A 56,388-nucleotide genomic window follows, 5' to 3' on the forward strand; every position below is an offset into this window, starting at 1 on the left:
CCAGGACGCCCGTGATGCCATTCCCAACGCGCAGGACCAAGTGTGATCCGGAATGCCCACGTCGGCAATCTCACCACGGCCCAGCGCGTCTCCACCGTGGCCCGCCACGCCAGCCGGGACCGTGCGACCCGACCGGCTGGACCTCGGCGTGCAGCTGGCCGCCTACCGCATCGTGCAGGAGGCCCTGACCAACGCCCTCAAGCAGCCTGAGCGCCGTTTTAACAGTCGTCTCAGTTCCGCTCGGTATGAAGTTAGGCATTGCCGGGCGACGCGGGTCTCGGCCTCGCCAACATGGCCGAACGCGCCGCGCTCCACGGCGGCACGGTCAGCGCCGGCCCCGCACCGGACGGCGGTTGGACCGTCCACGCGACCCTGAAAGGCAGCCATTCATGATCTCTGTGCTCGTGGTGGACGCCCAGCCGCTGCAGCGCTTCGGGTTTCGCATGCTGCTGGAGAGCACCCCCGACACCGAGATCGTCGGCGAGGCCGAGAACGGCGCCGAGGCCGTTCGGTGGACCACCGAGCTGCATCCCGACGTGGTGCTGATGGACATCCGCATGCCGGGCGTCGACGGGATCGAGGCCATCCGGCGCATCGTCGCCGCCGGTGGGCGTTCGCGGGTCCTGGTGCTGACGACGTTCGACGTGGACCGGTACGCGCTCGCCGTGCTGCGGGCCGGGGCGAGCGGTTTCCTGCTCAAGGACACCCGCCCGGAGGAGCTGCTCACCGGTATTCGGGCCGTCGCCGCCGGGGACGCGGTGATCGCGCCGTCGCTGACTCGGCGGCTGCTCGACGCGTTCGCCGACCGGCTCGACGATGACCTCTGCGAGCCCGTGCGGGAGGATCCCCGGCTGGCCTCCCTGACCGGCCGCGAGCGCGAGATCCTCGTCGCCATCGGCCACGGCCTCACCAACGGCGAGATCGCGCAACGGTTCACGCTGTCGGAGTCGACGGTGAAGACCCACGTCGGGCGGGTCCTCGCCAAGATCGGCGCACGGGACCGGATCCAGGCCGTCATCCTCGCCTACGACCTGAGACTCACCCGGCCGATTTAGCGCTTCATCTCGCGCGTCCGTCGGGGCTCGACCGTAGTTCCCAGCAGCACCGCTCCGCGTGATCGACCGCTCCGCTGCCGAGTCCGCGTGCAGCCGCCCACGTCACCGCCCGTCCGACCGCCACGACGCCGCACGGGTGTGAGTTCAGTGCGGACGTGTGTGAGCTCAGAGCTGTTTTCGGCTTGTTGACCTCAGTGAGCTCACACACGTTCGACGCTTCGTCAGGACTTGCGGGGGGAGACCGTCATGATGCCCGTGCACATCTCGTCGCTGGTGCCGTCGCCCCACACCACGTAGCGGGGCGGCAGCTTGCTCAGCTGCGGCAGCAGTTTGCGCAGCCACGCGTCGTGCGTACACGTCACCCGCAGCGTGTCCCCCGGGCCGATCTCCACCGGCGACGGCAGCTTCACCAGCCGCTGGTTGTCGAAGTCAAACTGCGGCACGTCCAGCACGACCTTGGCGTTCGGCCTGCCCGGGTTGAGTTCGACCTTGATGGCCCGCCCGAGCAGGTGCATGTGGCCGAAACCGGCGAACAACGTCATCGGCGCCGGCACCTTGTGGTCGCAGGTCTGGGTGTCACCGGGCTTCGGCGCGCTCTGGCCGCACTCCTCCAACTGCTCGTCCGCGGTGCCGCCGACCTCCGGCCCGAACCGCTTCGTCACGTCCGCGATCGAGGCCGCCCGGTCACAGAGCGGACCCGACTCGTCGGCGGCGCAGGGTAGGTCGGTCGGCGCGTCGAGCGGCCACGTGACGAATTCCCGGGTCTGCGGCGTGCCGTCCGTCAGCCGCAGCCGCACCGCCGAGCGGTCCGACCCGGCCGGCTTGCCGTCGGTCGCGAGCAGGTTGTAGTGGATCTGGAGGACGACCAGGCTGCCCGGCTCCAGCTTGAAGCCGGCGTCCTGGGTGAACAGCGTCTCCGTGGCGCCCGGCGCCCAGGTGTCCACCCACGCCGCTTCCCCCTCTTCCACTTCGGCGCCGTCCACGCCGGTCCCGCCGAAACACTGCCAGCCGAGGCCGGGGGTCTTCGCGTCCTGCTCGCGCACCGCGGCAGCGCCGCCCGGCGGCACCGCGTACACGATGGCGTGGTGCGCGATGGCGACGTTCTCCGGCATGACCTGAGTCCCGGTCAGGAACGCCGCCTTGGTCAGGCCCGGATCGATCACCTGGCACCGGTACTCGTCCGTGCCGCCGCCCTCCGGCGGCGCGGGCGTGTAGGCCTCGGCCATCTTCAGGTCGACGAACCTCTCGCCGGCGCGCAGCGGCTGCGGTGGAGCCGACGACCTGCCCGCGTGCGCGCTGTGCGAGCCGACCGCGGCGGGCGTCGCACTGTTGTCGGCGTCCGACCCGCAGGCGGCGACGACAGCGAACGCTGTCGCCAGCGCCATGATGGTTGCCCCGAACCTCCACAGTGGACTATCAGGTTTCGTCATAGCCTAACGCTAGGCCCGATTCCGTCCTGTTTCGTCGTACTGCGGTCGTCATCCTCGGGAGAGAGGCGGTACGACGGTACTACTCTCCGGAGCGCCGTTCGACAGCCCACTACACGCCGCACGGCGTGCTCGAGCTCGAGCGAGTCAACTGTGCACAGTGGTCACTGCGGTGACCCGGTCGGCGGACCTGCTGCGTGAGGGTCGTGAGCTCCTGCTCGGCCAACCGGCCTGAGCACCGCATTAACCATCGTCTCAGATTCGCTCGATACGAAATAGCCGTCAGACAAGCGATGTAACACGCATGTAGGAGGCTAGCGAATGGCAGTCAACGCAGCGCCGTCCGAGGAAGCGCCGCCCGGCCGGTTGGCAGGCCGGTGGGTGCCGTGGTTGGTGATTGGCTTGTGGGTGGCGCTGGCGGTGATCATGGGGCCGCTGAGCGGAAATCTGGGTTCGGTCACCACCGACAAGGCCGCGGACACCCTGCCGGCCGGCGCCGAGTCCACCAAGGTCGCGGCGCTGGAGGACAGTCGCCCTGGCGGGGGCGACAACACGTTCGTCTTCGTGTACCACCGCGCCGGCGGCGTGACCGACGCCGACCGCGCGACGGTCGAGCGCCACTACAACACCCTTGCCAAGCAGTACCCGCCGAAGGTGGTGGCCCCGGCCGGAGAGGACGACGAGGGCCCGGAGACGAGACTCTCGACCGACGGCAAGGCGATGATGTTCACCCTCGATGTGAGCGCGACCTACGGCGCACCGGAGGCCATCGTCGGCCCGTTGCGTGACGCCGCGAAGGACCGCCCCGCCGGCCTGGAACTCGACGTGACCGGCCCGGCCGCAGTCGACGGCGACTTGGACGCCATCTACGACGGCATCGACCTGACGGTCTTCCTCACCACCGTCCTCGTCGTCACGCTCCTGCTCATCTTCACCTACCGCAGCCCGGTGTTGTGGCTCATCCCGCTCGTGGCCGTGGGCGCGGCCGCAGTGACCGCGATGGCGACCGTCTACCTGCTCGTCAAGGGCTTCGGCATCGTGGTCAACAGCCAGAACTCGGCGCTGCTGACGATCCTGGTATTCGGCGTCGGCACGGATTACGCGCTGTTGCTCATCGCCCGATATCGGGAAGCACTGCACCACCACGAGAATGTCCGGGTCGCGATGGTCCGCGCGCTACGCGGCGCGGCGCCGGCCATCGTCGCGTCCGCGGCCACCGTGATCGCCGGCCTGCTCTGCCTGCTCGTCGCGGACCTGAACAGCACCAGCGGGCTGGGGCCGATCGGCGCGGCCGGTATCCTTTGCGCGCTGGTGGCCATGCTGACGCTGTTCCCGGCGATACTGGTGGTGCTCGGCAGGCGGATCTTCTGGCCGGCCATCCCGCGGTTCAGCACGGCCGTGACGGCCGCGGAGGAGAAGCCGAAGCTGTGGGGACGGCTCGGCGCCGCCATCAGCCGCCGCCGGTGGGTGGCGACGCTCAGCTCGCTCGGAGTCCTGGGCGTTCTCACCATCGGCCTGGCGGGCAACACCGGCGCCCTGCGGATGCAGGACCAGTTCCTGTCCGCGCCGGAGTCGGTCACCGGCTTCACCGTTCTCCGCCAGCACTTCCCGGAGCTCGGCGGCCAGCCGATGACGATCTTGACGCGGCCGGCGTACCAGGAGCGGGTGCTCGACATCGTCAAGGGCACTCCCGGTGTGGCAGAGGCAGTCCCGGGTCAGACCAGCGGTGGCTGGGCCGACATCTCCGTGTTCCCGAAGGACGCACCGGACACCGTCGCGGAGTACGACACGATCAAGCGGGTGCGCACCGCCGTGCACGCGGTGAGCGGGGCAGAGGCGATCGTCGGCGGGCCGAGCGCGGAGAACCTCGACACCGAGGTGACCACCAGCCGCGACGAGAAACTGGTGATCCCGCTGGTGCTCATCGTCGTCCTGCTCGTCCTCGGGCTACTGCTCCGAGCGATCGTGGCCCCGCTGATCCTGATGGCCACCGTGATCGTCTCGTTCGCGGCGGCCTTCGGCGGCAGCGTGTTCGTCTTCGACACGATCCTCGGGTTCAAGGGCGTCGACTACTCGGTGCCGCTGCTGGCATTCCTGTTCCTGGTGGCGCTCGGCGTCGACTACAACATCTTCCTGACCAGCCGGGCCCGGGAGGAGACCGTGCGTCTGGGCACCAGAGAGGGCATGCTCAAAGCCCTCTCCGCCACCGGTGGCGTCATCACCTCGGCAGGCCTGGTCCTGGCGGCGACGTTCGCGGTCCTCGCCACGCTTCCGATGGTGATGCTGGTCGAGGTCGGGTTCCTGGTCGCCTTCGGCGTGCTGCTCGACGCCCTGCTGGTGCGGTCGGTCCTGGTGCCCGCCCTCACCCTGCTGATCGGCCGGCGGATGTGGTGGCCGAGCCGGCTGTCCCGACCGGTGGAGCTGCCGGACGGTCAACGGCCGCTCGTGGACGATGACGATGAGGAGCCCGCGCTGCAGCGGTGAGCGCGGCGGCACGGACGAGATCCGGGACGGGGCCCCACGCCCGTCCCGGATCTTTTCATGGGCCCGACGGCCGCCGCCCTTTGGTCCTGCGCCACGCGCCAGGGCTGGAGTCGGCGCATCGCGGTGTCCTGCCCCGACGGTGAGCCGCGCGGGGCCATGCCCGAGGGCCGCCGTCCCTTGTCCTGCGCCGCGCCGCCGGGGCGGGTCAGCCCACCGCGGTGTCCTCCCCGGCAGTGAGCCGCGCGATCGGGGCGGGCGGGGCCGCGGCCGGAAGATCGACCCGGAGCAGCGCGCCACCGCGTGCGGACCGGGCGACGGTGGCCCGGCCGCCGTGGGCGTCGACGACCCGCTGCACGATCGACAGCCCCAGGCCGGATCCCGGCAACGCCCGGGCGCTGTCGGCACGGTAGAACCGGTCGAACACTCGCGGTACGTCGGCGGCGTCGATGCCCGGCCCGGCGTCGTCGACCTCGAGCACCGCCGACGCGCCCTCGGCATGGAGCCGGACCTGGACCGCCTGGTCCGCGGGGGACCACTTGCCGGCGTTGTCGATGAGGTTGAGCACCGCCCGTTGGAGCGCAGCGGGACGCCCGCTCATCCACACGGAGGTCACGTCGAGCGCGATCTCGATGTCGGGCACCCGGGAACGCGCCCGGGTCGCGGCGGCCACCACCACGTCGGCGAGGTCGAGCAGCTCGGTGCTCTCGTCGCTGACGTCACCGCGCGCCAGGTCGGTCAGCTCGGCGGCAAGGGTGCTCAACTCGGCCACCTGGGCGCCGAGATCGTTGAGCAGCCGGGTCCGGCTCTCCGCCGGCAGTGCGCTGTCCAGGGTGCCGCGCCGATCGAGCCGGATCAGCAGCTCGACGTTGAGGCGCAGGCTGGTGAGCGGGGTCTTGAGCTCGTGGGCGGCGTCCTCGGCGAGCAGCCGCTGGGCCCGCCGGGAGTCCCGGAGCGCGGCGAGCATGTCGTTGATCGACTGGATCAGCCGCCGGATCTCCCCACCGCCCTCATCCGGGATGTCGGCGTCGAGATCCCGGGTGTGCGCGACACGTACCGCGGCGGCGGTCAGCCGGTCGATCGGTGCCAGCCCGGTCCGCGCCACGGTCCGCCCGACAAGGGCGCCGCAGGCCACGCAGAGCAGCCCGATCAGCAGCATGCCCAACCCGAACCGGTTGATCGGGCTGTCGTCGGCGGCGCGGGCCACCTGGACCGCGCCGTCGCCCGCCCGCAACGTGTAGATGATGTAGCCGTCTTCGTCGCTGTCGGTCGACTCCATCAGGTCGGCCGACGCGCCCTGCGCCACGCGCCCGGCGGGCTCGCTGACCGGGGGCAGCGCGGGTTGGCCGGCCGGCGTCCGGATCGAGCCGTCGGGCAGGATGACCCGCACCAGCCGACCGGATCCGGGATACGGCGGTAGCTGGACCTGCGCCAGACCGGCGCGCTCCGCGTCCGTCGCCAGGACGCGTGAGTCGGCGCGTAGCTGATCCTCCGCGGTGTCCTGCAGCTCCCAGCCCAGTAGCTCGCTGGCCACCTGGAAGGCCCCGAACACGCTGACCGCGACGGCCGTCGCCGCGATCACCGTCAGCCTGGTCCGCAGGGACCGCCGGCGCCACCATCGGGTCAGCCGGCGCGGTTCCCGGCCGGCGGGCCTGCTCACGGAGGAGTTTCCCGCAACGTGTATCCCAGCCCACGCCGCGTGTAGATCAATCGCGGCTCACCCTCGGCCTCCATCTTGCGGCGCAGGTAGCTCACGTATACCTGGAGGTTGTTGGCGGTGGCGCTCATGTCGAAGCCCCAGATCGCCTCGAACAGCGCGTCGCGGGTCAAGACCCGGGTCGCGTTGCGCACGAGGACCTGCAGCAGGGAGAACTCGGTCCGGGTCAGGCGCAGCGGCCGCCCGCCCCGCCACGCCTCGAACCTGTCGGGATCGAGCCGGACGTCGGCGAACGACAGGATCTGCGACTCGTCGTCGCCCGGCGCGCGGCGGCGCAGCAGGGCCCGCACCCGGGCCAGCAACTCCTCGGTGGCGAACGGCTTGGGCAGGTAGTCGTCGGCGCCCGCGTCCAGCCCCGCGACCCGGTCGGAGACCTGGTCACGGGCGGTCAGCATCAGCACCGGCAGATCCTGACCCGCGGCCCGCAACCGCCGGCAAGTCTCCACCCCGCCGAGGCGGGGCATCATCACGTCGAGGATCAGCAGATCCGGCGTGTCACCGCCGGCCCCACCGACCCCGTCGAGCACGGCGAGACCGTTGGCGACGGTGCTGGTGTCGTAACCCTCGACCTGGAGCACCCGCTCCAGCGACTCACGGATGGCCGCTTCATCATCCGCGATCATGATCCGCACGCCGACCCGCCCTCTTCCAGTCGATGCTTTGCCGCTCACTGTCCCCGATCAACCTGAGGCCAGGATTAGAGCCGTCGCCGCTGCGGTGCCCGCGGGCCGTGCTCTTACGGATGCCTAAGTGGTCCGCGCCGTCAATTCGTCGGGGGTAGGGACCAGCCGGTGGGGTCATTGAGGTAGAGGCCGCAGACGCAATCGAGGGCTTCATCGGTAGATCGCGAAGCCCCAGATGCTCGCCGAGCCGTTGTAGCACAGCCGGTACAGCGGCAGGATCGTCCCGTGACGTACTACGCGAGCACGGTTCGCAGTTGACGCTCGCCGGTGATCAGGAGCCGGTCTATGATCTCGCGCCGCATCGAGTCCGATGAAACGCTCGGCGTAACAGTTCGCTCGTGGGCAGCGAACACAGCACGCCGCATGATCCCGTCCGACATCGGAGGCAAGGCTCGTTTCGGAACACGCCAGGCGTGTCCTCATTTCGCCGGGGTGAAGCCGCCCCGGACCGCGAAGGCACCGCCTGTGGCCGTGGCTTGCGCGCGATAGCTGTCGGCGTGGGCGTTGCGGGTGCCGGCGGCGTGGTTGTACTGGGCGGCGAAGGTGTGCTGTGCGACAGGCACGGTGCGGCCCGGCTTGAGGTCCCAGCGGTAGACCAGTGCGCCGCCGATCTCCTGCACGGTGAGAGTGAAGTCGTCGCCCGGCCCGGTCTGCCACTGGCCAGTGGCCTGGACGCCGCCGGTCTGCGTGATGCGCAGTTGCACGGTGAGCGTGGTCAGCGGCTGGGTGGTGTTGAGGGCGAGTCTGCTCTGAGCCCAGTAGATGTTGGTGTCCGGATCGATGAAGCCTTCCGACGACAGTGGCCCGTCCGAGAGCTGGCTGTCGGTGGGTGGAGCCGAGGTCGGGTTGCCTGACGTCGTCCGGCCGGTGGCCGTCCGGCCTGGCTGACTCGCTGCGGACGGCGGAGCCGAGCTGTCGGTGGCGCGGGCGGAGTGTGTGGTGCTGGGAGTTCCGCTCGGGCTCGGGTCGGCGGGAGTCGTCGCGATGTCCGGGGGCGTCGGCGCGGTCTGGAGGATGGCGGCGACGGCGAGTCCGGCAGTTGCCAGAATGCTGGCTGCGGCGAAGCCGGCGAGCGTCACCTTGGACCAGGACGTCGCGATGCCTGACGTCCGGGGGCGGCGGCCGGTGGCACCGGCCATGCCGCGTTCCAGGCGTGCCTGCATCTGGGCGCGATTGGGCTGGTGTGCCTCGGCGGCCTCGCGCAGTTGCCTGCTGATTTCCTCGTTCACCGGCTCCTCCTCCCCGCCACCATGTCCCCGGCCGCTCGTACGACAAGGATGCGTTCCAGTTCGGCCAGCCCTTTCGAGGTCTGGCTCTTCACCGCGCCGACCGATATTCCCAATGCGAGCGCGGTGTCCTTCTCCGACAAGTCGAAGGCGTGCCGCAGGACGACGCAGGCCCGCTTGCGGAACGGCAACTGGCCCAACGCAGCCCGCACGTCCACCACGGTGGCCACATCCGGGCCGTGCACCTGCTGTGGACCACGTGACCAGAACAGTGCGATCCGGCGGCGCTCGCGCGTCGCGCTGCGGATTCGTTCCCTTGCCAGGTTTGCGACCACGCCGCGGGCGTATGCCAGCGGGTGCTGGGCTTGGCGCAGTCGGTCCCAGCGTTGCCACAGGGCGATCAGTGCGTCCGCGGCCACGTCGTCGGCGGCGTCCGTCTCGCCGGTAAGGAGATAGGCGAGACGGGCCAGTTCGGCGTAGTGCTGTTCGAAGAAGTCGTGGAACTCCGCCGACGCGTCATTGAGGAGCATGTCGCTCGGCTGCCCTCTCCCTACCCATACGCCCTCCAAGGCGGCAACGTAGCAATGGCCGGTTACGGACCCGGATACCGGGCGCCCCCGACGGCCCGGCCGTGACCGCCGCCGGTCGGGCCGGCGCTTGCGCCGGCCCGACGAACGCCCATCGCGGATGACCGACGCGGGCCTGCTGGTCAGGACTGGTCGCCGTACAGCACGCCGCGGCCGTTGGTGCCCACGTAGACCCGGCCGTAGACCTCGGGGTCCCCGGTGATGACACCGCCAGCGATCCCGCCGTACTGGTTGCGGTCGTCGTTGATCCGCGTCCAGGCGGTGCCGCCGTCGGTGGAACGGAAGATGCCGGCAATGCCGTTCACCGTGCCGATGAGGTAGAGGGCGTGGTAGCGGGCACCGGGGGCAGCCTTGCCGAAGCCGACGGCGGCAGCACTCTGCACGCCGCTCAGTTTCGTGAAGCTCGCCCCGCCGTCGGTGGAGTGCGAGAGCCCGCCGCCACCCGCGATCCACAGATCCCCGGCGACACCCGGGGTCGCCTTGAGACGTTCGCCGGCCACACCCGTGGCACGGGCGGTGAAGCTCCTGCCGCCGTCGGTGCTGGCGAACAAGGTGCCTCCGCTGAGCGCGTAGAAGGAGCCCGCCGTGGAGCGGTCGGCCACCACGGCCGTGCCCTTGGGCAGGCCGGAAGACGCCGTCCAGGTCTTGCCCCGGTCGGTGGAGACGTGAGGCACCTGCCCGGATGCAGTCCACACCACAGTGCCGCCGTCGGCCGAGATCGCTACGGTGCCGCCGCCCGCGGCGCTCACCGGAGCACCGGCGAACGGCGTCCAGGTGACGCCGCCGTCGGTGGAGTAGGCGCCGCGCTGTTCGTCGCTGTAGCCGACGCGTACCACGATGTTCGGCTTGGCCTGCGCGAAGTCGATGCCGGTGGTGTTGCTGAAGCGTGGTCCGGACGAGGCCCCGGCCGGCACCTTGTTCAGGTCGTCGTGGCGGAATCCGCCGATGTCGCCGAGTGCGCTGATCAGTTTGCCGCCGGGCGGCGCGACCAGGCCGAGTACCGCGGTCTCTTCCAGCCCTTTGACCGGAATCGTCCAGTGCGTGGGGCGTCCACTGTCCGCCGCGGTCACGTCCTTGCTTGCCCACAAACCGGCTCCGGTGCCGTACAGGACATGCCCAGAGTCGAACGGGTCGATGGCCAGCGCGCCCATCCAGTGGCCGATGCCGGTGCCGACGTACGGCGCCGCGGAGGCGTCCCGGACGGACGTGGCCCCGAGGGCCTTCCAGGTGGCGCCGCCGTCGGTGGAGCGGTACAGCTCGTCCGAAGGCCACCAGCGGTCGAGGGTGGTGACCATCACCGTGGCCGGGCGCTGTGGGTCCACCGCCAGCCCGGCGTAGCCGAAGCCGTCACCGGGGATCGGCGAAATGTCCTTCCAGGCCCCGCTGGACGGCGTGTGCTTCCACACCGAACCGGCCTTCACCCCGTTCGGGCCGGGGGTGTCGGTGTAGGTCACGTACAGCGAACCGTCACCGGACAGCACGCCGTGGTGCGGCAAGTGCCCGGTGGGCTGGCCTGGCACGGCCTGCCAGGTGCTGCCGCCGTCGGTAGAGCGGTACAGCGAGGTGGTCTTGTCGGCGACACCCACGTAGATCGTCCTGCTGCCGGCGGGCCCGAAGGTCACGAAGGACAGGCCCACCCCGCTGCTGCCGCCGTCCTTGACGGGGAAGCTGCTGACCTGGCTCCACGTCACGCCGTAGTCGGTGCTACGCCACAGTCCGTTCTTGCGAGTTCCCAGGTACAGCGTGCCGTGGTTGGCGGGGTCGATCGCGAGCCGCTCACCCATGGACCGGCCGTCCTCATTGCTGCCCAGTTTGAACGGCAAGCCGGTGCGCTGGAAGGTCCTGCCTTGGTCGGTAGAGCGCAGGATCGCGCCGTTGCCCGCCCACTCGTTGGTGTAGGTACCGGTCGCGAGGTACAGGCGCTCGGGGTCGACCGGGTCGGTCGCCACACTCTCGATGCCCAGCATGTTCCAGTCCGCCACCCAGTCGGTCAGCGGCACCCACTGGCCGGCCCTGCCATCCCAGCGGTACGCGCCGCCCATGTCGGTGCGCGCGTACAGCAGGTCCTTGCGGTTGGGGTTGAAGACAAAGCCGGTGACGAAACCGCCGCCCGCGATCTGGACGTTGCGCCAGGTGTAACTGCCCGAACCGGGCGCCAGCCGGGACGTCGACGGCGTGGACGGTGTGGTGGACGCGCTGTGGGAAGGCCCCGACGCCATGGCGGCCACCGTGGGAGCCGAGGGGGTGGCGACTGTGACAGCCCTTGTCACCTTCCACTGCTGGACGGTGCCGCCCCGGTCGGTGGACTGGATGACCGCCTGGCCGTCGGCGCCGGAGCCGTCGTTCACACCCAGGACCATGCCAGTGCTGCGCGAGACGATCTTCACCGCTCCATCGCCGACATCGGTGAGTTTCCACTGCTGAGTGGCGGCGCCGGTGTCCGACTGCTGTTCGACGTTGGCCTGCGCCGTCGAGCCGCTCGGTACTCCCAGAACCTTCCCGCTGTTGTGGTTGACCAGCTGGCAGTAGCCGCCGCCCACGGGCTTCACCCGCCACTGCTGGCTCGCGGCACTGGTGGAGCGCTTCTCCTGCTGGATCCGGACGCCGTCCGCGTTGTCCGCCCCGGCGACGTCCAGCGCGTTGCCGCTGTGCACCGAGACGAACTCGTAGTAGGCGGCGTCGTCGATCGTCATCGCTTCCGGGTCATCCCGCATGAACAGCAGATAGGGACCGACAAGCGCCGACACGCCCAGTGCCAGGGCGATCGCCGTCCAGCGCCCGCGGTGGCGCCTGCGTCGCTGCGGCACCGCGCCACCGCTCCGACGCACCTGCCGGCCCGCAGTGGACTCGGTCTCACTCATAGCAGCACTCCTTGAGTCTGCCGTGCCTCACACACGGCTCGGGGTGGCGCCACACTCCCGAGCACGCTGCGCGACACGCAGCGGTCAGGACCGGGCAACCCAGCGTTTGATCGTCTTCGGATCTGCCCGCAAGTTGCCGCCGCTCCCCCAAAAGGTTGCCGCCCAATCCATGATTCTGTTCAGACCTCGCTGCGTGCTCGCATTCCCGGGCGTGCCGACCACGTGGTGGCTACCCGGTCTGGCCCGCACCGCACGGGGCCTGGCTCAAACACCCGCTGACCCTGCCCAGGAAGTGATCATCTGCGGGTGGCGACCTCGAGTACGAAGCGTCCTCACCACGCCGTGGTGGCTGGTGCGGTGTTGGCGATGTGGTATTTGAGCCCGGCCCAGATTCGTTCGACAGGGTTGAAGTGGCAAGCCGACGTCCAGTCGCGACGATGTTCAACCGGGCAAGTTTGGCTAGACAAACGGGCACTTCGAGTCGTTTGCCTGGCACGCCGTGGCCGCGGACGGCGATAGAGTTCCAGTCCTCACAAGTGGAACTTGTTCGTCTTTGACGTCCACAGTGCTCGACAATGGTATGCACCAAGCCGAAAGTCTTGAGAAATCGATGGACTGCACGTTTCCGTCGGTAGTAAATGGGGTTCGCTTGCTGTTCAGAGACGGGAAAGTACGCGCCGACTACGCAGATTTCGTGGACCGTCAGATCGCTGCTGTGCGCCGTGCCCACGGCGGCGAAGAGAATCTTCCCGCCTTACACGCGGACAAACTCATTCGAACGCTTGTCGCCGCCGCGGATTCCCGGCTGTTCGGGAGTGTGCTCGCCGGTTGGCGCGACGAGGAGACTGTGGCGCGGGCGCGGGCGGACGAGCCGGAAGCCCTTGTCGAGAAGATGTTGGCCGAACTCGCTGTCCTCAGTCAGGCGGAGTTCCGGTCCGGATCGAGTGAGGTGTTCACCCGCCCCATGGGTGAGTTCCTGCACTACTACGAATCCTCGGGAACCACCGGCGACCCGGTGGCCGCGCCCAAGGCACTGGACGACCTCACCGCGAACACGATCAACATCGGCGAGATGTGGGGCCGGGTGCTCACCCCGACGGACACCGCACTGATCCTGATCAACGGCCCCTTCGCGCCGGCCGGGTACCAGTTCGAAAAGGTGATGGAGTACCTGGGTGTGCTCTCGGTCCGCTTATGGGTCGACAACGTCACCGGCGACTACACCCGGATCCTGCGGTTGCTGCGTGAACTCTCGATCAGCACATATGTGGGTTCCCCTTCGCGTCTGCTGGAGATGCTGCATTTCGCGTACCGGCACGGAGAACCCCTGCCCCGATTCCGCCAGCTGCTGCTCATGGCCGAGCAGGCAGGCCCGTCACTGCTGCGGCATTTGGAGCGGTTGACCGGCGCGAAAGCCTTCGTGGGCAGCTTTGGCTCGTCGGAGACGGGCACGACGGCGGCCAGCTGTGAGCAGGGCAGGTTGCACCTCCAGGTGCAGAGCTACCTGTTCGAGTTGGCCGACTCCCGGGGGATCCGGCCGGTCCGTGGCGGTCAGGACGAAGGCGAACTGGTGGTCACCTGTCTCGACCTGCGCGCACGTCCCCTGCTGCGCTACCGGACCGGCGACCTGGTGGAGGTGAGCGGAACCCCCTGCCCGTGCGGGATGGCACTCCCGGTCGTGCGGACGCTGGGGCGCGCACACGACGTCATGCGCCTCGGCGGCGACGGCGTTCGCCAGGAGGACGTGGAATCGGTGTTGTGGGCGGAAAACAGGCCCGAGGTACGGCACTTCACCGTCCTGAACTACATGCTCGTACTTCGTGGCCCTGATGTCGTATGCCTGCTCACCACCGATCGCGAACCGGAGGCGCCCGGTCTCGACGCGGTACGACGGCGTCTGGCCACCCTGTTCGACGGCCACAACCTTTCCGTACGGACAGTCTCGGCGCTGCCGCCACTGGCGTCCCTCGGTTCGTATCTCGGCTGGAAACTCTCACGACTGGTCGATCTGGACGACCCCGCGATGACCGACCGGCTTCCTCCGCCCATCGCGGAGGTCGTCCGCGTTTCGCTCGCCGAGATCGAAGCCACCACCGGTTTGCGCCCAGCGCCCCACCTGACAGAAGGAGCCCGATGAGCTCTCCCGAACCCGAACCCGAACCCGCCATGACCGATGCGGAGAAAACCCAGTTCGTCCTCGGCGTCTACTTCCGGACACAAGCGGCGATCGAGAAGTACCTCGGCGCCGACGGGCTACCCGCGTGGACCGACAGGGTGGCCACCATCAACTCCGCGGCCATGCTCAAACGCATCGAAGACCCGGCCGGCCGCGCACGTGATCTGCTGACCGGGCTGGCCACCATGCTCGACGTCTACGGCTCCGACACGGTTCGGACCGACGAGCCGCGCAGCACGTCACTTGCTGTCCGTCGCTGCGGTATCTATGACTATCGCGAGCGCGCGCAGGCACAGGGCGTCGAGCTGACCCTGCGGCGTCCGTGTGAATACTGCGTCGATTTGCATCACCGGACGGCGGACAAGCTCGGCGTCAAGGTAGAGCACGAGTTGGGCGAGCGCAGCTGCCACTGGACCGTGCAGGTGCCCGAAGCCGACCCCGGGAAGGACCTCCCGTGACCGCGGCCGACACCCTGCCGCTGCCGTACCGGCGTGCAGCGGGATGCCCGTTCGACCCGGATCCCAAATTCGCCGAGCTCCGCACTACGCGGCCGGTGTCGAGGGTGTCGATCAACGGCGGCGACGAGGTCTGGCTCATCACCCGGTTCGACGACGCGCGCCAAGTGCTCGGCGACGCCCGGTTCAGCAGTGAGCTGACTCCACTGGGAATCGTGCTGCCGAAGCCAGAGGACCGGACGTTGGCCGACGAGCTGCGATCGCAGCAGCCGGGGACGTTCATCGAGTGCGACCCGCCGGAGCACACCAGGCTCCGGCGGATGATCGCGGGCGAGTTCACCGAACAGCGTATGCGCGCCCTGCGGCCGAGATTCACCGAAATCGTCGAGGAGCGGCTCAACGCGATGGCCGCCGCCGGACCGCCGGTCGACCTGGTCGCCATGTTCGCCCTCCCAGTGCCCTCAATGCTTATCCGCGAACTGCTTGGCCTTGACGCGGACGGGTTCGACTTCGCCGCCCTGACCAAGATCATGACTGACGTCATGTCCAGCCTCGAGATCCTGATCCCGGCTCGGGACGCGCTGCGCGCCGGGATGCGCGCTCATGTGGCGGCTACCAGGGCCGATCCCTGCGACAACCTGTTGGGGAGAGTGATTCGGCGGTATGGCTCGAACGTGACCGACGAAGAGCTCGTGGGTATCGGCAACCTGTTGTTGGTCGCTGGCCACGAGACCACTGCCAATATGCTCGGTATCGGCACGTTGGCCCTGCTACGCAATCCCGCGCAGCTCGCACGACTCCGCGATGATCCGGCGATCGTCCAGTCCGCGGTGGACGAACTGGTCCGGTACGTCTGTATCCCGCACCACGGCGAGATACGCACGGCCACCGCCGACGTGCTGGTGAGCGGGACGTTGATCCGCCGTGGCGAGCAGGTGCTCGTGTCGCTGCCTTCGGCGAACCGCGACCCGGACAGGTTCGCCCGGCCGGACGAGCTGGACTTCGACCGGCCGCCACGGACCCACCTCGCCTACGGATACGGCATCCATCACTGCGTGGGCCTGCCTCTTGCCAGGATGGAGATGCATGTCGCGTTTCCCGCCTTGCTCAAGAGGTTCCCGTCACTGAAGTTGGCGATCGGCTTCGACGAGGTGTCCTACCGCCGGTCCAACGTGACCTATGGCGTCCATTCGTTGCCGGTCACCTGGTAGCGCGCTCACGATGACAGGAGCAACAGTGCCCAACATCGCGAAGGTATTGGCGAGGGTCGTGGTGGACGACCTGGACAAGGCCATACCGCTCTACCAAGCGCTTTCCGGCGCCGAACAGGCGCAGAAGTTCGGTCACGGGCCTGTAAAACTGGCCAGTGTCGGCCCTTTCCTGCTGCTGGAGGCGGAGGGTGCCGAGGGCTACACCAATCGGACCGCGACCATCCTCGTGTTCGACGTCGCACCTGTCGTCCGGGAAATCGAACTGGCCGGCGGCGAGATCATCGAAGGGCCGTCGGCCGGACCCAACGGGGAACGGCTGGTGGCCAGGCATCCGGACGGTTCCGTCTTCGAATACATCGCCGTCCCAAACGTCTGAGCTGTAGGTCGGCTGTGCGGTGTCAGAAGCCGGCCCCATGACCGTGACCTGCGCGTCAAGCCGCTGTCCGTTCGGCTTGCCGAGCTGCTTTCCGTCTCCCGAAAGCGGATCACGAGTCGTATCAACGACTTGCATGAGATAGCTTTCTCGACCACGTCTTCCGGTGATTTCCCACCATCGTCACGAAACCGAAAGTTTCGCGACGCGTTCAACGGAAGGACAGCTCCATGTCTCAACCCGAACTGACCACCACACTGACCGAGTTACTCGGACTTGATTTCCCACCCGTTGCCCTTGTCCATAGCAGACAGTGCGCCGGACGGCGTCGAGATGACCGGCCGACCATGTTGAGGACCGTGGTCCTCGTCGGGCAGACGTTGAAAGCTGCGCAGACGAGAGGAATGACCGTCCGCCACGCGTTGGCGATGAATCTGGGCTCACTAGCTAGTTGAGGGTGTGTCTGATCTTGCCGCTTGAGCCGGGCAGGTCACGTACGAATGGGCCGCCCCGCCAGCGCGCGATGGACGCGGGGCGGGGCGGCCGGGGTGGGTGTCGTTTCAGGTGGGGATCTCAGTGCTGACGCCGGTCTCCAGCCATTGGATGCTGCGGCGGATGTCGGTGGCCGCATTGGCGAAATCACGTTCGATGGCGGCTCGCGGTTGCCGGAAGTGTCTCCATCCTTCGTAGTGGACGGGGATGACGGTGTGTGGTCGGATGGCTTGGCAGAGTTCGACTGCCCTTCGGCCGGTCATCGTGTACCGGATCGGTCCGGTGACCGGGAATCGGACGCCGCCGAGGTGCAGCACGGCGGTGCCGATGCGCATCCGGTCGGCGACGGTGCGGAGCCCTGGGTAGAGGACGGTGTCGCCGGAGATCCATAGTTGGCCGTGGTGTTGGCCGTCCCATCGCAGCGCGAACCCGATGACGTCACCGACGATCGGTCGGCTCAAGGGTGGGCCGTGCCGGCACGGGGTTGCGGTGATGTCGATCGTGGGTCGGCCCGCGCCGTTGAGGGTTGTGGTTTCCCATGGTGCGAGCCCGCTCGTGGTGCCGCCGAGCCGGCCCGCGCCGGCTGCGGTGGTGAGCACCGTTCGGACGTCGGACAGCATTGCCCGGCCGAGGTCGTCGAGGTTGTCGCCGTGGTGGTCGTGGGTCAGCAGCACCGCGTCGATCGGGCCGAGTGCTGCCGGGGCGATCGCGGGACCGGTGGTCTTCCACGACGAGGTGCCCCAGCCGAAGTTGTATCGGCGGCCGGGCGGGTCGAACGTCGGGTCGGTCAGCAGGCGCCAACCGCCGACCTCGATGAGGATGGTGGGTCCGCCGATGTGCGTGATGCGGACCCGCGGCGGTGGGCTCATCGGGCGTTGCGCAGGGCCCAGTCGAGGGCGAAGTCGGCGATCTCCTCCCAGCCCTTCTGGGCCGGAAGCAGGTGGGCGTAGCCGTCGAACTCGACGTGTTCGGTGATGGTGTTCGACTTGTAGTGCTTGGCGTTGGAGCGTTGTACTGCCGGGGGCATGATGTGGTCCTCGCTGCCGGAGATGAACAGCAGCGGCGCCCGGTTTTCGTTGTGGTAGTCGACCCAGGTGTCCTGATGTCCGGGTTGGAAGTTGGCCAGGACGCTGCCCCACAGGATGCCGCCGTTGGCCGGGATGTGGTAGCGCTCGTACAGCGCCTGAGATTCCTCGTCGCTGAACGTGTTGGTGAAGGCGTACTTCCATTCGTCCAGGGTGAGGCCGATTGCCTTGTGCCGGTTCGCCGGTGATCGCAGCACCGGCAGCGTTGACTTCACTTGCGAGAACGGCACCACGCGGACGCCTTCGGTGGGGGCGGAGTTGAGCGCCACGGCGGAGGTGCCGAGGCCGTGGTCGAGCAGGATCTGGGTGAAGGCGCCACCCGCGGAGTGGCCCATGATGATCGGTGGTTTCGGCAGCGGCCTGATGACCGCTTCGAGGTGTTCGATGATGGCCGGGACGGTGAGTGCGGTGATGATGTCCGGGTCGGCGTTGAGTGCCTCGACCTCGACCTCGAAGCCGGGGTAGCCGGGTGCGAGGACGCGGAAGCCCTTCTGCTCGTAGTGGGTGATCCAGTGTTCCCAGCTGCGGGGCGTGACCCAGAAGCCGTGGACCAGGACGATGGTGTCGGGAGTGTTGGTCATGATCACGCTCCGTACGTGTTGAGGAAGGCGAGCAGGTCGCCGCCGAGCTGAGACTTGTGGGTGTCGGTGATGCCGTGCGGAGCGCCCGGGTAGACGATCAGCTCGGCGCCTTTGACCTGGGCCGCTGACGCTTTGCCGCCGACCTCGAAGGGCACGACCTGGTCGTCGTCACCGTGGATTACCAGAGTCGGGACATCGAACTTGGCGAGGTCGTCACGGAAGTCGGTGGCGGAGAACGCGGCGATCGACTCGTAGGCGTTGCGGTGTCCCGCGGCCATCGACTGCAGCCAGAATGCGTCCCGGATGCCCTGGGAGACGTTCGCGCCGGGGCGGTTGTGGCCGAAGAACGGCCCGTCGGCGAGGTCCTTGTACAACTGGGACCGGTCGGCGAGGGAGCTGGCGCGGATGCCGTCGAACACCTCGACCGGTACGCCCTGCGGGTTGTCATCGCGGCGCACCATCAGTGGCGGCACCGCGGAGACGAGGACGGCCTGCGCGACGCGGGCTGTGCCATGCCGGCCGATGTAGCGGGTGATCTCGCCGCCGCCGGTGGAGAAACCGACCAGCGTCACGTCCCGCAGGGCGAGGTGCTCGATCAGCGCGGCGAGGTCGTCGGCGTAGGTGTCCATCTCGTTGCCGTGCCAGGTCTGCGTGGACCGGCCGTGACCGCGCCGGTCATGGGCGATGACCCGGTAGCCGTTCGATGCGAGGTACAGCGCCTGCGCCTCCCAGCTGTCGGAGTTCAATGGCCAGCCGTGGCTGAGCATGACCGGCCGGCCGGCGCCCCAGTCCTTGAAGAAGATGTCGGTGCCGTCGGCGGTGGTCACGAAGGGCATGGTGGTGTCCTCTCGGAAGAGTGACGGGAGTGATGGCTGGGCCGGAAGTCTGTAGGTGGGTGCCGCTCAGGGATGCTGGTCCGCGCTTGCCCGGGCGGCGAGCGTGATGAGGTCGGCGGTGAGCTGCGGCTGCGAGATCACGGCGACGTGCGAGGCGCGGGCCTCGATGGCCTTCGCGAACCGCGGCTCTGCCTTCCGCCGTGCTGGGAACGTTACGGCGGTGGCATCGACCCGCTCGTGAGTCAAATGACTGCGGTTGCGGATCTGGTCGGGCGGCTCAGAGCTCGTGTTCGGCAGCCATGCGCTGCAGTTCCCCGCGCGAGGTGATGCCAAGTTTGGGGAACATCCGGTACAGGTGGCTGCCGACGGTCCGGTGTGAGATGAACAGGACCTTGGCGATGTCCCGGTTGGTCAGTCCCTGCGCGACCATGGAGGCGATCTGGATCTCCTGAGGCGACAAGGTGTCCCAGATGTCGGCTACGGGTGAGTCGCTGCGTTCCCCGGCTGCCCGCAGCTCAGCTCTCGCGCGTTCGGCAAGCGGCCAGGCACCCAGTCCGTCGAATCCGTCCCGGGCCGTGCGCAGGTAGTCGCGTGACTCGCGCACCCTTCGCTGGCGGCGCAACGTCTTCCCATAGGTAAGGAGCAGGCGGTTGCGTTCGTACGGCCACATCGTCATGTCGATCGCCAGGGCCTCGGCGAAGCTCGATTCCGACTCGTCGTAGGGGGCTAGCACTGCCCGTGCGACGCTGAGATTCATGCGCCCCGTGGGTGAGGTCGTCTCGCGTACCTCCGCCGGCAGTCTTTGGATGAGCGCGCGAGCGCCAGCAACCTCGCCACATGCCGCGGCGGCTTCGGCCATGCTCGCCAGGGACCACAGGGCGTGTGCCGGGTGGTAGGCGCCGTTGGCGGGATCGTGCAGCTGCGCGAGCAAGGTGTACGCCAGCTCGTATTTCCCCTGCCCCGATGCGATGGCCGCTCGCGAGCAGGACGACGGCGCCGATGGTGGCGAACCGGCGGGGGTTCACGCGATCGGCGCCGACGATGAGGTCCTCGGCGAATGCGAAGTCGCCCCTGAACGCTGCCACCGTCGCGTGGGCTACGAGCGACGCTGCCTGCCAGAACGGCTGGCGGGTCTCGGCGCACAACCGTGTGCTCTCCTCGGCAGCGGCCACGGCGTGCGACCAGGACCCACGACGCATGGCGGACCAAGCGAGCAGTGGCAGAGTCCGGCCGAGAGTGTGCAGTTGGCCTTCGGAACGAAGGCGTTCGGCCGCCTCGGTGAGCAGGCCCTCGGAGACGTCGAAGGCTCCGGCGCACGCCGCGGCGTGCGCGAGCCGGTAGGTGGTAGTCGCGTCCTGGGTGGCGGCGGGGACCCGGGCTATCAACGCGCGCACGGCGGCGTCGCTGTCGAAGGGCGAGCCGTAGGCAAGGAGCTGCGCCCGTGTCGGGATGTCCGCGACTGTCAGTCGGTCCGCCGCGGCGATGACCTGCTTACCCACCGGCCGACCGGGATAGAGGTTCCAACACCGCAGTGCCGATGCGCGGAGGAAGTCGGTCGCCAGCGTGTCGTCGCCGATCGCGGTGGCCATCCCGGCGAGGTCGATGAGCGAGTCGATGCGAGCCTTGCCACCACGGTCTCCATCAGCCAGTTCGTTCAGCCACTGGTACCGGAGGCCGTCGTGCTCGCTGTGCACGAGGTCTCGGTAATGCCTCCGGAGCCGCTCGCCGTTCTCCGGCCGCCCGACCGCATATGCGAGGACGGCAGCCCGATAGGTGCGTTCCGCTCTGTCCCTGCCGTCGACGGACAGTTGGGCCGCACGCTCCAAGGTTCGTACCGCGTTCGTCGGCGCGCCGCGCTTGATCGCCTGCTCGGCCTGCCGTTCGAGTTCCGCCGCCAGCGCGGCATCCGGTCGCAACGCCGCCGCGGCTCGGTGCCACACGGATCGCTCCGGCTGGCCGGGTAACACGCGCGCCAGCGCAGCGTGGCAAGCTCTTCGCCGATCGGGTCCGAGGCGCTGGAGGATCGCCGATCGGATGAGCGGATGCCGGAAGCGGACGGTGGCGCTGTCCACCACGACCAACCCGGCCGACGCCGCGGGGTCCAGTGCGGGCGTGATGTCCCGGTCGGAAAGTTGCTCGGCGGCTGCGACGATCTCGGCGACGTCATCGGAGTCGCTGAGCGCAGCCACCTCCAAGATCGTCGTGGTCGCGGCGTCGAACTCGTCGATGCGGGCCAGAAACGAACTCTCCAGCCGTGCGGTCAGCAGTAGCCGGTCGGTGTACGCGCCGGAGTACACACCCACTGTGCGCGGCAACTCCAGCAGGGCGAGTGGGTTGCCGCGCGCGGCGTCGAGCAGCAGCGACCTGGTGCTCGGGTCGAGTGCGCCGGCGACGCCGTCAAGCAGCGTTGCCGCGGACTCGGTATCGAGCGGGGCGATGTCCATGGATGGGATGGCCGCATCGAGAAGAAACCCGGACTCGTTCTCGCGGTGTGTCGCGAGCAGGACGATCCGGTCGGCGGTGACTCTGCGTGCGACGAACGCCAATGCCTGCTGACTGGCCGGATCCATCCATTGCGCGTCGTCGGCCAGCAGCAGCACCGGCCGCTCGACCGCGACCTCCGCCAGCAGTTCAAGCGCGGCCATCGCCACCTTGTACAGGTCCGGTGACGCGCCCGACCTCCGACCGAACGCAACATCCAGGGCAAGCCGGTAGTTTGCGGTCAACCGGTTCCGGTGGCCGAGGACCGAACGCATCACCTGGTGCAGCGCGGCGTACGGCAGGCCGAACTCGGTGACGGAGCCGACCGTGCGCAGCACCCGGAACCGCTCGCCGGCTATCGTGGCGGCCCACTCCAGCAGTGCCGACTTGCCCACGCCGGGCGTACCGCGGATGACCAGAGCAGCGCCCTCCTCAGCGGCCCCATCCAGCAGCTTGCCAATCGCCGCCTGTTCGGGCGCCCGTCCGACCAGGGGAAGATGTGCGCCCACGCTACGCTCCGCTCGCCCAGCCGACGAACGCAGTATCTCCCGTCCGCGATGCGGTTCACATCACTCGGGTTGAGTAATCGTCATGCGCTGGTTGGGCGATCATCCAGCATCACACGCCGAGCTGGCACAGCCGGGCACGTACACGCGGAGAGCCTCCCAGGTCGCGCCGTTGCCCAGTACCGCTCCTGCGCCGTTCGCAGAGTGTCGACACGCTGCTGCGATCCGACCCAAAAAGCAGCTGCGCGGCCTGACCCTCTACGCCGTTCTCCGCGAACTGCAACAACTCCTCACGCTCATGGCCGGCGCATGCCGCCCCTCCCCTTACACAGCAACACCTAACAGGGCACTACTAGTCCCGGCGCGCGGGCACCACCGATCTGTTTGGTCGTGTTCATCAAGCCTCGCACCGGCATCCGCCGCGTTGACACCCGAGGTGACGATCGTGGTGATCGGTGTTGAGCAGACCGCCACGAGTGAGATGACCACTGCTGGACCGAGAATGCCGGACAGGTAACCACTGTCCAATGCGATTCGGCTTTGCCACCAGAATCCGGCCGCGCCAATGAGTACCCCGACACTGACCAGCGTGCGACTGTCGGTATGCCACATGAGCCTTGGCGTGAAGTGCATCCCGACGACAATCGAGACCACGGTGTGCGGCAGAAGTCCAAGCCCAGTCAGCAAAGCCGGGTACTCACGAGGTTGTGCATGGTCAGGGTCAGGAAGTACCACGTCGGAATTGAGACAAGCTCCCGCGAGCAGCTGGACGATGTTGCCGGAGACCGGAGCAAGCGCAACGGCAACAGCGGCACGGCCGCGGATTTCGCCTCCACCACAACGAACACTCCAAGAGCAGCAACGCCGATCGCGAGCATTGCCGGGTCGTGGGCGAACCCATAGGCCAGCGCGCACAGGGGAACGTTGATCAGCAAGGTCGACCGCTACGACAGGCACTCGGTCAGCACTCCACCGATCAGGTTGCCCGCCGTGCCGCCCCGCCAGGCCAACCGCGGTCCCGGTCGCCAACGCACGAGTTCGCTGTGGTCCTTCCCGCAACGTGGTGGTGAGGGCGGTAACCGTGGCAGGGCAAGGATCGCCGCGAGGCCCTGCGCCGCACGGGCCGCGATCAGCAGACCGGCATCGCCAGCCAGGTCCCCCACGTGGGGCGGTTAGCGGTGAACGATTCGATACCACCAGGGCGGCCGCCGCTCCCATGAAGGAACAGATGGAAGAGATGTAACGGATGTCGTCGGCGTTCTAGGGGCTGTCACAGGAGTCGAGGTATCGAAAGTCGCGATATCGAAGCCAAACCCGACAATCAGAGTTCCGGCGGGTCCCAATGTCAAACAACGGACGCGATCTGGCATGATAAGTCCGTCTAGGCAGCGCCGGTTCTTCAGATCCCAGGTTCGCACCGTGTGATCTCTGCCGCCAGTAACCTCGGTGAGATGGCCATGCCATTCAGTCATCGCCACCGCACTGACCCAGTTGGTGTGGCCGGTCACGGGCTCCCACCCGCCCGTCAATAGCTTGACGAGGTCCCAGAACTGCACTGTGCCGTCCACGCCGCCAGTAACCGCCGCTAGCTGACGACCCCCTTTTGCCAATCTTTGTCAAGGAGATGGTGCGACGGCGGTAGCGGCCACTACCGCGTCGCAGCGGCCACCGCTGCTTGCACGTCCGCTATTCCAGCTGGCGTGCCCGCCGTGTCGTAGCTGCCATAGGGCGTGCCGTACACGGGAGTGTCCGGCTCGAAGCGCCAACTCTCCGACAACGGGCCGACTTCGACCGCGTCGTAGCCGATCGCGTCCAGGAACGCCGTCGCCGTCTTCATGGCGTTCGCGTCGTCGCTCGCTATCGGCAGTGCCGTGCGGTCGGCGGCTCCGACTGGCCGCGCAAGTGAGGCCAGATGACGGTAGTAGATGTTGTTGAACACCTTCACCAAGCGCGCCGTGCCCAGGTGTCGCTGCTCCAGTTCGGCGCTGGTGGTGGTGCCCTCGTCGAGCTCGCTGAACCGTCCGTCGCGCTGCGGGTAGTAGTTGTTGGTATCCAGCACGACTTTGTCGGCAAGCTGCACGACCGGCAGCTCCCGATAGGCCTTGAACGGCACACTGACCACCACGAACTCACCCGCCTCGGCCGCTTCGGTCGCGGTCACCGCCCGCGCACGGTGGCCGAGGCTCTTGACCAAATCGGCCAGCGTTTCCGGGCCGCGCGAGTTGCTCACCACCACGTCGTAACCCGCCGCAACCGCGAGCCGCGCGACCGTGGCGCCGATGTTTCCACTCCCGATGAAACCAACAGTAGCCATATGACACACAACCGGTCGTCGCTGGACCGTATTCCGCGGACCGGTTAACGGACCGCGCCGCCGACGCCGCGTGTGTACCGGGGTCGGCAAGGATGAATCGGTCGTCGACCGCGTCGTCCAGGATCATGGAGACGAGGGTGCGGAGTGTGACGGCGTAGGCAGTGATCTCGTCTTATCCTGGCTGACTACGTCGACCAGCACCGCACAGGCGGCGGCGGATTATGTATGAACACTACATCCGGACACCGGACAAGCTCGTCGACCGATCGCTCAAACGGTTCACGCAACCGTTGCGGCCGAAGCGAATGCACTGCCCGTCCGCCCGCGCCATAGGCGGGGAAGCAGCCGACCTTCGTCGACACGGCGAACTGTCCTAAAGGTCCAAAGCGACAGTGGCGAGCACCTGATGCGAGGTAAAGTCACCGTGGTTGTACGCGGTATCAATGCCCCGCACACCGAGGGTCAGCGCATGCTCGAACAGACACCTGCCGGGACTAAACAGGTTATATCCCCGAGGACAACGCCTCGGTCATCTCGCGCGAACACCCAGGCCTTCAGCGGGGTTCCAGCACGGTCTTAGTGTCCACATTGGTCACACTGGCCACCACCGTCAGTTTCGCACAGATCGACTGACTGTCCGGACAACAGCACTCGCAACGCCGGCTCTTACCCGCGCCGCAAAGGTGATCTTCTTCCCTGCGGCGTACACTTCAACTGTTGACTCGTTGCGTTTGACCGTGGCGGAGAGTCCGCCACGCATGCAACTGCGGAGGGCGAGCCGAACGCGCCCCGGATGGTAAAAGGCCTTCGAGGTTTCGGTGCATCTGGTGCGGGCGTTGGCCGTGGCGACCTGTCGGCCACAGCTCACCCTCGCCATGTGATCCACACGGCCGTCGCGTCTCGTGGCACGGTCGCGATCGGCGCGGGTGGTGCGGTGACGTGGCCGTCGATCTCAGGGGCGGGGCCGCCGAGATGCATCCCGAGCTCGAGGGTTTGGCTGCGCACATCATCCGTGCTGTTACGGATCTTCCGGAACCGTGACGTGCTGAGCGAACCAAGACAGCATCGGGTTCAGGTCGGCAGCGGTGTCCAGCACCCAGTCGAGGGCTTTCGCAGTCACCAGCCAGTCGTCATGCTCAAGGGTTCGGCCGACGACCACGGACCGGTGCCGAAGCAGGTCGGCACGTTCATGTTGGGGCGAGTACCCGCGCGGGATCACCTTCATCACGTCCCCGCTGATCTCATAACCCTTGTGGCGCAACGTATCGATCGCCCGCGCAAGCGCCGGGCCGCTGCCCTTGTCGGCCACTGCGGCCCGGTACAGTTGGACCTGTCCCGGGTCCGGGTAGTGCCACGCGCCTTTCACGTGCAGGCCGTCGAGGTCGAACCGTAGGCCGATCTCCACCTTGCGGGCCAGCCTGATCGTCGCCGTCTGATGCTGCCACCACCACGTGTGTTTGCCGTAGCTCCAGACCGAGTAGTCAGCGTACGCCGAGTTCGCGTCGGCGACGTCGTTCAGCAGGGCGATCATCGGCCTACGCACCAAGCGTTCCCGGTCGTTGCGGTGTTCCTCGCGGACCACGTTCGACGGCTCACCGTCCAGTCGCAACAGAATGTCGAGCGCCTGGTCGGGCCATCCGGTGAATTGCCGAATCACGCGCCGATGCTAACCCTGTGAGGTTTCAAAACGCTGCGCCGGGACCCTGACCTGCGATGATCACACCGATCGACGAGCAAGGCATGATCGTCGAATGTGGTTACGGCTGATGTATCTGATCTTCCTCCGGCTCGGTGACTGGCTTGTCTTGCTCGGCCGGTCCTCAGCGTCCAAGGACGTGGAGTTGCTGGTGTTGCGGCACGAGGTCGCTGTGCTGCGCCGCACGAATCCACATCCGCGTGTGGACTGGGCTGATCGCGCGGTGCTCGCCGCGCTGGCGCGGCAACTGCCTGGCCTGCTGCGAAAGCATCGACTGGTGACACCAGGCACGATCCTGCGGTGGCATCGCCGCCTGATGGCCAAGAAGTGGATCTATCCCCACAGAACAGGACGCAGACCGATCGACCACAGCATCGTCGCACTGATCGAACGCATGGCGAGAGAGAACGCCGCTTGGGGATACCGCAGGATTCAGGGTGAGCTACTCAAGCTGGGCCACCACGTGTCCGCATCGACCATCCGCCGCGTGCTCAAACGTTTGCGGATCCCGCCAGCCCCGAACCGGAACTCGGACACGTCCTGGCGGCGGTTCTTGCCTACCCAGGCGCAACATTGTTGGCGTGCGATTTCTTTCATGTCGACTGCGCGGTCACGCTCAAGCGAGTCTATGTGTTCTTTGTGCTCGAAGTCGCCACTCGCTACGTCCACATCCTCGGCACCACCACCCACCCCGACGGGCCACGGACCACCCAACAGGCTCGCACTCTCCTGATGGATCTCGACGATCGGGCTGACGACTTCCGGTTCCTGGTCCGCGACCGGGCGGGCCAGTTCACCGCCTCGTTCGATGCCGTGTTCGCCAGCGCAGGCGTCAAGGTCGTCAGGATCCCGCCGGGCTGCCCGCGAGCGAACTGCTATGCCGAGAGATTCATCGGCACCGTGAGGAGCGAACTCACCGACCGGCTACTGATCATCGGCGAACACCACCTGAGAATCGTGCTTGAGCGGTATGCCACCCACTACAACACACGCCGCCCTCACCGAGCTCTACACCTGACGCCACCACGGCCAGACCACCCCATCGCGCACGCCAGCCCCACCCGGATTCGCCGCCACCCCACCCTCGGCGGCTTGATCAACGAATACGAATTCGCTGCGGCCTAACGTGCAGGTCACGACCATCGGCCGACTTTTGACACCCCGCAGCCCCTTCTCGACGAGGAGGAGCACCCGTCATCGGGCGTCTACCGGCATGAGCACACCCGCCGATGGAGCGCCATCGTCGACGCGGCGGACGGGTTCATCGCAGTGACGCCAGAATACAACTACGGGATGCCAGCGACTCTGAAGAACGCCCTGGACTACCTCAGCGACGAATGGGCATGGAAGCCGATCGGCTTCGTCAGCTACGGCAACACCTCGGCAGGCACCCGATCTGTCCAGCACGCCAAACAGGTGGTCACCACGCTGCGCATGGTTCCGCTGGGTGCCAGCGTCGCGATCCGTATTGGTGAGTCAGTGGAAAACGGGCAGCTACGAACGGACGCCGCCCGCGACGCGGCAGGCGTCGCCCTGGTGGACGAACTAGCCCGCCTCGCCCAAGCCCTGTGGCCCATGCGCGAACGCGCGCGAGCCGCGACCTCGCCTGGCCCTGTGCCAGGGTCCTATGCAAGACGGCTGACACCAGACGACGCCGCACAGGTCACCGTGCTGCAGCGGTGCTGCTGGGCGGAAGAGGCCATGCTCAACGACACCACGGCCGTACCGGCACTGCACGAGTCACTGGAGGAGGTACGCGAGTGGTTGGCGAACTGGCACACCACGGGTATCTGGCTCGACGGTCGACTGCTGGGAATGGTGCGCGCCCGCTCTGTCGGCACCGACTGGCACCTCGGTCGACTCGCCGTCGTGCCCGACCTGCGCAGTCGCGGACTTGGCCGATGGTTATTGCACACCGCCGAGGGCGCAGCCGGATCGAATCTCCACCGCATCCTGCTGTTCACCGGCGCCAAAAGCCTGCACAACATCCACCTCTACGAGAGCGAGGGCTACCAGCCAGTGCCAGCCTCCGCCCCTGACGGAACCGTCTGCCTTGCCAAAGAAATACCTGGCCAGCAGCGCTGACTTGTTCGGCATGGGGATCAGCGATGGCCTCGACATGACCGGCGAGGTCCACGGTCACCTCACTGGATGGTGGCGCACCGTCAAAGGCGACTGGCTGGGCCTGGTCAATTACGCCATCCCCTACGCCGACGGTCGCCGACACACACTGCAACTCACCGACCAACTCGTTCCCGGCTACGCACTACGCAAACGCGACAACACATGACCGCTGCTACACGTTCCAGCCCGAGGACACCCGTAGAGCTTCGTCCTTCCCCGGCACACCGCAGTTTTGGCGTTGTCGAACTCGGTGAGGGCGGGCGCCACGCGCCACCCCGCGCCTGATCTGCATGTCGCAGATGTGAAGTCATCCCTAGGCATAGATCATCCCGACGAGGGTTGTCCTCCTTCGTTCATGGGCACCTTGATGCGGTCCATGGGCGGATACCGTGCTTTATCTCAGTTCCGACGACTCGATGGCGAGGGGTTCGGCGGCAAGCTGCTGCCCCGGTCAACACTGCTGGGAAGGCGGCCCGCTGTGCGCTAGCCGGTAGCGTGCCCATTGGCGCGCCACGTCAGTGAGTCGTTCGCGGTGCGGGAGTGGATGTTTTCGTTGGAGGTATTCCCAAACACCCAGCACCACGATCGCGAAGACTGTGCGTGCGGCCTCAGATCCGGTGCTCCACACCGGCACTGAGTCAGCCCAGTGTTCCGCGTCGCGTGGCGTGTGTCCCGCCTCGATCAGGCGCAGTACCAGAAACCCTGTGTCCATCCAGGACGCTCCCAGGCGTGCCCATGCCCAATCCACCACCCGGGCGCGTGGAGCCATCAGAATGTTCAGCGACTGCAAGTCCGTATGCAGCAAGCACTGTCCGTCCCACAGATCCATCGCACCTAGTTCGCAGTCCACGAACCGGTCCAGGTTCGCCCGTGACCACGGGTCCAGATCGGACGGTGGATCACGCCGGATCCGACGCCACGCCGCCAGCCGCTCCCACTGGCCCACCACGCTGGGCACGCCACTGACCGGACTGGGGCACAAACCTTCCGCCAACGCTGCGACACTCAGCGCCACGAGCGGCAGATCAGCTGATCCCGGAGAAAGATCTGCATGGCGCCCGTCCACATGATCGAACCCGAGCATCAGCCACCCGCTCGTTTCCACCCGCCACCGCAGGCGCGGCGCAACCGAAGGCAACCATGCGTTGATGTCCGCCTCGTGCCGGTACGCCCGCGCCTGCGAGTGGTCTGTGATGATTCCCTTAACGAACAGCTGCTCACCAGTGTCTGCCACATGCAGCGTCGCCGCGAACTGCGAATTGCGCCCCGCGGACGCGGACTCGACCCGGACGACTCGACCCACCTGCCGCTCGACATCCTCGCGGACCGGGGCGGGCAGCTCATCCCATGTGCTACGAATCATTGCCGGTCAGCGTCTCACAGGGTCGATTCGGCCGCTGGCGGCGGCGGTGGATCGTCGGCGCACCCGTTGTGGCACTGCGTGCACTTCGCCTGCCCGGATGCGAACCACAACTCGGGATCTACCACGTATCCAGCTGCCCGAATGGCTTCGACAGTGCGATGCAGCGCCATGGCAGGCTCACCGGCACCAGCTCGCGCCTCGTCGGTCGGCACGTGGTCGATGAACCGTCCCGCGACCCGGTGGCAGAACTCCCGATATTCCCGGGTGTGCAGCACAAACGCGTGCCACTCAGGATCCACCAGCCGACTCGGCGACAACGGCTTGCCGTCAACGGCGCAGGTGCCGAGGAACGCCAACGCTTGGTCCACCACACGGACCGCCTACGCTGGCTCGTATCCCTCGTCCATGACGACCCGACGGGTCAACCGCTCGAACAGCTCTCCTGTCACCAGCGAGCGGCCTGTCGGCCGCTTCACAGCGATAGTAGTCATCGTTAGTCCCCTTTCACTGTCCCGAATCACTCCAGACTCAGCCAGGTGAACCCGACCACGCGGACCTGTCCGACTGTCCTTCAATACAGAGCCGCGACCTAGGTCAGCCTTACTGCAATATCCGAAAGGCAGCAACATCGCTTTGGAGCGTCGAGGCAGCTTTACTGCCTTACGACTAAGGTCACGATCAGGAGTGCCGAGCACCCCATGAGCACAGGGAGCCGAGCGATGACCACCGCCGGTCCGTGGACGAGCGTGTCAATGCCGTATGTGACCAGCCGCCGCGGTAACGCGTGGGGCGCCGAAGCCGCCGAACACGGAGGCACAGGAACCCAGAAACTGCTGACCGTTGACGAGCTCGCAGCCTCCCCCACAATCGCCGACATGCTGGGCCTGAACACCGGCGAGCCAGTGGTCGTACGACGCCGCCTCATGCTGTTCAACGACCATCCCGTCGAACTCGTCGACTCGTACTACCCCGCAACCATCGCCCGCGACACCAGACTGGCCGAACCCCGCAAAATCCCCGGCGGCGCCGTCGCGTTCCTGACCGACCTCGGCCACCCGCCCCGCCACCTCCGCGAAGACGTCAGCGCCCGCTTGGCGACACCAGAGGAACGCGCCGCACTGCAGTTGGAAGATCCGTCCTGCGTCCTACTGCTCTCACGCACCCTCATGACCGACAACGAACTGCCAGTCGAAGCCAGCATCATGACCATGGTCGCCGACGGACGACGGCTGCGCTACGAGCTGACCCCATGACCATTTCGACCACGTCCCCAGGAATCGGCTTTGCCCCGCGCACATGACACTCGCCCGCGACACCAGCAGATCGCCGCGGAACTACGCGACCTCATCATGCGCGGCGAACTACGCCCCGGCACCCAACTGCCCTCTACCGCACAACTCGTCGCGCAATACAACGCAGCCAACGCCACCATCCAACACGCACTCAAAGCATTGAAAGACGAAGGCTTCCTCGACAGCCGAGTCGGCAAAGGCGTCTACGTCCGCGACCGACAACCGTTCGTCATCGACGCTGCCGCCTACATTGCACCCGCACCTGGCCGGTTCCGCTACCAGCTGCTCACCGTCGACAACGTCGTCCCGCCCGCCGACATCGCCGACGGACTGCACCTTGCGCAAGACGCGACCACCATCGTTCGCGCCAGAATTCTCATCCACGACGAGCAACCCGTTGAACTATCCACTTCGTACTATCCCGCTGAGATCGCTGCCGACAGCCGCCTGGCCAAGTCCGCGAAGATCCGCGGCGGCGCGCCCCAAGCACTCGCCGATCTCGGATTTCCTCAACGGACCTTCATCGACCGCATTTCGGTGCGCGCCCCGACACCGGAGGAAATCGAAACGCTGGACCTCCCTGACGGGACGCCGGTGATCCGGCAGTTGCGCATCATCTACAGCGACAACGAACGCCCCGTCGAAGCCTCCGTCCTCATCAAAGGCGGACACCTTTACGAGCTACTATATCGGCAAGCCATTACTACCGAACCTCATTGAGCCTTTCCGCGTAACGTCTGGTGGCTGTGTGTGATCAACGAGTACCGCACCCGCACGACGGCATGCCGATGGTCGGGGGGTCCGGTGGCTGAGCCCCGCCAGGAGGGGGTCTTGGGGATTGCACCCCCAAGAAACGCAAGCACGCGATCCCGGTGAGCGCGTTCCGCGAGCAGGGTGCCGCCCAATCTCGTGCCCCCGGCAGAAGCCCTAAAGGATGGGATCTGGGCTGACCAGCGGTTTTCGTTTGGGCAGTTGGTCGTAGAGATCGGGATCGTTCTGGGCAGGCTTCAAACCACCATACGGTGAACAGTTACCCGTGCCACATATCCGCACGCCGTGTGGCATAATTGCGCGCAGCGGACCAAAACTCTCACGGCGGTGGACATGTGGAGAATCAATGTCTTGGGAGCACTGTTCGCGCTAGTCGGAATAATGGTATGGCTGTCCGCCTGCCACAGGCTGTGGCTCGTTTGGCGGTTGCGGCGCGGGGTCCGCACCACGGCGACAGTAGTCGAACACGTTGCTGACCCAAACGAAAGCTCCCCGACGCCGGTGATCCAGTTCCTGGACCAACGGGGAAATCCGCGAACGTTCACGCCTGCCACCTCCTCCTGGACACGTGCCCACGGGATGCTTCCCATAGGCGCCAAGGTAGAGGTCTCCTTTCTCCCGAAAGACCCGAAGCAGGTTCGGCTGCTCAGCGACACAGTGGAGCTCAACGCCGACAAATCGCTCGATGGCCGTGTCCGACGTTTCCTTACCTACACACTGGCATCGCCGCCCTTTCCCGGGATGTCGCTCGAGCGCCAGGAAAACCGGCTTCGGCGGAAGTTCCGGAATCGTGGAATCCGCACGATAGGCACGGTCGTCAGCACGAAACCGTCCGAGTCCAAGCACAGATACCACGCACCGAAGCTCCGCTTCGCGAACCAGCAGGGCGAAATGGTCACCTTCGTCGATCGCACAGTGCAAAGCAGCGTCAACGGCAAGCAGTACGGACTTCCCGCGATCGGCGAGCATGTCCCGATCGTCTACCTGCCGGAATCACCACAGACAGCCATCATGACCGGCGCCATGCGAACGTTCAACGACCTCGCCGGCCGGTTCGCCCTCGGGCTCGTTGCCATCGGATCCGGCCTGGTCGTCATACTGGCCGCTCCGGAATAACGACGGGCTGACCGGCCACGGTTTACCGGTGAGTGGGTCCAGCCCAGCGGCATTGTCGTCAGGCACCTATGAGCTTTCCGCGTAACGTTCTGGTGGCTGTGTGATCAATTTTTGTTGGTTATGTGGTTCTGTGGTGTTCGTGGTGAAGCAGGATCAGGGTAGCGGCGGTGATGCTGCCGAGGCTGCGCTTGCCGAAAATCTCATCCGTGCTGGTCACCGCCTGATCACACGACATCAACGCCGTCACCTCACACAAGGACCGACTATCAAGGCAGCATGATCGGCCGTGCTGCTGCGACTGGCCTACCTCGGCCTCACCAACACGTTCACCCTACTTCGCCTGCTCCCGACGACCGACCGGAATAAGGACATCGAGATCCTGGTGTTACGGCACCAGATCGCCGTACTGCAACGGCAACTCGGTGGCGCACGCGTGCGGTTCAGTCCTGCTGATCGGGCGTTGTTCGCCGCGCTCCTGCACCGACTACCACATCGGACCTTGCACAGGCTCTGTCTGTTGGTACGTCCGGATACCATCCTGCGCTGGCACCGGGACCTGCTCCGCCGACGCCACGCTGAGATGTCGCGACCGAAACGCCCGGGCCGACCGCGCACCATCCGATCCATCCGAGTCCTGGTTCTGCGCCTGACCAAGGAGAACCCGAACTGGGGCTACCGCCGCATCCACGGCGAACTTCTCGTCCTCGGCATCAAAGTCGCCGCCTCGACCGTGTGGCAGATCCTTACCGACGCCGGCGTCGACCCAGCACCCGAACGCGCGTCCAGCACCTGGGCCCAGTTCCTCCGCTCCCAAGCCGACGCCTTGCTAGCCTGTGACTTCCTCGAAACCGTCACCCTCACCGGCGCCCGCATGTACGTGCTGCAAACGGCGGGACTGATTTATGCTGGGGTGTCTCGGTTTCTGCTGTGTAAGTCCTTTGTGGACCACTGGTCGTGTGCGGGCCATGGGGTTGAATCCCCTCGGCTCGCGCTGGTCGGTGCCCGGATCTACCTGCCAGAGGAGCAGCTCACCGACCCGGTCCGCCGGGCTGCGCTCGATATTCCGGACACCGTGACATTCAGGACCAAACCCGAGCTGGCACAAGACATTCTCGCCGAGGCGATCGCTGAGCAGACCAGGAGTGCCACGGCTGGGGTCGCCGGTCGTGGGGTGGAATCTTCGTTGGCACGGGCGCCGGTCGTGGAATGTCAGCCTGCGCGTCGCGGCGATGCCGTTTTGCTGCCACCGCCGCGTCGCGAGCTGGGTGCTATCCCCTCACTACCACCGACTGGAACATCGAGAACTCGCCCCTGGCGTCGAACGGCGAGTTGGCCAGAGGCGTCAGCACGCCGGTTTTCGACATGTCGAACCCGAACACCTCGCCGCTGGTGTCCTCGTTGGTGACGTACAGGTGGCGGGCGTCAGGGGTGAGGGCAGGCCAGACCGGCGTGCCGCCCGCCGGCGTCGGCGAGTTCCCGACGGACTGCAGCGTGCCGTTGGTGAGGATCTTGAAGACCCACACGCCCCGCGTTGGGCCGGTGGCGTCCCCGTGGCTGGCGACGAACACGAACCGCCCGTCGCGGCTGATCTCCGCGGACACCGGCAGATCCGGGGCCAGCGCCACCGGAAGCGGGGTCAACTGCCCGTTGTCACCGATCTTGAACGGTCTGATCTCGTCGGACACACCGCAGGCCAGATACAGGTAACGGCCGTTCGGCGTCACTCCGATGCCCAGCGCCCCAGGCCCGACCGGGACCTTGCTCCGGTACTCGAGCGTGTCGTCTGCCTGCACCTCGAACGTACTGAGCAGGCCCGGAGCGGTCGAGAACGGCTCGCCGGTGCCGACGAAGACGAACCGGCCGTCGGCGCTCACCGCGACGCCACGTGCGGACAGCCTTCCGTCACCGACGGGCACCGGGTCGCCGGCCGGCTCGAGCGTGCCGTCGGTGCGCACGGTGAACGCCGAGACCGACGTCGGCTCATCGTCGAGGTTCGTCACGTACACCGCGTCACCGGTCGGTGAGATGGCGATGCCGAACGGGTATCCGGCAGTCTTGACCTTCTGGAGCAACGTCAACCCGCCACCCGAGTCGACCTTGTAGGTCGAGACCAGGTGGGCGTCGCCGTTCTCGACGTACAGGAAATCACCGTCCGGCGAGAAGACCATGCTGCGCGGCTGGTCAGCAGTCCTGACCGGGTCACCGAGCGGAACCAGGTCACCGGTGTCCGTGATGGTGAAAATCGAAATGTTGTCGGAGTTGGCGTTGGACACATACAACGTGGGACCGACCGGCGCGGCGGAAGCCGGTACCGGCACGACCCCGGCGAGCATGATCGTGGCAACGGCTAGGAGAATTCGACGCATGTGAACCCCCAGTGGTCGATATGCGCCAATCAACGCTACGCTCAGTTGTTCGAGTCGGCTAGCCGGTTCTCGGCCCGGTTTGCTGATCATCTCGAACGACCACACCGACGAGTCGGCCACTGCGTCCTAGATGGACGAGCGAGGTCATCCCCGGTCAGCATCCGTGAGTTTCGCCAAGAAGCTGACCGCCTCGTCGACCGGAGGCAGGGCGGCGATCTCCTCGGCCATCACACCCGCTGCCTTCCGGTAGGACGGCTCGTTGAGCACGCGGGTCACGGCGGCCTGCAGCTCCTCGGCCGTGGCCGGCGCCGCTTCCCCGTCGCCGACACCGATCCCCGCGCCGACGGCCGCGACCCGCTCCGCGTTGTCCGGCTGGTCCGCGAACTGCGGCACCACCACCATCGGCACTCCGGCCGCGAGCCCGCCGAGCACGGTGCCGGTGCCGCCGTGGCACACCATCGCCGCCGCGTGGACGAGGACGTCCTGCTGCGGCACCCATCGCTCGACGTGCACGTTCGGCGGGAGCGCCGACCAGGTCGACGGGTCGCCGCTGTCGCCGACCGTGACCAGCACCCGCACCGGTAGTTCGGCGAGTGCCTCGACGACAGTGCGGAACGCGGCTGCGGCGAAGGGCACGCCTGCGGCCACCGTGCCGAACGTGGCGTACACGAGCGGCGCGTCGTCGTTCGCCCACCAGTCGCGCAGCGGCGCGCTGCCGGCGGCGGCGGGCACGCGGAAGCGGTGCACCTCCGGGCCGGCCTCCGCGCGCGGCACCTCGAGCGATGGCGGCAGCAGGCTGAACGACGGCGCGCGGTGCAGGTTCTCACCGTCCGGGTCGCCCGGGAGCCCGAGCGATTCGCGGTACGCCACGAGCGCCCGCGCGGCCAGGGGGAGGGTGAAGTCGACGAACTTGTCGAGCCCGATCAGCATCTGCACGTGCGGCACCCCGCGCAGCTCGGCGGCAATGGCCGAGCCCAGCTCACCGATCTCCCGCAGGATGACGTCCGGCCGCCACTCGTCCAGCGCGGCCAGCATTCCCGGCATGATCGACCGGGCGGCGAGCTCCGCGCCCAGCGTCACCATGGTCTCGTTGCGCTTCTCCGGTTCCGCCGCCAGGAACTTCGCATGGAGCGCGGCCCGCTCGTCCGGGTCGACGTCGGGGCACGGCCAGTGCCGATGCCCGGCACGTTCGACCGTCCCGGCGAACGACTGCGGCGCCGCGACCAGCACATCGTGCCCGGCTCGCAGACAGGCGCCGGCGATCGGCAGCATCGGACCGAAATGACCGTTGTTGGCCGTCGTCGCCAGCAACACGCGCATGACATCCCCCCAGACTCTCGCTGATCGAATACTGGCACAGCTTCGGCCGCCCCGGCAGGGACCAGTAGTGCTTTGGTACGTGCCGGTGCGTGGCTCACCTGCTGGTCGGTTCGAGTACGAAGATCGGGATCTGGCGGTCAGTCTTGCGTGAATAGTCGGCGTGGCCCGGGTAGGCGTCTACTGCCCGTGACGAGCACTCAGCTGCCGACCGGCTCCTGTCCTGCGCTCGGGGGCACGCTCGGCATCGGGTGCTCGGTCGGCGCCTCTTCGACCTCTTCCATGAAGAAACGGGATCGCACGATCTCGTCGCCCCGCACCGTGATCACGATGACCCCGCGCATATCGGCCGCGCCGGGCCGGATGTAGTGGAACTCGCCCCAGAAGTCGTCGCCGACGGTGACCGAGTCGACGACCTCGACGCGGATGTCCGGGAATGCCTTGAGGATCATGACCCAGTTCTTCCGCACATTCTCCCTGCCGACGAACGCGCGTGCGGGGTGAGCGGGGTGCGAGGTGTCCACGTCCTCGGCGAAGTTGCTGGCGATCGCGTCGATGTCGTGCGCGTTGATGGCCTCGATCAGCCGCTTGACAGCGGGAATCTCCATGCCGCCGAGGTTAGCGTGCGCCGCGTTCGCGGGTCTGTTGCCCAACCCCATGAGACATCAATCGGCCAAGATCCGTTGCACTATGTGTCGCTGTTTCCGCGGCGCGTCGAGATCCTCACGCAGAAATCCGGATCAAGTCGATCACAGAAACTGATCACGGGCGATGGTGTCGGCGATCCACACCTTGTCCTCGGCGGGCGGTGTGAAGTCATTGCGGTCGGGGGATTCGCGGCCTAGGGCCTGCTGGCGACGTTATTCCACCGGCATGGTCACGAAGCTGATCATGCGGCGTGTGCGGTCCTGATTGGGATCGCGGTCCATTCGGGTAGTGACGGCCGCGCGTATCTCGGCCTGTAGTTCCGCCATCTCGGTGTCGGTCAGCCACAGCGCGGCTTGCTGGTAGGTCACGCCGTCAGCGGTGGGGTCGGCCGGTTCGTGGGCCAGGTACTCATCGAAGTCGGCCAGTAGCCCGCCGATGAACGCGGTGAATGTCCTTCGGTGGTCGTCGGTGGTCATGGTGGCTCGGTCGGCTGGGTCGATCTCGGCGCGGTGCCAGCACACGCGGTACGTGCGTTCGACCGTGCCTCGTATCCGTTTCTCGTCAAGCACTTCGAGCACGCCTGCGGCCGCGAGTGCCGCGACGTGCCGGTACATGGTCGCTGGCGGGATGTCGGGCAGCCGCTCGCGCAGCTGCGCGGTTGTAGCCGGGAGACCGTCCAGGAACGTCCGCAGGACGCGCAGCCGGACGGGGTGTAGCAGCAGGTCAAGGGTCGCCATGGACATATCATTACCCGCTCTGGTATTAATATCAAAACTGATAACAATGGAGGTGGGCATGACCAAGCCCGACGCGACCACGGGATCTGGCGTGGCACGGGAGATCCAACTGACCCTGCCGGCCGACGACGGCCTCGCCCTTGCGGGCACGCTCACCCTGCCCGCAGGCGTCGGCCCGCACCCGGCCGTGTTGTGCGTGCCGGGCTCCGGAAAGATCGACCGTGACTCCAACGCCGCACGTGTCCGCATGGATCTCGGTCGCCCGCTGGCCACCGCTCTGGCCCGGCTCGGCATCGCCTCACTGCGCTACGACCGCCGGGGCGTCGGCGCCACCCCGGGCGACTGGCACACCGTTGGGTTCCTGGACAACCGGGCCGACGCCGCGGCCGCCCTGCGTGCCCTGCGCGGCCATCCGGAGATCCACTCGCACGCCGTCGGCGTGCTCGGGCACAGCGAAGGCGCGGTGCACGCGATGTGGCTAGGCGCCCATGCCCAGCCCGCCGCCGTGGTCCTCCTCGCCGGTTACGCCCGCCCTGGTGAACAGGCCGTGCGCTGGCAAGGTGCCCAGCTCGCCGACACGCTGCCGCGCCCGATCCGCCCCCTGCTGCCCATCCTGCGCCGCGTCGCCACCCGGCAACTGACCCGGCTGGGCGCAACCACCACCGACACCGCCCGCATCGGCGGCATGCGGATCAACGCCCGGTGGTGGCGCGAGCAACTGGCGTACGACCCCCGCCCGGATCTTGCCCGCATTCCGGTTCCGGTCCTCGCGATCACCGGTGACAAGGACGTCCAAGTCGACCCCAAGGACCTGGACGTGATCGCGCATCTGGTGCCGGGCGGTGCCGAGACCCACCGGATCCCCGGCCTGACCCACGTGCTGCGCCGTACCGACGGCCCAGCATCCGTTTTCTCCTACCGCCGACTGCTCCGCGACCCAGTGGACAACGATCTGCTCACCCACGTCGCGCGCTGGCTGTCCGACCGACTAGGTGACGCCACACCAACCAACCGGCGGCAGCCGCGATGAGACACCTGGACAGAGTCTGGCCAGACACCGGTCCTACGCAAGTCTCTAAGAAGCCGATGAGTTGGCCCCGGGTGCTCCCCGCGATGTCGCCGTGGCGTTGTTCGTGCCATCGCGGGTTGCCGATGGTCCCTGGTGGTGGGCGAGTTCCCCTGGTCACAGGGCGGCAAGTCGTCGTTGGAGAAAGCGGCGTTCAGGGTCGGAGTGGGCGAGTTCGAGGGCTTGCCGGTACGCGGTGCGAGCTTCCTCGGTGCGGCCGAGCCGGCGAAGCAGTTCACCGCGGGTCGAGTGGAAGTACTGATAATTGGTCAGGTCCAGTCGTTCCACGATCGTCAACGCTGCTTCCGGCAAGCTGGCCTGGGCGAGAGCTACCGCGCGGTTGAGTTCGACGATCGGTGACCGGGTCAGGCTGGTGAGTTCGTCGTAGAGCGCGACGATCTGGGGCCAGTCGACGGGTTGCTCGGTCTGCAGCGCGGCGATGGCTGCCTGGATGAGGTACGGACCACGATGTCGGCCGGTGAGCGTCCTGTCGACAATGGAGCGGCCTTCGGCGATCTGTCCGGAATTCCACAGCGTGTGGTCTTGGTCTTCGAGCAAGACCAAGTGACCGTCCACCACTCGGGCCGAGCGTCGGGCGTCGTGACACAGCATGAGCGCAAGGAGGCCGAACGCCTCGGGTTCGTCGGGCATGAGGCCGGTGAGCACGCGTGCCAGTCGGATCGCTTCGCTGGCGAGGTCGGCACGGCCCCCGTAGCCCTCGTTGAAGATCAGGTAGATCACCTTGAGCACGGCGGCGAGGCGTTCGGGCAGCAGGTGGCCGGGTGGGACGCGGAACGGGATGCCGGCAGTTTCGATCTTCATCCGGGCGCGAGTCAGGCGGCGCTTCATGGTTTCGGTGGACACGAGAAAGCACCGGGCGATCTCGTCGGTTGCGAGGCCGCCCAGGGTTCGCAAGGTAAGCGCTACTTGAGCTTCGATGGCCAGTGCCGGGTGGCAACAGGTGAAGATGAGTTTCAGGCGATCATCGGGGATGGTGTCGTCGAGCACGGTGTGCTCCTGCACTTCTGGTGTCGCGATAAGCGGGAGCTTGGCCGCCAGGGTCTTCTCGCGCCGGAGCTGATCGATCGCCCGGTTGCGGGCGGCGATGGTCAGCCAGGCTCCCGGGTTGAGCGGCGTGCCATCTCGTGGCCACCGCTCGGCCGCGAGCGCGAAGGCATCCTGGGCGGCGTCCTCGGCCAGATCGAAATCGCCGAGGAAGCCGACCAGCGACGCCTGGAGGTATGGCTGGTCAGGGCGGGCGGCGAAGGCTGTGGCGGGAACGCCTCGGCGTGACCGCCGACGTCCTGCAAATACTCGGGTGGCTCGGCCTGCCGGGCCTCCTGGTCATCGGCGGGTTCCTGCTAGGCACGTCCTCTGAGGACGCCAGCCCACCGTCACAACCCACTCCCACGACACCGACTGTGACGATCCCGTCCACTCAGCCACCGAGCCCGAACACTCCCGCACCGCCCGCGCCATCGGTGTCGACGACAACGGCCGAACCGACGACCGAGCGAGCACCGGAGAGTGTGCTGCTGGCAGACCTGCCACGGGTCAACGGAAACAACGACATCGATATCGACGTCACGGACGTACAGATCAACGGTCTCAGTTACCCGAACAGCCTGCACTACAACTGCTCGCTGTACTGCGACGGGACATCGCCGGCGACGTATGGCGTCGTGCTCGGCCGGAAGTACACCCGGTTGCAGGCGACCGTCGGAGTCGTCGACTCCGGACCCAATAACCCAGTGAGGTTCGAGATCGACCTGGACGGCAAGGTCCACACCTACACTGCCCAACTCGGCAAGCCCGCCGACGTTAACCTCGACGTGACCGGCGCGTTGCAGGCGAAAGTACGTATCTATGCTCCCGCGCCACTGAAGTCGCCATTGGCAGCGGGCGTGGACGCCGCTGGCGGCAAAAGCTCGGTACTCCCCAACGCGGCATTGGGGCATCCCGTGTTACTGCCGTGAATAACGCGCGACGAGGTAGCCCATCTTGATCGCCGGGCGCAAGCCTGACCATGCCCTCGCCTGGGACCGTCGATGCGCGATACGGGACCTGAAGTCCTACGAGCGCTAGGACGCGACTGGGGATGTGGACGTGTTGCAGGCGTTTGGCGAGTGATCAGGTGACGTTTCCGGGCTGTTCCAGCAGGTCCACTATAGACAGTCCTGTCTCGCCGCCGACGAGTTCGAGAGCAAGCTCGGCACGAGCCGCCAACTCCAGCGGCTGGATACCCGAGTCAAAGAATCCATGAGCGATGCGGTCGAGCCCGGCCCCGAGCAGTGGCGCCACAGTGCGCAGCGTCGCGTCGAGGACCACGCTGCTGGTCGATCCCCCGTGGAGAACCACATTGCGGGCCCGGTAAAGCCTGCGCATCGCGATCTGGACGGCGTCTCGGACCTCGGCCAGCACCCGTCGAGGATCGGCGATCATGTCTTTCATCCGTTCAGCCGCCGCAAGGTCACTGTGCTTTGTGCCTCTGCCTGCGAAGTTGAGAACCTCGAGGCCGTGCGTGGCAATCTGGTCAGCCAGCAGTGGCTTGGTTGATCCGGGCGGCGAGCTCGAGCGCGTCGTCGATGGCATGGCGGGCGTTGTTGACGTCGTAGAGGTGACCGAGGCGTTGCAACGACAGAATGTCTGCACTGCGGGCCGGACCGGCCACCGGCAACGGTTCGGGATGGCTGGCTACCCACAGATGCGGCAGTGCGGCCAAACCTCCTCGATCCTTGCGGATGAATAGCGATCGGGCCGACATGCGCTCGTAGAGTTGCCGTACCTGCACGGCCGCGCCATACGCGTCGCGCGCGGTGATGGCGTATGTGAACCCGCCTCCGCTGCGCACGCCTTCGGTGTCGAAACCGTTGGCACGCAGCCAGGCAATGACGCCGCCTTTGGACACCCAGCCTTCGGTCTGCTCTGCGATTGGCCGGTCGGGGATCTTGTCGAAGGCAAGAAGTACGTCGAACGGTCGAGGGGAGCGGCTGGCCAGCGCAGCGGCGCTCTCGACGATCTGAAAGCTGTCAGCCTGAGATTGGCGCAGTTCGGTCACCCAATGCGCTGCGAGATAGGGCGCCGTGTAGCCCAGGTCAAGGAGATGAGCGGCCATGGTCCGGGCCAGGCGTTCCGGCTTGACCGCCTTCCCGGCTCGCAACGCTGCTGCCCAGCGATCCAGATACCCGACCGTCGCATGATCAATCAGGTGCCGCAGTCGACGGTGCCCGGGACTGGGGTCGCTGATCGCACCACCATCGAGCAGGCCGATGAGTTCTTTGCGCAACTCTTTCTCGCCGATCCCCAGGTCCGGGCCCGCCAGCTTCTTCAGCTGGTGGCGATGACAGGACTTTGCGCGACTGCCAACTGCTGGCTTCCCACAGCTCTTCGAGCGCCAATATCGTGCCGATGTCCCACAACCGCCTGGTCCAGGGGATGCCTTCGACCATGCAATATTCGGTCGCTCGCGCGCACGTGACGGGTGTAGTGAGGGTCGGCAGGATCCACCCGGTAGACCCTAGTCGTGCTAGCATTGTTGACAGGCTTGGAGGAGGTACTCGCCGGTTCAGTCGGCCACTACCTCCTCTTTTTCTGCCCGCTGATGCGCTCCCCTAGCACAGGCAATACCCGCGCCGGAGTCACCGGACCGTGGCGATATACCAGCCACCTTGGATGCCGCCATCGACCTTCAACTGCCCGCAACATGGTCACGTCGACTCAAGCCAGACCTGTCGGCCACCACACGCTAGCCAATAAAGCAGCAGGTCAGATGCTGTCGGGCTCGGAAACTCGATCTGGCCTCCGACCTGGGCGTTTCCGGTCGCCGCTAACCCTCTTGCAATGATCGCCAGATGCTGTTGTCTCTGCTCTACCTGATCGTGCGCCGTTTGCTCGGCGTCCCGGCCGTGCTGTTGCGCCGCGATCTGTCCAAGGACGCGGAACTGCTCGTGCTGCGCCACGAGAACGCCGTGCTGCGCCGCCAGGTCGGCCGTGTCCGCTACACCCCGGCCGACCGCCTATGGCTGGCCGCGCTGTCTCGGTTCATCCCGCGCCGACGCTGGCAGATGATGTTCACCGTCACCCCAGCGACCATCCTGGCCTGGCATCGCCGGTTGATCACCAGAAAATGGGACTACAGCGACCGTCGACGCCCGGGGCGCCCGCCAACCGCGGCAGCGGTCAAGAAGCTCGTGATCCGCATAGCGACCGAGAACCCAGCCAGGGGGCATAGACGAATCCAGGGCGAGCTGACCCGGCTCGGACACGCAATCGCCTCGTCCACGGTGTGGGAAATCATACGTGCGGCCGGAATTGATCCTGCATCACGCCGGGCTGGTCCGACATGGAAACAATTCCTGACCACCCAAGCTCACGGCATCGTGGCGATAGATTTTCTCCATGTGGACACCGTTTTGCTCAAACGGATCTACGCGCTGATCGTCGTCGAGCACGGTACTCGTCGGGCGCATCTGGCCGGAGTCACCGCCAACCCGACCGGTGCGTGGACTGTACAAGCGGCACGCAACCTGCTGATGGACCTCGGTGAGCGTCTCGACACGCTCAAGTTCTTGCTGCGCGACCGGGACTCCCGGTTCACTCGTGCATTCGACGCAGTGTTCGCCGCCGAGGGCATCCGGATCCTCACCAGTCCACCCCAAGCCCCACGGGCAAACGCGATATGCGAACGAATGATCGGAAGTCTCCGCCGCGAGCTGCTTGACAGAATGCTGACCGTCAACGAGCGACACCTTCGCTGCGCCCTCGCCACGTACCTGCGGCACTTCAACACCGCACGTCCACACCGGACCCTCAAACAGCTCACACCAGCCCAAGCCGAAACCAACCCCCCGAAACCAATCGACCTCGCCAACTACCGCGTCCTACGCAGACCCGTCCTTGACGGGTTGACAAACGAGTACGAGATCGCCGCGTAACCGAACCAGTCCGCAGCGGACCACCAGGACAGGGCCAGAATCGAGTATTCGAGCCCACACGGAATTCCGGAAGTCGCCCGCCGCGCCCGGCTCGGGCACAAGATGAAAGGCATCAGCCGCACCTACGACCACGTCACCCCGGAAATGCGGCAGCAGATCCTCGACGCCCTGGAAAGCGGTGGCAGACAGGACTCGACGGCCTCACCCCCGCTGAGCGGGCACGGCTGGAGTCGTGGTTCCCACACTTGCGACCTGAACCGGACATAGCGGACGCAAAGATGATCTACGCATCGTCTACACATGATCTTGGAAATACAGAAAAACCCTCTCTCGTTGATCGCGAGAAAGGGTTTCTGACCTGGACAAACGTCCTGGTGGGCGATACTGGGATTGAACCAGTGACCTCTACCGTGTCAAGGTAGCGCTCTCCCACTGAGCTAATCGCCCGAGGCGCAGGCGGGAATCGAACCCGCGTACAGGGCTTTGCAGGCCCTTGCCTAAGCCACTCGGCCACTGCGCCAGTTTCCTGTCAAGTGCCCAGGAGTCCGACCCGAGGGGCCGACGCCGAGCGGACGACGGGACTCGAACCCGCGACCCTCACCTTGGCAAGGTGATGCGCTACCAGCTGCGCTACGTCCGCCTGCCCCAGCTTTGGCGGGCTTTCCGGCCCGTCTCGGTGGTGCGTGGAGAACTTTATCCGACCCGCGTGAGGGGTTTCAAACGGGGGTCGGTTTCCACTGTTTGCTCAGGTCAGGTCATTGGAGATCAAGTGCGTCAGCGCCTCGTCGACGTTGACCCAGGTGTGCTCGTTGCCGGGCACCACCACGTCATAGGTCCGATCGAGGAAGTCCGCCAGTTCCTGCGCTGAGGCTTCGAACACCGCGTGGCCTGATGGCGAGCTGAGCTCGATCACCACCACCTCCGGGTCGTCGACGGCCGGCCTGATCCGGACGTCGCCGTCGCCTGCCTCCGCGATCAGCCCGTCGGCGAGAAGGTCGCGCGCGAACACCCATTCCACCCAGCCTGCCCTGCCGGTACGGAACGCCGCGACGACCGCATACGGGTCGCGGGTGTCATAGCGCAGCTCGACCTTCACCGGCACGGCCGGCGTGCGCGGCGCAAGCAGGTCAAAGACCGCTGTCGAGCGGAGCGTCACGTGATCGTTGCGCATCGTCGCTACCCTTCTACTCCCTTCCCAGCCATGGAACGACTGAGTCCCAGTCCTGTGACGCCGCAGCACTGCCCGTCGATAGCAATTCGGCCGATCTTCACCCGTTCGGGCCCCCTAGTTCGACACTATGCGATCGAATGACTCCGCCCTGTAATCAGCTCATGGACCTACGGGTACATACTGCTGGGTTCATCCCGAACTTGGTAGCGCCAATGCGTGAATCTTCTGCGTGACGTTATGGCCCGCTCTTCACACCGTGCGAACATCCCCAGGTCAGGCGCGAGAAGGGGGGTGGTTACAAACCCATAGCGGGCTCCTGTAAGCTTTGTCTCTGTTAGGCAAGAGGGTGATTAGCTCAGCGGGAGAGCGCTCCGTTCACACCGGAGAGGTCACTGGTTCGATCCCAGTATTGCCCACACCAGTCGAAAGGCTCGGTTCCCAGCGCGGGAACCGGGCCTTTTGGTCTTACAGTGTTCCTTTGTGGATGTCGACCTGCGGAAGCTTCGGTACTTCGTCGTGCTGGCAGAGGAGCTGAACTTCGGCCGGGCCGCGCAGCGGTTGCACATCGCGCAGCCTGTTCTGTCGCGGCAGATCCGGGCACTTGAGGACGAACTGCACGTACCGCTGTTCGTCCGGGACAAACGATCCACCGAGCTCACCGCCGCCGGCCGGCAACTGCTTGAGGACGGCAGGCCGCTGCTCGCCGCCGCCGAGGCCCTCAAGCGCCGGGTCGCGCAGGCGGCGAGGGGCACGACCAGGTTCAGCATCGGCTTCATGCCGGGCATCACCGTTACCGACTGGGTACGCGCGTTCACCGCCCGGCATCCGGACGTCGAGGTCGAGCTCGTCCGGACCACCTGGGACGACCAGGTCGAGGCGCTGCACGACGGCCGCGTGGACGTCAGCGTCGTCCGGTTGCCGATCGACCAGCGCGGCCTGACTGTCCGGCCGATATTCGCTGAGCCGAGGGTCGCCGTCCTGCCTGCCGAACATCGGTTGGCGGGCAAGGAATCCATTGAGATCATCGACCTCGCGGCCGAGCGTGTGCTGAACGATCCCGACGCGGTCCCTGAATGGCGTGACATTTCCGTCCAGCTACGTGAGGGCACCGCGCCGCCCGCCCGCAGGTACACCAGCATCGAGGAGAAACTCGAGGATGTGGCGTCCGGACAGGGGATCGCGATCATCCCGAAGTCCACTTCGGAGTACTACAACCGGCCGGACGTCGTGCACGTCCCCGTCGGCGACATCGGCCCCAACCAGGTGTGCCTCGCGTGGATCAGCACGCGCCGGTCACCGCTCATCCACGACTTCGCCGAGATCGTCAGCTGATCTCGAGGTACCGCGGCGTCCAGCCGAGTTCCCGCTGCGCTTTGGCACCACTCAGTTGCTGGTCGAGTGCGAAGGCCTCGGCGATGGGCCCCATCTGGCCCACAGCTTCCGCATAGCTGAGTGAAGTCACTGGCAGGCCAGCGAAAACGTCAGCGACGCGCATGTTGAAGCTCACACCGATGTACGTCGAACCCGCGGGCGCGCTCAGTGCGCGGGCGTACAAGTCCGCGATGTCGTCGACGTGCACGAGCGCCCAGTGGTTCGAGCCGTCACCGATCACCGGCACCTGTTCCGATCCACGGAAGAACTGCTGGATCAGCCCACCACCGCGGCCGAAGACCAGGCCAGGCATGACGAGCACGGCGTGGCCACGCGAGAGCACCTGGGCCTCATTGGCCGCCCGCCAAGCGGTGATCTGCGGCGGATTCTGGGGCGACTCCTCCGAAGCCACGCCATCAGTGTTGCCGTAGACCCATACGCCGCCGGTGTGCACATACACCCCACGTGTACCTTGTTGCATCGCCTGTGCCGCCTGGAGATCAGCCGCGGCCGCATCCGAGGTCCCGTCGAAGCCGAGGTGGATCACGCCGTCAGCGGCAGCGGCGGCGTCATGCAGCACGTCGAACGCGGACATCGTGCCGTGCACGGGCTTGGCCCCGAGCGCAGCGACAACCTCAGCCGAGGTGTCGCTGCGCACCAGGGCCGACACCTCGTGCCCGGCACGGACCAAAGCCGGGATCGTGCTGCGGCCGATGTAGCCGGATCCGCCGGTAAGGAAGACCTTCATTTCGGGGTCCTTTCGTTGTGTCATCCCCGAAATCGAGTCTCGTCGCGGACTCGGCGGCCGTCCAAGACCTGTTCCCGCTGCTGTGATACCCGCAGGGCATCACCAAGTCACGGGCAGTTCGTACACTCCGTAGACCGATGCGTCGTGCTTGAACGGGATCTTGTCGATGTCGGTCACCAGCCGCAAAGCTGGGATCCGTTCCTGCCCAGGAAATGCCCGCGGGCGAAGGCCGAAGACCTGTTTGGACAGTGGTGGACGGTCGTACGGCAAGTGCGGCTCGGCGCCGAGCAAGGTCAGACGGCCCCGGTACCCCTTGCGACGCAAGGCTTCCGCCGTTGCCAGACCAGCAGCCGAGGCGCCGACTACGAGCACCTCGCCAGGAACACTCACACGTTCTCGCTCACCGAGATCGCCGCCGCCGGGCACATACCGACGGCTTCCCGAATGGTCGCGTGCAGTTCGGCAGGCGGCTGCTTGTCAAGCAGGACAACGATTCCGTCCTCATCACGCTGGTCGAACACTTCGGGAGCGAGCAGCACGCACGTACCCGCGCCGCAGCATTTGTCCTGATCCACACTGATGTTCACGATTTTCCTTTTCACTCACGGGGGCCAGTCACAGTCCGGCGAGAGCGTCGACCAGTCGTCGTGCCAGCTGGCCCTGGGAGTGGCGTGCCTTCGGCGATCATGTGCATCATCAGCTGACGGGCCGTATCACCGCGCTCGGCCAGGTTTGCTTATCACTTCACCGCACCACCCGGGTTGACGCCACGTAATGGCCTGCTCACAGTCTGCCCACCCTGTTATATTAAGTCAAGCGACTGACTTAAACATACAGGCAAGCGACTCGATCAAGGCGAGTGCGACCTCGTATCGTGCGCATCGTGAAGCACCAGTTGGCGCCGATGTCGGCGCTGGAAAGGGCATTCCCCTGGCGTTCCCCGCGCGATCCGATGAACCGGGTGTACGAGCCTTTCGCCGATGCCAACGGCCGGGTGCACCCGAAGATCGTGGCCCGCGCCGACGAGGTCACCGCCACGATGCTGAGGCACAGGACCACGTTGAAGGCCATCGCCAGGGATCCCGACGACCACCGGCTGCCCGACACCGTGACCAACAAGCAACTGGAGACGGTGTGGCCGGTGCTCGAAGCGTCAGTCGCGGCCGAGATCAGGCGGTTGATCAGAGGCGAAGCGCTGAAATCGCCGCCGGTGCGGATCGCTCGGGTGGAAAGCGAACACGTCCCGGAGCACGAACAGGTCCTGGTTGGCCAGTGGGGACTGTACTTCGCCAAGTGGCCGCCGAACCGGTCAGCGAGCCGTCGGCCGTCCTTGCTCAACGGCCAGATCCTTGGCGTCTACATGGGTGCTGTGCTCGATGACTCTGACGACCTTGCTTACTGGGAGGAGACCTACTCGAGGTATCCGGCGTACGCCTTAGGGTTAGGTGACGGCACCAGGTACGAAAGCTTGATGGGGGCTGAGGGGGCGGCCAATGCCGCCGTCTTCGCCAACACGGCGACCAAGCTCGTCGACAGGCCGCGCGGTCGTGGGCAAGAACTCGCCATCGACGAGCAGCGGGTCAACGCGATGTTCATCGAGTTCGTCGTCCGGGTGCCGCTTCCGAACGGCGGCTTCAGGGCACAGACCATCGGTGCCGTGGCAGCCTTCGAGAACGCCTTCGATCAGAAGGCCAACCCGTACGGTTCGGTCTTCGTCGACTATGGCGAGACTTATCTGCCGAATCTGAACAACCACTCTTGACCTGATTCGCCGCGTCGAGCTCGTCGATCAGGTCGGCGAGCTCGTCATCTGCTGGGCGAGGCGGGTCCGGTCGAGCTTGCCGTGTGGGTTCAGGGGGAACGCTTCGGTGGCGATGACGCGGTCCGGGACCATGTAGGCGGGCAGGCTCCGGCCGAGCTCGAGCCGCAGCCAGGGCTCGTCCACGGCGGTGCCCTCGACGAACAGCGCCAGACCGGCATCCCCATGGTCGCCGGGGATCCTGGCCGCCGCGGTTCGCACGCCGAGCAACCGTGTGGCGGCGTGCTCGATCTCGCCGAGCTCGATCCGGTAGCCACGGATCTTGACCTGTCCGTCCAGCCGGCCGCGGTGGTGCAGCACTCCCGCGTCCCGCTCCCCCAGATCGCCGGTCCGGTACCAGGTGCGGTCGCCCTGATGAATCAGTTTGTCCTTGTCCAGCGCCGGATCCGCGTAGCCGTCGAACACCTGAGGGCCGGCGACGAGCAGCTCCCCTTCTTCGCTGATTTCGATGTCAGCGCCCGCGGTCGGCGAACCGATCGGCATGATCGGGTGGGCGGGAATGGGATCCGCCGGTGTCAGCCGGTAGGTGCTGACCCACACCGTGGTCTCGGTCGGCCCGTACACGTTGTCGATGATCGCGTTCGGCGCGGCCGCGCGAGCCAGGGCAACGGTCTTGCCGCGCAGCGGCTCACCGCCGATCACCACGTGCCGCAGCCCGGACAGCGAGCCGGGCGCCAGGTTGCCCGCCGCGGCCGCCGCTTCGATCAGGCTCGGTGTGCAGGCCCACACCGTGACGCCGTGCTGGGCGATCGTGCTTGCCGGGTTGAGCGCGTGCACTCGGGGAACGACCGCCAGCGCGCTGCCGGTGCTCCACGCGCCCCACATCTCGAACACCGAGAAGTCGAACGTCAGCCCGTGGCATTGGGAGAAGACCTCGCCGGGGCCCGTGCGGTACGTGGGAAGCGCGGCGGCCAGGAACGCCGCCACGTTGCCGTGGGTGATGCGGACTCCCTTGGGCCGCCCGGTCGATCCGGACGTGAACAGCAGGTACGCCGGGGTGTCCGCGGTGACCGGGCCGACGCCGGGATCCCACGAGGTCAACGGCGCGTTGTGGGCGTCCACCACCGGCACACCGGACATCGCGGCCAGCTGTGCCTCCAACGGTTTCTCGCCACGCGGTTCGGTGTGCACGACGCAGCGGGCACCGGCTTGGCGGACGATGTCGGCGTTGCGGTCGGGCGGGAAGTCCATCGACAACGGCACAATCGTGGCTCCCGCGCAGAGCACCCCGAGGTAGGCGCAATACGTCGTGATCTCCCGCTCGCCGAGCACAGCGACAACACCGCCCGCACCAATGGCTGCGGCCAGCGCGGCGGCGCGGGCGGCGGTCTCGGCGTAGGTCAGCGCGCCTGCGTTGTCCACCAGGCAGGGCTCGTCCGGATGGCGGCTTGCCACTGCGGCGAATCGTCCGGCTAGTCCGTCGGTTAGCCCGATTCGATTGCCGGACATCGTGACGCCATTGGCCGAGGGGCCGCTCGTTCCCACGACAAGCTTCCACAACGACCGTGGGGTACGGAATGCGCGCTCGTCGAAAGCGGGCAGTTCGATGCCGTACCGCGACACCAGCTTGCTGCTCAACGCCAAGGTGCTCAACGAGGTGAGGCCGTAATGAGCCAGCGGGGTGTCAGGTTCCAGCGACGACGTGGGATCGCACAGCGCCAGTTCGTCGAGGAGCAACTGCTCGAACTCGGCGCTCCACGGTTTCTGCATCAGGCCGTCCTCCGTGCTTGTTCGCGGTAACGTGCGAGTGCCTGCAGGGCATAGCCGTTCGCGGTGTGGTCGTGCCGGTAGAGCAGTTCGAGGAAGTAGACGCCGAGCAGGCTGGGCTGCCAAAGCCCTTCGGTGTTCCGGTTGTCGACCAGCCAGCGCGCGCCGCGCGCGAGCATTGGTGTGGCCGGCGTGACGCCTGCCGCACACAGTCCCAGCACGGCCATCGCCGTTTCCTCCACAGTGGAGTGACCACGGCCGAGCGCGTCGCCCCAGCCGCCGTCGTCGTTTTGGTTGAGCCGCAACCACGAGACGCAACGCCGGGCCACAGGGCTGTCGCTCAGGCCAGCGTCGCCAAGAGCGCGCAGCACCGACCCCGTTCCGCACACTTGCCCGAGGTACCACTTGTTCTCGATGGCGCCGTCCGCGCGCTGTACTTTCGCGAACCACGCGTACGCCTTGCGCAACGGCTCATCGTCCGAACGGCACCTGCCGGACAACGCCAGCGCGGAGAACGCCTCCGCGGACATCACCGCGCAGGGGCCGTAGAGCACCTTCGGCGACCGGGCCTTGCCGACCATGGCGAACGACGGGTCCATCGCGGCGATCCGGCCCACCTGCGCGAAACAGCTCCACGAGCCGTCGTAGTTCTGTTGGCGCAGCAGCCATTCCGTGCCGCGCCGGACCTGGTTGTCGTCGATGGTCGCGCCGTCACCGGCCAACGCGATCACCGCGTCACCGGTGTTGCCGCTGTTCGGCCAGCCCGACGGGAGTCCCCAGCCCCAGCCTCCGGAAGGTGCGCCGGTCCAGATGAATTCCTCGTCCCGCTGGGCGGAGCGGATCCAGTCGACTGCCTTGGTCACCCGTGCGTCGTCGCCGAGACCCGCGTGCTGCAGGCCGGTGGTGATGAAGTTGGTCGCGTCCACCTCGAGGTCACGGGTGACCGCCCAGCCGCCCTCCGGCTTGATGGTCGCGCGGAAGTAGTTCAGGCAGTGGCGCACGATGTCCGGGCGCTGCCTGGCGATGGTCAGTCCAATGCAGACATTGGCGGACATCATCGGGGACTCGACGAACCCGCCGTCCGGTCCTTCGAAACCGACCAGGCCGTCCAGGTATTCGATCGCCTTCGGTGTTGCGGCTTTGTTGAGCGCGGTACGGATCCGCCCGCCGGGCATCAGCGTGGCGCACATCAGCCCCCACGACAGCGCGGTGGGCATCGCGAAGGTCAGCTTGCGGCGCAACGGCGCGGGCAGCAGTGCCAGCTCGATGGGACAGCGCAGCAGGCCTTCGTCGCTCATCAGCCCGGCCAGCACGAGGTAGAAGTGCACCAGGACAGTCAGCGAGCACTGCTCGACGTCCCGGATCGCCGCTGTACCACCGAATTGCTCGACTTTGGCCCATCCGCGGCGAATCTGGTCGGCGGCCTCGTCCGGCGCGATGAGCGCCAACGCGGCCACCGAGAGCGCGGTGCCGTTCAGCGTCGGCTCGGTGTCCACGTCGTCACCCCAGCCACCGTCCGCGCCTTGCGTGCGCAGCAGGAAATCCAGGCCTCGCCGGATGAGGTCCTGACAGCCCACCGGATCTGCGAGGTGCATCGCGATCAGCACGTCGGCGGTGGCACCGGGACTGGCCGACAGTCGCCCCTCCCAACTGCCGTCGGAGCGTTGCAGGGCGAACAACGCGTCGACGGTGTGGGCCAAGGCGTGGTCCAGTTCGCCGGGCGGGAGGATCGGATCGAGGCTCATGGTCGCTCGCTTTCTCCACCTGGGCGTGCGGATTCGGCCTGACGCGCGAGACAGGCGGAAACGGGATGTATGGCCGGATTGCCCGGAAAGGACACAGGCGTGGCCCGCAATCAGCGTGACACGGCCATGTTCACGTGGTCAACCCCGTTTGACGGTTCCGCGAGGTCGTGTCACGCTGCCCGCAGGGGAATTCTTCTGTGTTCACGCGGGTGTGCCGCCGTCGGCAAAACTTTTCCCGCCTTTCCGACACATGAATGGTTGATGGTGTGAGCGACTACGACATTGTTGTTTGCGGGGCCGGTGCCGGTGGGTTGACCGCGGCAATTCTGCTGGGAATGCAAGGCCGCCGGGTACTGCTGGTCGACAAACTCACCGACACGGTGGAAACGTTCAAAGGCGAGCTCCTGCAGCCCGGTTCACTGGCCACGCTGGAGTCGATCGGCGCGCTGGAGACGTTGCGGCACGCCGGAGCCCGGCGTATCGACCGGCTGGTCAGTGCCGGTGAGGACGGCTCGGAGCTGTGCGCGATGGACTACAGGTGGCTGCCGAGTGCGTACGACCACTGCTTGACCCACACGTACAAGGGAATCCTGGACAACCTGATCCGGCACCTGCCGCCAGGGGTCGAATTCCGGCGCGGGGTCGCGGTCGAGCGCGCGGTGCGTGACAAGGCAGGCCGGGTGACGGGCGTCGTGCTGCGTAAGGACGGCGAGGTGTCCGCGGGAATGGTCGTCGCGGCGGACGGGCACGCGTCCAAACTGCGTGGACAGGTCGGGATCGAGGTCGACACGACGCCCTACGACCATCAGGTGGTGGCGATCGATCTGACCGGAGTGCCGGAGCTGGCACACCAGGCCACCACGACGATCACCCGCGAGGGCATGCGGGTGATGTACCCGATGCCGGACGGCGGCGGGCGGTTGTACCTGCAGGTGGCCAGGGGTTTGGTGAACCGGATCGGCAAGCAGGGACTGGCCGCGTGGGTGGACCAGGCCGTCGCCGCGTGTCCGGCCGTGGCACCGATCGCGGAGTCCGTGCGCGCAGGTGTCCCGACCTGCCGGGTGCTTTCCGCACGCCGTTTCGTCGCGCCCGTTTTCCACGGTGCCGGGATGCCACTGATCGGCGACGCGGCGCACGCTGTGCACCCGATGGCTGGCCAAGGCATGAACGCCGCGATCGCGGACGCGGTACGACTAGCCGGTGCATTCCGGGACGTATCGGCCACCGATCCGGCGGCGGTCGACGCCGCACTGGCGGAATACAACCGGGTCCGCCGGCCCGAGCTGCAGACAATCGCGGAATTCAGTCACCGGTTCGCGGAAATGTTCACCACCGCCGTCGGCATATTCGGGTACGCGCGCAGTAAGTACATTCTTTCCTGTCATGGCCGGAATCGCCGCTTGTGCTACAAGATCATGCATAACATTTCCGGTCTCGGGTATCAGAAATTCACCGTGCTCGACCGGTTGCAGCAGCTCGGCTGGCCGGATCGCACGGCCGATCGGTTGCCCGTCCGTCGAGCCGATGTGGACGGACACGTTGAGGCCACATTGGAGCCGCGTTGAGCACGGTCGTCCCGGTCGCCACCGTCGCCCTACTTTCGGTGCCATGAAACAGGTGTTGCTGGCCAGCCCGCGCGGGTACTGCGCCGGGGTGGACCGTGCCGTGCGGGCCGTCGAGACGGCGTTGCAGCGCCACGGCGCGCCGGTCTACGTGCGCAAGCAGATCGTGCACAACACGCACGTGGTGCGCCGTCTGGAGCGGCTCGGCGCGATATTCGTCGACGAGGTCGGCGAGGTGCCGCCCGGCGCTGTCACAGTGTTCTCCGCGCACGGCGTCTCCCCCGCGGTGCACGAAGCCGCTGCGGAGCGCTCGTTGCGCACCATTGACGCGACGTGCCCGCTGGTCACCAAGGTGCACCGCGAAGCAGTGCGGGCCGCCGCCCGCGGTGACCAGATCCTGCTGATCGGCCACCACGGGCACGAGGAGGTCGAAGGCACCAGCGGTGAAGCGCCCACCGACACCATCGTGGTGGACGGCCCCGACGCCGTAGCCGACCTTGAGGTGCGCGACCCGGCCCGGGTGACGTGGCTTTCCCAGACCACGTTGTCGGTGACCGAGACCGAGCAGACCGTTCGCCTGCTGCGGGAACGGTTCCCGCAGCTGTCCGACCCGCCGAGCGACGACATCTGCTACGCCACCCAGAACCGTCAGGAGGCGGTCGCCGCACTGGCCGCGCGTGCCGAACTGGTGCTCGTCGTCGGCTCTGCCAACTCGTCCAACTCGGTGCGGCTGGTGGAGGTCGCCCTGGAGGCAGGCGCTCCCGCCGCGTACCTCGTCGAGGACGCCACGGTGGTCGATCCCGCCTGGCTGGACGGTGTCCGCACAGCCGGGGTGACCAGTGGCGCGTCCGTCTCGGAAGACCTGGTGGAGCAGGTGCTCGGCCTGCTGGCCGGGCACGGCTTCGGCGACGTGCACGAACTGCGCACCGTCGAGGAGAACCTGAGCTTCGCGCCACCACGCGAGCTGCGGTCGTAACACGCAGGTCAGGCCGTTAACCTGCCAGTCATGGAGGCGATCAGGGCCGTGCAGGCCGTCGTGTCCGGTGAAGGACGGTCCGAGAAGCTCGCCGTGACCGTGCGCTGGGTCGTGCGCGTGGGCCTGCTGCTCGTGCTGGCCTACACCGTCGCGGTGACCCCGCCGGGGCTCGGCACGCACGGTCTCGCGGGCCTCAATCTGCTTGGCCTGCTTGTGGGGGCGGTGGGTTGGCTCGGCTGGGGCGCGTTGCGCGACCGGGAGAGCCCGCTGCGGTTGATCGCCCTGCCGATCGGGGTGGCCGGAGGCGCGTTGCTCGTCCCCGGAACGGCCGGCTCGGACGTCGGCGTGATCCTGGTCTGCCTCGTGGTCCTCGCCGCGGCCAGCGCGCTGGAGCCAGGGCCGGCCGGTGTGCTGGCTGTGGTCGCGATCGTGGCGCTCGCCCTCGCGGAGCGGTTCTGGGACAACCTGCTGCCCGGCGGGTTCGCCGTCCTCGCGGTCGCGGTCTCCTATCTGGGCGGGATCGTGCGCCGCCAGCGCAAGCTGCACCTCGCACAGACCGAGCTGCTGCTGGTGGAGACCCAGGTCGCGAAGGAGGAACAAGCCCGCGCGGCGGCGCTGGACGAGCGGGCCCGTATCGCTCGCGAGATCCACGACGTCCTGGCTCATTCCCTCGGCGGTTTGCTCGTGCAGCTGGAAGCGGCGGACGCACTGCTGGAAAAGGTGCCGGGCGCGGAGAAAGCGCGATCCTGCGTCGTGCGCGCACGCAGCCTGGCAGGCGAAGGACTGACTGAGACCCGCCGGGCGGTCAGCGCGTTGCGCGGGGACAAGCGGTCGCTGCCGGAGTTCCTGACCACGCTCGTTGCGGACTACCAGGCCGATTTGGATGTGCCCGTCACCCTCGATCTGCCTGCCGAGCAAGTGGAGTTGCGGCCCGAGGTGACGTTGGCGCTGCAGCGCCTCAGCCAGGAGGCGATGACGAACGTACGCAGACACGCCCCGGGCGCGCCGGTGGCTGTCTCGTTGTCCGTCGACGGGGGCTGGGTCGAGCTAGTCGTACACAACGGTGAGCCCACGGCCGTCGAGCACGCCACCACAGGCGGCGGCTACGGACTCATCGGCATGCGCGAACGGATAGAACAGCTGTCGGGCACGTTGGACGCGGCACCCGAGGGTCGAGGTTGGACCATACGCACTCGTGTCCCGCAGCGAACTGAAGGAGACTGATGGAGGCCGGGCAACGACGGTTGCGTGTGTTGGTCGCCGATGACCAGACGGCGGTGCGTGAGGGTCTGGTGACGTTGCTGGAGACCTT

General features: G+C 66.9%; 54 protein-coding genes, 4 tRNA genes and 4 pseudogenes (1 of these 62 only partly in view). 24 read left to right on the forward strand and 38 right to left on the reverse strand.

Features of this window, described 5'->3' with window-relative positions; genetic code table 11:
• The first annotated feature begins 389 nt into the window (after positions 1–389).
• Complete coding sequence (locus B9C43_RS53640) at positions 390–1,055, forward strand: response regulator (protein ID WP_084434883.1); 666 nt, start codon at positions 390–392, stop codon at positions 1,053–1,055.
• Between the two features lie 221 nt (positions 1,056–1,276).
• Here the strand turns inward: B9C43_RS53640 and B9C43_RS53645 are convergent, their stop codons facing one another.
• A complete protein-coding gene (locus B9C43_RS53645; RefSeq protein WP_200826141.1) occupies positions 1,277–2,485 on the reverse strand; it encodes a monooxygenase in 1,209 nt (402 codons plus the stop codon).
• A 318-nt stretch (positions 2,486–2,803) separates the two neighbouring features.
• Here B9C43_RS53645 and B9C43_RS53650 point away from each other — a divergent pair, with 318 nt between their 5' ends.
• Complete coding sequence (locus B9C43_RS53650) at positions 2,804–4,966, forward strand: MMPL family transporter (protein ID WP_084434885.1); 2,163 nt, start codon at positions 2,804–2,806, stop codon at positions 4,964–4,966.
• Positions 4,967–5,171: 205 nt separating this feature from the next.
• Here the strand turns inward: B9C43_RS53650 and B9C43_RS53655 are convergent, their stop codons facing one another.
• The 5 genes from B9C43_RS53655 to B9C43_RS53675 all read right to left on the reverse strand — a co-directional run bounded on the left by B9C43_RS53655 (position 5,172) and on the right by B9C43_RS53675 (position 12,037).
• Positions 5,172–6,623: a HAMP domain-containing sensor histidine kinase gene (locus B9C43_RS53655; RefSeq protein WP_084434886.1), complete on the reverse strand. Its 1,452-nt coding sequence runs from the start codon at positions 6,621–6,623 to the stop codon at positions 5,172–5,174.
• Positions 6,620–7,312 (reverse strand): response regulator transcription factor, encoded by a 693-nt coding sequence (locus tag B9C43_RS53660; protein ID WP_084434887.1) that lies wholly within the window; start codon positions 7,310–7,312, stop codon positions 6,620–6,622. The genes B9C43_RS53655 and B9C43_RS53660 overlap by 4 nt, the downstream gene beginning before the upstream one ends.
• 470 nt (positions 7,313–7,782) lie before the next feature.
• Positions 7,783–8,592, reverse strand: coding sequence for a hypothetical protein (locus B9C43_RS53665; protein WP_084434888.1), 810 nt, complete (start codon positions 8,590–8,592; stop codon positions 7,783–7,785).
• Positions 8,589–9,119 (reverse strand): SigE family RNA polymerase sigma factor, encoded by a 531-nt coding sequence (locus tag B9C43_RS53670; protein WP_084434889.1) that lies wholly within the window; start codon positions 9,117–9,119, stop codon positions 8,589–8,591. Before B9C43_RS53670 ends, B9C43_RS53665 begins: the two co-directional genes overlap by 4 nt.
• Before the next feature lie 179 nt (positions 9,120–9,298).
• On the reverse strand, positions 9,299–12,037 hold the full coding sequence (locus tag B9C43_RS53675) for an RICIN domain-containing protein (protein ID WP_084434890.1): 2,739 nt from the start codon (positions 12,035–12,037) through the stop codon (positions 9,299–9,301).
• Between the two features lie 694 nt (positions 12,038–12,731).
• On the opposite strand from B9C43_RS53675, the gene B9C43_RS53680 reads away from it, so the two are divergent.
• The 4 genes from B9C43_RS53680 to B9C43_RS53695 are packed head-to-tail and all read left to right on the forward strand — an operon-like array spanning position 12,732 to position 16,255.
• Positions 12,732–14,174, forward strand: coding sequence for a phenylacetate--CoA ligase family protein (locus B9C43_RS53680; RefSeq protein ID WP_160097399.1), 1,443 nt, complete (start codon positions 12,732–12,734; stop codon positions 14,172–14,174).
• Complete coding sequence (locus B9C43_RS53685; RefSeq protein ID WP_084434892.1) at positions 14,171–14,671, forward strand: hypothetical protein; 501 nt, start codon at positions 14,171–14,173, stop codon at positions 14,669–14,671. The genes B9C43_RS53680 and B9C43_RS53685 overlap by 4 nt, the downstream gene beginning before the upstream one ends.
• Positions 14,668–15,879, forward strand: a complete 1,212-nt coding sequence (locus tag B9C43_RS53690) for a cytochrome P450 (protein ID WP_084434893.1) — start codon at positions 14,668–14,670, stop codon at positions 15,877–15,879. The genes B9C43_RS53685 and B9C43_RS53690 overlap by 4 nt, the downstream gene beginning before the upstream one ends.
• Before the next feature lie 10 nt (positions 15,880–15,889).
• Positions 15,890–16,255, forward strand: a complete 366-nt coding sequence (locus tag B9C43_RS53695; protein WP_084434894.1) for a VOC family protein — start codon at positions 15,890–15,892, stop codon at positions 16,253–16,255.
• Positions 16,256–16,812: 557 nt separating this feature from the next.
• Here the strand turns inward: B9C43_RS53695 and B9C43_RS53700 are convergent.
• From B9C43_RS53700 to B9C43_RS53745, 12 genes are all read right to left on the reverse strand, one after another.
• Positions 16,813–17,613: an MBL fold metallo-hydrolase gene (locus tag B9C43_RS53700; protein ID WP_084434895.1), complete on the reverse strand. Its 801-nt coding sequence runs from the start codon at positions 17,611–17,613 to the stop codon at positions 16,813–16,815.
• A complete protein-coding gene (locus tag B9C43_RS53705) occupies positions 17,610–18,410 on the reverse strand; it encodes an alpha/beta hydrolase (protein WP_084434896.1) in 801 nt (266 codons plus the stop codon). The genes B9C43_RS53700 and B9C43_RS53705 overlap by 4 nt, the downstream gene beginning before the upstream one ends.
• A 2-nt stretch (positions 18,411–18,412) precedes the next feature.
• Positions 18,413–19,246 carry an alpha/beta fold hydrolase gene (locus B9C43_RS53710; RefSeq protein WP_084434897.1) on the reverse strand — a complete coding sequence of 278 codons (834 nt, stop codon included), beginning with the start codon at positions 19,244–19,246 and terminating at the stop codon, positions 18,413–18,415.
• 66 nt (positions 19,247–19,312) lie between these two features.
• The gene (locus tag B9C43_RS53715) at positions 19,313–19,492 is read right to left on the reverse strand and encodes a hypothetical protein (protein ID WP_084434898.1); all 180 of its coding nucleotides are present in this window, start codon (positions 19,490–19,492) and stop codon (positions 19,313–19,315) included.
• 31 nt (positions 19,493–19,523) lie between these two features.
• On the reverse strand, positions 19,524–19,850 hold the full coding sequence (locus B9C43_RS57315) for a helix-turn-helix domain-containing protein (protein ID WP_160097401.1): 327 nt from the start codon (positions 19,848–19,850) through the stop codon (positions 19,524–19,526).
• Positions 19,762–22,236: an ATP-binding protein gene (locus tag B9C43_RS53725; RefSeq protein ID WP_143447262.1), complete on the reverse strand. Its 2,475-nt coding sequence runs from the start codon at positions 22,234–22,236 to the stop codon at positions 19,762–19,764. Before B9C43_RS53725 ends, B9C43_RS57315 begins: the two co-directional genes overlap by 89 nt.
• Before the next feature lie 677 nt (positions 22,237–22,913).
• Positions 22,914–23,168 (reverse strand): hypothetical protein, encoded by a 255-nt coding sequence (locus tag B9C43_RS53730; protein WP_084434901.1) that lies wholly within the window; start codon positions 23,166–23,168, stop codon positions 22,914–22,916.
• A 9-nt stretch (positions 23,169–23,177) separates the two neighbouring features.
• A complete protein-coding gene (locus B9C43_RS53735; protein ID WP_051897678.1) occupies positions 23,178–23,396 on the reverse strand; it encodes a hypothetical protein in 219 nt (72 codons plus the stop codon).
• A 9-nt stretch (positions 23,397–23,405) separates the two neighbouring features.
• The gene (locus B9C43_RS60390; RefSeq protein ID WP_160097403.1) at positions 23,406–23,801 is read right to left on the reverse strand and encodes a WD40 repeat domain-containing protein; all 396 of its coding nucleotides are present in this window, start codon (positions 23,799–23,801) and stop codon (positions 23,406–23,408) included.
• 80 nt (positions 23,802–23,881) lie between these two features.
• A complete protein-coding gene (locus B9C43_RS53740) occupies positions 23,882–24,547 on the reverse strand; it encodes an NADPH-dependent F420 reductase (RefSeq protein WP_084434902.1) in 666 nt (221 codons plus the stop codon).
• 864 nt (positions 24,548–25,411) lie between these two features.
• Entirely contained in the window at positions 25,412–25,552 is a 141-nt protein-coding gene (locus tag B9C43_RS57320) for a hypothetical protein (RefSeq protein ID WP_160097405.1), read from the reverse strand.
• A gap of 13 nt (positions 25,553–25,565) precedes the next feature.
• Positions 25,566–26,204 carry a DUF2461 family protein gene (locus tag B9C43_RS53745; protein WP_200826143.1) on the reverse strand — a complete coding sequence of 213 codons (639 nt, stop codon included), beginning with the start codon at positions 26,202–26,204 and terminating at the stop codon, positions 25,566–25,568.
• A 94-nt stretch (positions 26,205–26,298) separates the two neighbouring features.
• On the opposite strand from B9C43_RS53745, the gene B9C43_RS59395 reads away from it, so the two are divergent.
• The 5 genes and pseudogenes from B9C43_RS59395 (at position 26,299) to B9C43_RS53760 (ending at position 28,533) form a co-directional block, all read left to right on the forward strand.
• Entirely contained in the window at positions 26,299–26,976 is a 678-nt protein-coding gene (locus tag B9C43_RS59395) for a helix-turn-helix domain-containing protein (RefSeq protein ID WP_235039392.1), read from the forward strand.
• A complete protein-coding gene (locus B9C43_RS58160; RefSeq protein ID WP_235039393.1) occupies positions 26,976–27,368 on the forward strand; it encodes a transposase in 393 nt (130 codons plus the stop codon). The genes B9C43_RS59395 and B9C43_RS58160 overlap by 1 nt, the downstream gene beginning before the upstream one ends.
• Before the next feature lie 48 nt (positions 27,369–27,416).
• Positions 27,417–27,698 (forward strand): annotated as a pseudogene (locus tag B9C43_RS59400) (NADPH-dependent FMN reductase); the annotation flags it as partial.
• 246 nt (positions 27,699–27,944) lie between these two features.
• Positions 27,945–28,328, forward strand: a complete 384-nt coding sequence (locus B9C43_RS59405; protein ID WP_235039397.1) for a GNAT family N-acetyltransferase — start codon at positions 27,945–27,947, stop codon at positions 28,326–28,328.
• Between the two features lie 10 nt (positions 28,329–28,338).
• A complete protein-coding gene (locus B9C43_RS53760; protein WP_084434903.1) occupies positions 28,339–28,533 on the forward strand; it encodes a hypothetical protein in 195 nt (64 codons plus the stop codon).
• A gap of 285 nt (positions 28,534–28,818) precedes the next feature.
• Here the strand turns inward: B9C43_RS53760 and B9C43_RS53765 are convergent, their stop codons facing one another.
• Positions 28,819–29,730 carry a phosphotransferase family protein gene (locus B9C43_RS53765; RefSeq protein ID WP_084434904.1) on the reverse strand — a complete coding sequence of 304 codons (912 nt, stop codon included), beginning with the start codon at positions 29,728–29,730 and terminating at the stop codon, positions 28,819–28,821.
• A 14-nt stretch (positions 29,731–29,744) separates the two neighbouring features.
• Positions 29,745–30,098 (reverse strand): glycine-rich domain-containing protein, encoded by a 354-nt coding sequence (locus B9C43_RS53770; RefSeq protein ID WP_235039394.1) that lies wholly within the window; start codon positions 30,096–30,098, stop codon positions 29,745–29,747.
• A 351-nt stretch (positions 30,099–30,449) separates the two neighbouring features.
• Here B9C43_RS53770 and B9C43_RS53775 point away from each other — a divergent pair, with 351 nt between their 5' ends.
• From B9C43_RS53775 to B9C43_RS53785, 3 genes are all read left to right on the forward strand, one after another.
• Complete coding sequence (locus B9C43_RS53775) at positions 30,450–30,983, forward strand: GntR family transcriptional regulator (RefSeq protein WP_084434905.1); 534 nt, start codon at positions 30,450–30,452, stop codon at positions 30,981–30,983.
• A 30-nt stretch (positions 30,984–31,013) separates the two neighbouring features.
• Entirely contained in the window at positions 31,014–31,742 is a 729-nt protein-coding gene (locus B9C43_RS53780; RefSeq protein ID WP_084434906.1) for a GntR family transcriptional regulator, read from the forward strand.
• Positions 31,743–32,372: 630 nt separating this feature from the next.
• Positions 32,373–32,909, forward strand: a complete 537-nt coding sequence (locus B9C43_RS53785) for a DUF3592 domain-containing protein (protein WP_456077605.1) — start codon at positions 32,373–32,375, stop codon at positions 32,907–32,909.
• A 1,268-nt stretch (positions 32,910–34,177) separates the two neighbouring features.
• Here the strand turns inward: B9C43_RS53785 and B9C43_RS53795 are convergent.
• The 5 genes and pseudogenes from B9C43_RS53795 to B9C43_RS53815 form a co-directional block, all read right to left on the reverse strand.
• Entirely contained in the window at positions 34,178–35,275 is a 1,098-nt protein-coding gene (locus B9C43_RS53795) for a lactonase family protein (RefSeq protein WP_160097409.1), read from the reverse strand.
• A 144-nt stretch (positions 35,276–35,419) separates the two neighbouring features.
• The gene (locus tag B9C43_RS53800; RefSeq protein WP_084434909.1) at positions 35,420–36,595 is read right to left on the reverse strand and encodes a glycosyltransferase; all 1,176 of its coding nucleotides are present in this window, start codon (positions 36,593–36,595) and stop codon (positions 35,420–35,422) included.
• A gap of 94 nt (positions 36,596–36,689) precedes the next feature.
• Positions 36,690–36,755 (reverse strand): annotated as a pseudogene (locus tag B9C43_RS60395) (hypothetical protein); the annotation flags it as partial.
• Positions 36,756–36,792: 37 nt separating this feature from the next.
• Complete coding sequence (locus B9C43_RS53810; RefSeq protein WP_051897688.1) at positions 36,793–37,200, reverse strand: nuclear transport factor 2 family protein; 408 nt, start codon at positions 37,198–37,200, stop codon at positions 36,793–36,795.
• 252 nt (positions 37,201–37,452) lie between these two features.
• Positions 37,453–37,977 (reverse strand): helix-turn-helix domain-containing protein, encoded by a 525-nt coding sequence (locus tag B9C43_RS53815; RefSeq protein WP_084434911.1) that lies wholly within the window; start codon positions 37,975–37,977, stop codon positions 37,453–37,455.
• A 58-nt stretch (positions 37,978–38,035) separates the two neighbouring features.
• Here B9C43_RS53815 and B9C43_RS53820 point away from each other — a divergent pair, with 58 nt between their 5' ends.
• The gene (locus B9C43_RS53820) at positions 38,036–39,007 is read left to right on the forward strand and encodes an alpha/beta hydrolase (protein ID WP_084434912.1); all 972 of its coding nucleotides are present in this window, start codon (positions 38,036–38,038) and stop codon (positions 39,005–39,007) included.
• A 153-nt stretch (positions 39,008–39,160) separates the two neighbouring features.
• On the opposite strand, the gene B9C43_RS53825 is transcribed toward B9C43_RS53820, so the two are convergent.
• A complete protein-coding gene (locus B9C43_RS53825) occupies positions 39,161–39,958 on the reverse strand; it encodes an RNA polymerase sigma factor (RefSeq protein ID WP_327225554.1) in 798 nt (265 codons plus the stop codon).
• A 207-nt stretch (positions 39,959–40,165) separates the two neighbouring features.
• A pseudogene (locus B9C43_RS60040) lies at positions 40,166–40,270 on the reverse strand (sigma factor); the annotation flags it as partial.
• Positions 40,271–40,284: 14 nt separating this feature from the next.
• Between B9C43_RS60040 and B9C43_RS53830 the strand changes: the two are divergent.
• Positions 40,285–41,019, forward strand: a complete 735-nt coding sequence (locus tag B9C43_RS53830) for an NPCBM/NEW2 domain-containing protein (protein ID WP_084434914.1) — start codon at positions 40,285–40,287, stop codon at positions 41,017–41,019.
• A 154-nt stretch (positions 41,020–41,173) separates the two neighbouring features.
• Here the strand turns inward: B9C43_RS53830 and B9C43_RS53835 are convergent, their stop codons facing one another.
• Positions 41,174–41,485: a hypothetical protein gene (locus tag B9C43_RS53835; RefSeq protein WP_084434915.1), complete on the reverse strand. Its 312-nt coding sequence runs from the start codon at positions 41,483–41,485 to the stop codon at positions 41,174–41,176.
• A gap of 91 nt (positions 41,486–41,576) precedes the next feature.
• Positions 41,577–42,329 (reverse strand): hypothetical protein, encoded by a 753-nt coding sequence (locus B9C43_RS53840; RefSeq protein ID WP_084434916.1) that lies wholly within the window; start codon positions 42,327–42,329, stop codon positions 41,577–41,579.
• Positions 42,330–42,894: 565 nt separating this feature from the next.
• Between B9C43_RS53840 and B9C43_RS59410 the strand changes: the two genes are divergently transcribed.
• Entirely contained in the window at positions 42,895–43,977 is a 1,083-nt protein-coding gene (locus B9C43_RS59410; RefSeq protein WP_084434917.1) for an integrase core domain-containing protein, read from the forward strand.
• Positions 43,978–44,349: 372 nt separating this feature from the next.
• On the opposite strand, the gene B9C43_RS53855 is transcribed toward B9C43_RS59410, so the two are convergent.
• From B9C43_RS53855 to B9C43_RS53870, 4 genes are all read right to left on the reverse strand, one after another.
• A tRNA-Val gene (locus B9C43_RS53855) sits at positions 44,350–44,424 on the reverse strand.
• Between the two features lies 1 nt (position 44,425).
• Positions 44,426–44,497 (reverse strand) — tRNA-Cys (locus B9C43_RS53860).
• 47 nt (positions 44,498–44,544) lie between these two features.
• Positions 44,545–44,617, reverse strand: a tRNA-Gly gene (locus B9C43_RS53865).
• A 105-nt stretch (positions 44,618–44,722) separates the two neighbouring features.
• Positions 44,723–45,148, reverse strand: coding sequence for an SsgA family sporulation/cell division regulator (locus B9C43_RS53870; RefSeq protein ID WP_033393736.1), 426 nt, complete (start codon positions 45,146–45,148; stop codon positions 44,723–44,725).
• A gap of 344 nt (positions 45,149–45,492) precedes the next feature.
• On the opposite strand from B9C43_RS53870, the gene B9C43_RS53875 reads away from it, so the two are divergent.
• Positions 45,493–45,564: transfer RNA gene (locus B9C43_RS53875), tRNA-Val, on the forward strand.
• A gap of 64 nt (positions 45,565–45,628) precedes the next feature.
• Complete coding sequence (locus B9C43_RS53880) at positions 45,629–46,480, forward strand: LysR family transcriptional regulator (RefSeq protein WP_084434918.1); 852 nt, start codon at positions 45,629–45,631, stop codon at positions 46,478–46,480.
• On the opposite strand, the gene B9C43_RS53885 is transcribed toward B9C43_RS53880, so the two are convergent.
• The 3 genes and pseudogenes from B9C43_RS53885 to B9C43_RS53895 form a co-directional block, all read right to left on the reverse strand.
• Complete coding sequence (locus B9C43_RS53885) at positions 46,473–47,267, reverse strand: NAD-dependent epimerase/dehydratase family protein (protein WP_084434919.1); 795 nt, start codon at positions 47,265–47,267, stop codon at positions 46,473–46,475. The two genes, B9C43_RS53880 and B9C43_RS53885, sit on opposite strands and share 8 nt — an antisense overlap.
• A 234-nt stretch (positions 47,268–47,501) precedes the next feature.
• A pseudogene (locus tag B9C43_RS56425) lies at positions 47,502–47,657 on the reverse strand (FAD-dependent oxidoreductase); the annotation flags it as partial.
• Positions 47,654–47,854: a ferredoxin gene (locus tag B9C43_RS53895; RefSeq protein ID WP_084434921.1), complete on the reverse strand. Its 201-nt coding sequence runs from the start codon at positions 47,852–47,854 to the stop codon at positions 47,654–47,656. The gene B9C43_RS53895 and the pseudogene B9C43_RS56425, both read right to left, overlap by 4 nt.
• 296 nt (positions 47,855–48,150) lie before the next feature.
• On the opposite strand from B9C43_RS53895, the gene B9C43_RS53900 reads away from it, so the two are divergent.
• Positions 48,151–49,029, forward strand: coding sequence for a hypothetical protein (locus tag B9C43_RS53900; RefSeq protein WP_143447265.1), 879 nt, complete (start codon positions 48,151–48,153; stop codon positions 49,027–49,029).
• Positions 49,030–49,056: 27 nt separating this feature from the next.
• Here the strand turns inward: B9C43_RS53900 and B9C43_RS53905 are convergent, their stop codons facing one another.
• Entirely contained in the window at positions 49,057–50,796 is a 1,740-nt protein-coding gene (locus tag B9C43_RS53905) for an AMP-binding protein (protein ID WP_084434923.1), read from the reverse strand.
• A complete protein-coding gene (locus B9C43_RS53910) occupies positions 50,796–52,538 on the reverse strand; it encodes a prenyltransferase/squalene oxidase repeat-containing protein (RefSeq protein WP_084434924.1) in 1,743 nt (580 codons plus the stop codon). Before B9C43_RS53910 ends, B9C43_RS53905 begins: the two co-directional genes overlap by 1 nt.
• A 266-nt stretch (positions 52,539–52,804) precedes the next feature.
• On the opposite strand from B9C43_RS53910, the gene B9C43_RS53915 reads away from it, so the two are divergent.
• The 4 genes in view from B9C43_RS53915 to B9C43_RS53930 are tightly spaced (at most 43 nt apart) and all read left to right on the forward strand, a layout consistent with a single transcriptional unit that may run on beyond the window.
• Positions 52,805–54,103 carry an FAD-dependent oxidoreductase gene (locus B9C43_RS53915; protein ID WP_160097411.1) on the forward strand — a complete coding sequence of 433 codons (1,299 nt, stop codon included), beginning with the start codon at positions 52,805–52,807 and terminating at the stop codon, positions 54,101–54,103.
• A 43-nt stretch (positions 54,104–54,146) separates the two neighbouring features.
• Positions 54,147–55,076 (forward strand): 4-hydroxy-3-methylbut-2-enyl diphosphate reductase, encoded by a 930-nt coding sequence (locus B9C43_RS53920; protein WP_235039396.1) that lies wholly within the window; start codon positions 54,147–54,149, stop codon positions 55,074–55,076.
• Positions 55,077–55,106: 30 nt separating this feature from the next.
• Positions 55,107–56,300, forward strand: a complete 1,194-nt coding sequence (locus B9C43_RS53925) for a sensor histidine kinase (protein ID WP_084434927.1) — start codon at positions 55,107–55,109, stop codon at positions 56,298–56,300.
• A protein-coding gene (locus B9C43_RS53930; RefSeq protein ID WP_033393746.1) for a response regulator transcription factor crosses the window boundary here: on the forward strand, positions 56,300–56,388 show its beginning. 586 nt of this gene lie beyond the right edge of the window; 89 of the gene's 675 nt are visible here — the first part of the coding sequence; the start codon lies at positions 56,300–56,302; the stop codon falls past the right edge of the window. Before B9C43_RS53925 ends, B9C43_RS53930 begins: the two co-directional genes overlap by 1 nt.

The organism is Kibdelosporangium aridum (genome assembly GCF_900176515.1).
Lineage (GTDB): Bacteria > Actinomycetota > Actinomycetes > Mycobacteriales > Pseudonocardiaceae > Kibdelosporangium > Kibdelosporangium aridum.

What these genes read in the sequence shown, in the direction of transcription:
- B9C43_RS53675 (WP_084434890.1), bottom strand. Translation starts at nt 12,037, where the DNA reads ATGAGTGAGACCGAGTCCACTGCGGGCCGGCAGGTGCGTCGGAGCGGT.
- B9C43_RS53670 (WP_084434889.1), bottom strand. Translation starts at nt 9,119, where the DNA reads ATGCTCCTCAATGACGCGTCGGCGGAGTTCCACGACTTCTTCGAACAG.
- B9C43_RS58160 (WP_235039393.1), top strand. Translation starts at nt 26,976, where the DNA reads ATGGATCTCGACGATCGGGCTGACGACTTCCGGTTCCTGGTCCGCGAC.
- B9C43_RS53810 (WP_051897688.1), bottom strand. Translation starts at nt 37,200, where the DNA reads ATGGAGATTCCCGCTGTCAAGCGGCTGATCGAGGCCATCAACGCGCAC.
- B9C43_RS53785 (WP_456077605.1), top strand. Translation starts at nt 32,373, where the DNA reads ATGCTTCCCATAGGCGCCAAGGTAGAGGTCTCCTTTCTCCCGAAAGAC.
- B9C43_RS53705 (WP_084434896.1), bottom strand. Translation starts at nt 18,410, where the DNA reads ATGACCAACACTCCCGACACCATCGTCCTGGTCCACGGCTTCTGGGTC.
- B9C43_RS53920 (WP_235039396.1), top strand. Translation starts at nt 54,147, where the DNA reads ATGAAACAGGTGTTGCTGGCCAGCCCGCGCGGGTACTGCGCCGGGGTG.
- B9C43_RS53815 (WP_084434911.1), bottom strand. Translation starts at nt 37,977, where the DNA reads ATGGCGACCCTTGACCTGCTGCTACACCCCGTCCGGCTGCGCGTCCTG.
- B9C43_RS59410 (WP_084434917.1), top strand. Translation starts at nt 42,895, where the DNA reads ATGCTGTTGTCTCTGCTCTACCTGATCGTGCGCCGTTTGCTCGGCGTC.
- B9C43_RS53835 (WP_084434915.1), bottom strand. Translation starts at nt 41,485, where the DNA reads ATGATCGCCGATCCTCGACGGGTGCTGGCCGAGGTCCGAGACGCCGTC.
- B9C43_RS53695 (WP_084434894.1), top strand. Translation starts at nt 15,890, where the DNA reads ATGACAGGAGCAACAGTGCCCAACATCGCGAAGGTATTGGCGAGGGTC.
- B9C43_RS53795 (WP_160097409.1), bottom strand. Translation starts at nt 35,275, where the DNA reads ATGCGTCGAATTCTCCTAGCCGTTGCCACGATCATGCTCGCCGGGGTC.
- B9C43_RS53685 (WP_084434892.1), top strand. Translation starts at nt 14,171, where the DNA reads ATGAGCTCTCCCGAACCCGAACCCGAACCCGCCATGACCGATGCGGAG.
- B9C43_RS53765 (WP_084434904.1), bottom strand. Translation starts at nt 29,730, where the DNA reads ATGATTCGTAGCACATGGGATGAGCTGCCCGCCCCGGTCCGCGAGGAT.
- B9C43_RS53885 (WP_084434919.1), bottom strand. Translation starts at nt 47,267, where the DNA reads ATGAAGGTCTTCCTTACCGGCGGATCCGGCTACATCGGCCGCAGCACG.
- B9C43_RS53710 (WP_084434897.1), bottom strand. Translation starts at nt 19,246, where the DNA reads ATGCCCTTCGTGACCACCGCCGACGGCACCGACATCTTCTTCAAGGAC.
- B9C43_RS53700 (WP_084434895.1), bottom strand. Translation starts at nt 17,613, where the DNA reads ATGAGCCCACCGCCGCGGGTCCGCATCACGCACATCGGCGGACCCACC.
- B9C43_RS53830 (WP_084434914.1), top strand. Translation starts at nt 40,285, where the DNA reads ATGGCTGGTCAGGGCGGGCGGCGAAGGCTGTGGCGGGAACGCCTCGGC.
- B9C43_RS53760 (WP_084434903.1), top strand. Translation starts at nt 28,339, where the DNA reads ATGGGGATCAGCGATGGCCTCGACATGACCGGCGAGGTCCACGGTCAC.
- B9C43_RS53905 (WP_084434923.1), bottom strand. Translation starts at nt 50,796, where the DNA reads ATGCAGAAACCGTGGAGCGCCGAGTTCGAGCAGTTGCTCCTCGACGAA.
- B9C43_RS53740 (WP_084434902.1), bottom strand. Translation starts at nt 24,547, where the DNA reads ATGGCTACTGTTGGTTTCATCGGGAGTGGAAACATCGGCGCCACGGTC.
- B9C43_RS53910 (WP_084434924.1), bottom strand. Translation starts at nt 52,538, where the DNA reads ATGAGCCTCGATCCGATCCTCCCGCCCGGCGAACTGGACCACGCCTTG.
- B9C43_RS59395 (WP_235039392.1), top strand. Translation starts at nt 26,299, where the DNA reads ATGTGGTTACGGCTGATGTATCTGATCTTCCTCCGGCTCGGTGACTGG.
- B9C43_RS59405 (WP_235039397.1), top strand. Translation starts at nt 27,945, where the DNA reads ATGCTCAACGACACCACGGCCGTACCGGCACTGCACGAGTCACTGGAG.
- B9C43_RS53650 (WP_084434885.1), top strand. Translation starts at nt 2,804, where the DNA reads ATGGCAGTCAACGCAGCGCCGTCCGAGGAAGCGCCGCCCGGCCGGTTG.
- B9C43_RS53800 (WP_084434909.1), bottom strand. Translation starts at nt 36,595, where the DNA reads ATGCGCGTGTTGCTGGCGACGACGGCCAACAACGGTCATTTCGGTCCG.
- B9C43_RS53820 (WP_084434912.1), top strand. Translation starts at nt 38,036, where the DNA reads ATGACCAAGCCCGACGCGACCACGGGATCTGGCGTGGCACGGGAGATC.
- B9C43_RS53775 (WP_084434905.1), top strand. Translation starts at nt 30,450, where the DNA reads ATGACCACCGCCGGTCCGTGGACGAGCGTGTCAATGCCGTATGTGACC.
- B9C43_RS53645 (WP_200826141.1), bottom strand. Translation starts at nt 2,485, where the DNA reads ATGACGAAACCTGATAGTCCACTGTGGAGGTTCGGGGCAACCATCATG.
- B9C43_RS53870 (WP_033393736.1), bottom strand. Translation starts at nt 45,148, where the DNA reads ATGCGCAACGATCACGTGACGCTCCGCTCGACAGCGGTCTTTGACCTG.
- B9C43_RS53640 (WP_084434883.1), top strand. Translation starts at nt 390, where the DNA reads ATGATCTCTGTGCTCGTGGTGGACGCCCAGCCGCTGCAGCGCTTCGGG.
- B9C43_RS53925 (WP_084434927.1), top strand. Translation starts at nt 55,107, where the DNA reads ATGGAGGCGATCAGGGCCGTGCAGGCCGTCGTGTCCGGTGAAGGACGG.